The sequence below is a fragment of the Herbihabitans rhizosphaerae genome (genome assembly GCF_004216555.1).
GTDB lineage: Bacteria > Actinomycetota > Actinomycetes > Mycobacteriales > Pseudonocardiaceae > Herbihabitans > Herbihabitans rhizosphaerae.
The window spans coordinates 1-57,169 of record NZ_SGWQ01000010.1; the positions used below are offsets into that span (position 1 = coordinate 1).

At 70.2% G+C, this 57,169-nt stretch carries 57 protein-coding genes (1 of these 57 cut by a window edge); 32 read left to right on the top strand and 25 right to left on the bottom strand.

What is annotated here, in order from left to right; translation table 11 throughout:
- Positions 1-150 precede the first annotated feature (150 nt).
- On the top strand, positions 151-300 hold the full coding sequence (locus tag EV193_RS33500; protein WP_165401495.1) for a hypothetical protein: 150 nt from the start codon (positions 151-153) through the stop codon (positions 298-300).
- 8 nt (positions 301-308) lie between these two features.
- Here EV193_RS33500 and EV193_RS24915 read toward each other — a convergent pair whose 3' ends face one another.
- Both EV193_RS24915 and EV193_RS24920 read right to left on the bottom strand, forming a co-directional pair.
- Positions 309-779, bottom strand: coding sequence for a DUF1707 SHOCT-like domain-containing protein (locus tag EV193_RS24915; protein ID WP_130347054.1), 471 nt, complete (start codon positions 777-779; stop codon positions 309-311).
- A gap of 27 nt (positions 780-806) precedes the next feature.
- Entirely contained in the window at positions 807-2,603 is a 1,797-nt protein-coding gene (locus EV193_RS24920) for an acetyl/propionyl/methylcrotonyl-CoA carboxylase subunit alpha (RefSeq protein WP_130347056.1), read from the bottom strand.
- A 217-nt stretch (positions 2,604-2,820) separates the two neighbouring features.
- Between EV193_RS24920 and EV193_RS24925 the strand changes: the two genes are divergently transcribed.
- Positions 2,821-3,498 carry a hypothetical protein gene (locus EV193_RS24925; RefSeq protein ID WP_130347058.1) on the top strand — a complete coding sequence of 226 codons (678 nt, stop codon included), beginning with the start codon at positions 2,821-2,823 and terminating at the stop codon, positions 3,496-3,498.
- Between the two features lie 5 nt (positions 3,499-3,503).
- Here the strand turns inward: EV193_RS24925 and EV193_RS24930 are convergent, their stop codons facing one another.
- The 3 genes from EV193_RS24930 to EV193_RS24935 all read right to left on the bottom strand — a co-directional run bounded on the left by EV193_RS24930 (position 3,504) and on the right by EV193_RS24935 (position 5,690).
- A complete protein-coding gene (locus EV193_RS24930; protein ID WP_242613648.1) occupies positions 3,504-4,871 on the bottom strand; it encodes a dicarboxylate/amino acid:cation symporter in 1,368 nt (455 codons plus the stop codon).
- A gap of 49 nt (positions 4,872-4,920) precedes the next feature.
- Positions 4,921-5,001, bottom strand: coding sequence for a putative leader peptide (locus EV193_RS34810; RefSeq protein ID WP_423202222.1), 81 nt, complete (start codon positions 4,999-5,001; stop codon positions 4,921-4,923).
- 68 nt (positions 5,002-5,069) lie between these two features.
- Positions 5,070-5,690: a Maf family protein gene (locus EV193_RS24935; RefSeq protein ID WP_130347514.1), complete on the bottom strand. Its 621-nt coding sequence runs from the start codon at positions 5,688-5,690 to the stop codon at positions 5,070-5,072.
- Between the two features lie 58 nt (positions 5,691-5,748).
- Between EV193_RS24935 and EV193_RS24940 the strand changes: the two genes are divergently transcribed.
- Entirely contained in the window at positions 5,749-7,869 is a 2,121-nt protein-coding gene (locus EV193_RS24940; RefSeq protein WP_130347062.1) for a molybdopterin-dependent oxidoreductase, read from the top strand.
- Here EV193_RS24940 and EV193_RS24945 read toward each other — a convergent pair whose 3' ends face one another.
- The 4 genes from EV193_RS24945 to EV193_RS24960 form a co-directional block, all read right to left on the bottom strand.
- Positions 7,870-9,807, bottom strand: a complete 1,938-nt coding sequence (locus tag EV193_RS24945; protein ID WP_130347064.1) for a Xaa-Pro dipeptidyl-peptidase — start codon at positions 9,805-9,807, stop codon at positions 7,870-7,872. It abuts the gene before it with no gap.
- A gap of 51 nt (positions 9,808-9,858) precedes the next feature.
- Positions 9,859-10,320, bottom strand: a complete 462-nt coding sequence (locus tag EV193_RS24950; protein ID WP_130347066.1) for a DUF1203 domain-containing protein — start codon at positions 10,318-10,320, stop codon at positions 9,859-9,861.
- Positions 10,321-10,600: 280 nt separating this feature from the next.
- The gene (locus EV193_RS24955) at positions 10,601-10,822 is read right to left on the bottom strand and encodes an acyl-CoA carboxylase subunit epsilon (protein ID WP_130347068.1); all 222 of its coding nucleotides are present in this window, start codon (positions 10,820-10,822) and stop codon (positions 10,601-10,603) included.
- Positions 10,819-12,468 (bottom strand): acyl-CoA carboxylase subunit beta, encoded by a 1,650-nt coding sequence (locus tag EV193_RS24960; RefSeq protein WP_130347070.1) that lies wholly within the window; start codon positions 12,466-12,468, stop codon positions 10,819-10,821. The genes EV193_RS24955 and EV193_RS24960 overlap by 4 nt, the downstream gene beginning before the upstream one ends.
- A gap of 123 nt (positions 12,469-12,591) precedes the next feature.
- On the opposite strand from EV193_RS24960, the gene EV193_RS24965 reads away from it, so the two are divergent.
- The 7 genes from EV193_RS24965 (at position 12,592) to EV193_RS24995 (ending at position 18,096) form a co-directional block, all read left to right on the top strand.
- Positions 12,592-13,413, top strand: a complete 822-nt coding sequence (locus EV193_RS24965) for a biotin--[acetyl-CoA-carboxylase] ligase (RefSeq protein WP_242613649.1) — start codon at positions 12,592-12,594, stop codon at positions 13,411-13,413.
- Positions 13,414-13,512: 99 nt separating this feature from the next.
- The gene (locus EV193_RS24970; RefSeq protein ID WP_130347072.1) at positions 13,513-14,130 is read left to right on the top strand and encodes a PH domain-containing protein; all 618 of its coding nucleotides are present in this window, start codon (positions 13,513-13,515) and stop codon (positions 14,128-14,130) included.
- The gene (locus EV193_RS24975) at positions 14,127-15,068 is read left to right on the top strand and encodes a hydroxymethylglutaryl-CoA lyase (protein ID WP_130347074.1); all 942 of its coding nucleotides are present in this window, start codon (positions 14,127-14,129) and stop codon (positions 15,066-15,068) included. Before EV193_RS24970 ends, EV193_RS24975 begins: the two co-directional genes overlap by 4 nt.
- Positions 15,069-15,193: 125 nt before the next feature.
- Complete coding sequence (locus tag EV193_RS24980) at positions 15,194-15,652, top strand: YbaB/EbfC family nucleoid-associated protein (RefSeq protein ID WP_130347076.1); 459 nt, start codon at positions 15,194-15,196, stop codon at positions 15,650-15,652.
- The gene (locus EV193_RS24985) at positions 15,649-15,975 is read left to right on the top strand and encodes a hypothetical protein (RefSeq protein WP_130347078.1); all 327 of its coding nucleotides are present in this window, start codon (positions 15,649-15,651) and stop codon (positions 15,973-15,975) included. The genes EV193_RS24980 and EV193_RS24985 overlap by 4 nt, the downstream gene beginning before the upstream one ends.
- A 10-nt stretch (positions 15,976-15,985) precedes the next feature.
- Entirely contained in the window at positions 15,986-17,791 is a 1,806-nt protein-coding gene (locus tag EV193_RS24990) for a TNT domain-containing protein (RefSeq protein ID WP_130347080.1), read from the top strand.
- Positions 17,788-18,096 (top strand): hypothetical protein, encoded by a 309-nt coding sequence (locus tag EV193_RS24995; protein ID WP_130347082.1) that lies wholly within the window; start codon positions 17,788-17,790, stop codon positions 18,094-18,096. Before EV193_RS24990 ends, EV193_RS24995 begins: the two co-directional genes overlap by 4 nt.
- Here EV193_RS24995 and hisN read toward each other — a convergent pair.
- Entirely contained in the window at positions 18,082-18,870 is a 789-nt protein-coding gene (gene hisN, locus EV193_RS25000; protein ID WP_130347084.1) for a histidinol-phosphatase, read from the bottom strand. The genes EV193_RS24995 and hisN overlap by 15 nt on opposite strands.
- Before the next feature lie 22 nt (positions 18,871-18,892).
- Between hisN and EV193_RS25005 the strand changes: the two genes are divergently transcribed.
- From EV193_RS25005 to EV193_RS25015, 3 genes are all read left to right on the top strand, one after another.
- The gene (locus tag EV193_RS25005) at positions 18,893-19,558 is read left to right on the top strand and encodes a response regulator transcription factor (RefSeq protein WP_130347086.1); all 666 of its coding nucleotides are present in this window, start codon (positions 18,893-18,895) and stop codon (positions 19,556-19,558) included.
- 150 nt (positions 19,559-19,708) lie between these two features.
- Positions 19,709-20,995: an ATP-binding protein gene (locus EV193_RS25010; protein ID WP_130347088.1), complete on the top strand. Its 1,287-nt coding sequence runs from the start codon at positions 19,709-19,711 to the stop codon at positions 20,993-20,995.
- Positions 20,996-21,043: 48 nt separating this feature from the next.
- The gene (locus tag EV193_RS25015; protein ID WP_130347090.1) at positions 21,044-22,093 is read left to right on the top strand and encodes a hypothetical protein; all 1,050 of its coding nucleotides are present in this window, start codon (positions 21,044-21,046) and stop codon (positions 22,091-22,093) included.
- On the opposite strand, the gene EV193_RS25020 is transcribed toward EV193_RS25015, so the two are convergent.
- The 4 genes from EV193_RS25020 to EV193_RS33825 form a co-directional block, all read right to left on the bottom strand.
- On the bottom strand, positions 22,083-23,525 hold the full coding sequence (locus EV193_RS25020; RefSeq protein WP_165401496.1) for an NAD(P)/FAD-dependent oxidoreductase: 1,443 nt from the start codon (positions 23,523-23,525) through the stop codon (positions 22,083-22,085). The two genes, EV193_RS25015 and EV193_RS25020, sit on opposite strands and share 11 nt — an antisense overlap.
- Complete coding sequence (locus tag EV193_RS25025; protein WP_130347094.1) at positions 23,512-24,057, bottom strand: GtrA family protein; 546 nt, start codon at positions 24,055-24,057, stop codon at positions 23,512-23,514. Before EV193_RS25025 ends, EV193_RS25020 begins: the two co-directional genes overlap by 14 nt.
- A gap of 75 nt (positions 24,058-24,132) precedes the next feature.
- A complete protein-coding gene (locus EV193_RS25030; RefSeq protein WP_130347096.1) occupies positions 24,133-24,744 on the bottom strand; it encodes a GtrA family protein in 612 nt (203 codons plus the stop codon).
- Between the two features lie 57 nt (positions 24,745-24,801).
- Entirely contained in the window at positions 24,802-27,171 is a 2,370-nt protein-coding gene (locus EV193_RS33825; RefSeq protein WP_207222798.1) for a sigma-70 family RNA polymerase sigma factor, read from the bottom strand.
- 318 nt (positions 27,172-27,489) lie between these two features.
- On the opposite strand from EV193_RS33825, the gene EV193_RS25040 reads away from it, so the two are divergent.
- From EV193_RS25040 to EV193_RS25070, 7 genes are all read left to right on the top strand, one after another.
- The gene (locus tag EV193_RS25040; protein ID WP_242613650.1) at positions 27,490-28,227 is read left to right on the top strand and encodes a GGDEF domain-containing protein; all 738 of its coding nucleotides are present in this window, start codon (positions 27,490-27,492) and stop codon (positions 28,225-28,227) included.
- 38 nt (positions 28,228-28,265) lie between these two features.
- Entirely contained in the window at positions 28,266-29,489 is a 1,224-nt protein-coding gene (locus tag EV193_RS25045) for a glycosyltransferase 87 family protein (RefSeq protein WP_242613651.1), read from the top strand.
- On the top strand, positions 29,486-30,688 hold the full coding sequence (locus EV193_RS25050; RefSeq protein WP_130347100.1) for a glycosyltransferase 87 family protein: 1,203 nt from the start codon (positions 29,486-29,488) through the stop codon (positions 30,686-30,688). The genes EV193_RS25045 and EV193_RS25050 overlap by 4 nt, the downstream gene beginning before the upstream one ends.
- Positions 30,685-31,854 carry a glycosyltransferase 87 family protein gene (locus EV193_RS25055; RefSeq protein ID WP_130347102.1) on the top strand — a complete coding sequence of 390 codons (1,170 nt, stop codon included), beginning with the start codon at positions 30,685-30,687 and terminating at the stop codon, positions 31,852-31,854. Before EV193_RS25050 ends, EV193_RS25055 begins: the two co-directional genes overlap by 4 nt.
- A 32-nt stretch (positions 31,855-31,886) precedes the next feature.
- On the top strand, positions 31,887-33,083 hold the full coding sequence (locus EV193_RS25060) for a 5-(carboxyamino)imidazole ribonucleotide synthase (RefSeq protein WP_130347103.1): 1,197 nt from the start codon (positions 31,887-31,889) through the stop codon (positions 33,081-33,083).
- Complete coding sequence (purE, locus tag EV193_RS25065; protein WP_207222799.1) at positions 33,080-33,577, top strand: 5-(carboxyamino)imidazole ribonucleotide mutase; 498 nt, start codon at positions 33,080-33,082, stop codon at positions 33,575-33,577. The genes EV193_RS25060 and purE overlap by 4 nt, the downstream gene beginning before the upstream one ends.
- Before the next feature lie 94 nt (positions 33,578-33,671).
- Positions 33,672-34,832 carry an acyl-CoA dehydrogenase family protein gene (locus EV193_RS25070; RefSeq protein WP_130347105.1) on the top strand — a complete coding sequence of 387 codons (1,161 nt, stop codon included), beginning with the start codon at positions 33,672-33,674 and terminating at the stop codon, positions 34,830-34,832.
- A 47-nt stretch (positions 34,833-34,879) separates the two neighbouring features.
- On the opposite strand, the gene EV193_RS25075 is transcribed toward EV193_RS25070, so the two are convergent.
- Complete coding sequence (locus EV193_RS25075; protein WP_130347107.1) at positions 34,880-35,332, bottom strand: hypothetical protein; 453 nt, start codon at positions 35,330-35,332, stop codon at positions 34,880-34,882.
- 281 nt (positions 35,333-35,613) lie between these two features.
- On the opposite strand from EV193_RS25075, the gene EV193_RS25080 reads away from it, so the two are divergent.
- Entirely contained in the window at positions 35,614-35,997 is a 384-nt protein-coding gene (locus tag EV193_RS25080) for a GNAT family N-acetyltransferase (protein ID WP_242613652.1), read from the top strand.
- Positions 35,998-36,060: 63 nt separating this feature from the next.
- Complete coding sequence (locus EV193_RS25085) at positions 36,061-36,441, top strand: hypothetical protein (protein WP_130347109.1); 381 nt, start codon at positions 36,061-36,063, stop codon at positions 36,439-36,441.
- Positions 36,442-36,465: 24 nt separating this feature from the next.
- Here the strand turns inward: EV193_RS25085 and EV193_RS25090 are convergent, their stop codons facing one another.
- The 3 genes from EV193_RS25090 to EV193_RS25100 all read right to left on the bottom strand — a co-directional run bounded on the left by EV193_RS25090 (position 36,466) and on the right by EV193_RS25100 (position 40,250).
- The gene (locus tag EV193_RS25090; protein ID WP_130347111.1) at positions 36,466-37,161 is read right to left on the bottom strand and encodes a TIGR03089 family protein; all 696 of its coding nucleotides are present in this window, start codon (positions 37,159-37,161) and stop codon (positions 36,466-36,468) included.
- Positions 37,162-37,186: 25 nt separating this feature from the next.
- Positions 37,187-38,587, bottom strand: coding sequence for an LCP family protein (locus EV193_RS25095; protein ID WP_242613653.1), 1,401 nt, complete (start codon positions 38,585-38,587; stop codon positions 37,187-37,189).
- Between the two features lie 79 nt (positions 38,588-38,666).
- Positions 38,667-40,250 carry an LCP family protein gene (locus tag EV193_RS25100; protein ID WP_130347115.1) on the bottom strand — a complete coding sequence of 528 codons (1,584 nt, stop codon included), beginning with the start codon at positions 40,248-40,250 and terminating at the stop codon, positions 38,667-38,669.
- A 203-nt stretch (positions 40,251-40,453) separates the two neighbouring features.
- On the opposite strand from EV193_RS25100, the gene rfbB reads away from it, so the two are divergent.
- The 3 genes from rfbB to EV193_RS25115 are packed head-to-tail and all read left to right on the top strand — an operon-like array spanning position 40,454 to position 42,844.
- Positions 40,454-41,437: a dTDP-glucose 4,6-dehydratase gene (gene rfbB / locus EV193_RS25105; protein ID WP_130347117.1), complete on the top strand. Its 984-nt coding sequence runs from the start codon at positions 40,454-40,456 to the stop codon at positions 41,435-41,437.
- 21 nt (positions 41,438-41,458) lie between these two features.
- Positions 41,459-42,382, top strand: coding sequence for a dTDP-4-dehydrorhamnose reductase (gene rfbD, locus EV193_RS25110; RefSeq protein WP_130347119.1), 924 nt, complete (start codon positions 41,459-41,461; stop codon positions 42,380-42,382).
- A gap of 33 nt (positions 42,383-42,415) precedes the next feature.
- The gene (locus EV193_RS25115) at positions 42,416-42,844 is read left to right on the top strand and encodes a PPOX class F420-dependent oxidoreductase (protein ID WP_130347121.1); all 429 of its coding nucleotides are present in this window, start codon (positions 42,416-42,418) and stop codon (positions 42,842-42,844) included.
- A 129-nt stretch (positions 42,845-42,973) separates the two neighbouring features.
- On the opposite strand, the gene EV193_RS25120 is transcribed toward EV193_RS25115, so the two are convergent.
- Complete coding sequence (locus EV193_RS25120) at positions 42,974-43,393, bottom strand: hypothetical protein (protein WP_130347123.1); 420 nt, start codon at positions 43,391-43,393, stop codon at positions 42,974-42,976.
- A gap of 328 nt (positions 43,394-43,721) precedes the next feature.
- On the opposite strand from EV193_RS25120, the gene EV193_RS25125 reads away from it, so the two are divergent.
- A complete protein-coding gene (locus EV193_RS25125) occupies positions 43,722-44,900 on the top strand; it encodes an HNH endonuclease signature motif containing protein (RefSeq protein ID WP_130347125.1) in 1,179 nt (392 codons plus the stop codon).
- Here the strand turns inward: EV193_RS25125 and EV193_RS25130 are convergent, their stop codons facing one another.
- A complete protein-coding gene (locus EV193_RS25130) occupies positions 44,901-45,884 on the bottom strand; it encodes a zinc-binding dehydrogenase (RefSeq protein ID WP_130347127.1) in 984 nt (327 codons plus the stop codon). It abuts the gene before it with no gap.
- Between the two features lie 49 nt (positions 45,885-45,933).
- On the bottom strand, positions 45,934-46,386 hold the full coding sequence (locus EV193_RS25135; protein ID WP_130347129.1) for a MarR family winged helix-turn-helix transcriptional regulator: 453 nt from the start codon (positions 46,384-46,386) through the stop codon (positions 45,934-45,936).
- Between the two features lie 80 nt (positions 46,387-46,466).
- Here EV193_RS25135 and EV193_RS25140 point away from each other — a divergent pair, with 80 nt between their 5' ends.
- Together EV193_RS25140 and EV193_RS25145 are read left to right on the top strand one after the other, a co-directional pair.
- Complete coding sequence (locus EV193_RS25140; RefSeq protein WP_130347131.1) at positions 46,467-46,841, top strand: cupin domain-containing protein; 375 nt, start codon at positions 46,467-46,469, stop codon at positions 46,839-46,841.
- A 38-nt stretch (positions 46,842-46,879) separates the two neighbouring features.
- Positions 46,880-47,596: a tyrosine-protein phosphatase gene (locus EV193_RS25145; RefSeq protein ID WP_242613654.1), complete on the top strand. Its 717-nt coding sequence runs from the start codon at positions 46,880-46,882 to the stop codon at positions 47,594-47,596.
- A 322-nt stretch (positions 47,597-47,918) separates the two neighbouring features.
- On the opposite strand, the gene EV193_RS25150 is transcribed toward EV193_RS25145, so the two are convergent.
- Complete coding sequence (locus EV193_RS25150) at positions 47,919-48,998, bottom strand: glycosyltransferase family 4 protein (protein ID WP_130347135.1); 1,080 nt, start codon at positions 48,996-48,998, stop codon at positions 47,919-47,921.
- A complete protein-coding gene (locus EV193_RS25155) occupies positions 48,991-51,516 on the bottom strand; it encodes a glycosyltransferase (RefSeq protein WP_242613655.1) in 2,526 nt (841 codons plus the stop codon). Before EV193_RS25155 ends, EV193_RS25150 begins: the two co-directional genes overlap by 8 nt.
- A gap of 185 nt (positions 51,517-51,701) precedes the next feature.
- On the opposite strand from EV193_RS25155, the gene EV193_RS25160 reads away from it, so the two are divergent.
- Complete coding sequence (locus EV193_RS25160; RefSeq protein ID WP_130347139.1) at positions 51,702-52,370, top strand: hypothetical protein; 669 nt, start codon at positions 51,702-51,704, stop codon at positions 52,368-52,370.
- Between the two features lie 462 nt (positions 52,371-52,832).
- On the opposite strand, the gene EV193_RS25165 is transcribed toward EV193_RS25160, so the two are convergent.
- On the bottom strand, positions 52,833-53,762 hold the full coding sequence (locus EV193_RS25165) for a glycosyltransferase family 2 protein (RefSeq protein ID WP_130347141.1): 930 nt from the start codon (positions 53,760-53,762) through the stop codon (positions 52,833-52,835).
- A 19-nt stretch (positions 53,763-53,781) separates the two neighbouring features.
- Between EV193_RS25165 and EV193_RS25170 the strand changes: the two genes are divergently transcribed.
- The 3 genes from EV193_RS25170 to EV193_RS25180 all read left to right on the top strand — a co-directional run bounded on the left by EV193_RS25170 (position 53,782) and on the right by EV193_RS25180 (position 56,984).
- On the top strand, positions 53,782-54,876 hold the full coding sequence (locus EV193_RS25170; RefSeq protein ID WP_130347143.1) for a glycosyltransferase family 4 protein: 1,095 nt from the start codon (positions 53,782-53,784) through the stop codon (positions 54,874-54,876).
- Positions 54,877-54,937: 61 nt separating this feature from the next.
- Positions 54,938-56,089, top strand: coding sequence for a glycosyltransferase family 4 protein (locus tag EV193_RS25175; RefSeq protein ID WP_130347145.1), 1,152 nt, complete (start codon positions 54,938-54,940; stop codon positions 56,087-56,089).
- A 31-nt stretch (positions 56,090-56,120) separates the two neighbouring features.
- Positions 56,121-56,984, top strand: coding sequence for a glycosyltransferase family 2 protein (locus EV193_RS25180; protein WP_130347147.1), 864 nt, complete (start codon positions 56,121-56,123; stop codon positions 56,982-56,984).
- A 3-nt stretch (positions 56,985-56,987) separates the two neighbouring features.
- On the opposite strand, the gene EV193_RS25185 is transcribed toward EV193_RS25180, so the two are convergent.
- Positions 56,988-57,169, bottom strand: partial view of a hypothetical protein gene (locus EV193_RS25185; protein ID WP_242613656.1) — the end only. It continues 313 nt past the right edge of the window; 182 of the gene's 495 nt are visible here — the last part of the coding sequence; the start codon falls outside the window, past its right edge — the gene reads right to left on this strand; the stop codon is at positions 56,988-56,990.

Here is a 57,169-nt window from a genome sequence, read left to right on the forward strand (position 1 = left end):
TAACCAGACCACCCATACCAGTCAATTTAACGCGGCGTGTTCAACATTCCATGGAACCAACAAAGCTTAACTTAGTGGTATTGACCAGAATGGACCGACGCACACCACATCATCCACTGGATCGACGGCGGAATAACCTCGGCAGAACTCATGACCTTGCTCTGCCGATACCACCACACCACCGTTCACGAACAAGACTGGGAAATCGTCATGCGCGATGGGATCCCCTACTACATCCCGCCTGCATGGGTAGATCCGACGCGCAAGCCGATCCGAAATACGATCCACATCGCCGTGTGAACGGCGAATCAGCGGTGGCCGCCCCAGTCGTGGCCGTAGCGCTTGCGCTCCTCGCGCCAGTCGTCGCCGAACAGCGCGCCGCCGATCAGGATCACGAGCACGGGCAGCAGGAAGATCAGCCACACCTTCACGACGGTGAAGAACAGCACCACTGCCAGCACGCCGGACAGCGGAACGAGTGCGGCGTAGGCGCGGTGCGCGACCGGCCGGTCATCCCACCGCTCTGCCGGATTGGATCGTGGTGCCGCCACCGACGACTTGCGCGCCGGCAGCGCGTCGAAGCGCGGGCGCGGGTCGGGCAGATCGGAGAACAGCTCCAACAGTTCGCCGCGGGTGCGCACGGTCGACACCTTCGCCGTGCGCTCGCCGTACTCCTCCAGGTCGAGCCGCCCGGAACTCATGTGTTCGCCCAGCGCCCGCACCGCGTCCTCACGCTCGGCGTCGCTGATCCGGATCTCGTCACCCGGCCGCTCGTTCACTCTTCCGATACTACGGCCGTTTCGGAGCTAGTCCTTGATCTCGAGCAGGGCGGCACCCTGGCTGACGGTCGCGCCGATCTCCACGGACAGGCCGGTGACCGTGCCGGACTTGTGCGCGTTGACCGGGTTCTCCATCTTCATCGCCTCGAGCACCACGATCAGCTCGCCCGCCTCGACCTGCTGGCCGTCCTCGACGGCGATCTTCACGATGGTGCCCTGCATCGGTGCGGTCACCGCGTCACCGGACGCCGCCGCGGTGCTCTTGCCACCGGCGCGCTTGCGGGGCTTGTTGGCCTTCGCCGTCCCGACACCACCGGCGGCCGCCGCCAGGTTCGCCGGCAGCGACACCTCCATCCGCCGGCCGCCGACCTCGACGACCACGTTCTGCCGCTCGTCGTCCTCGGTCTCCGCGTCGGCGCCACCGGTGAACGGCTCGATCGTGTTGTCGAACTCCGTCTCGATCCACCGCGTATGCACCGAGAACCCGTTCTCGCCGCCGATGAACGCCGGGTCGTCCACGATCACCCGGTGAAACGGCAGCACCGTGGCCATGCCGTCCACCTGGAACTCCGCGAGCGCGCGCCGCGACCGGGCCAGCGCCTCGGCGCGGTTCTCACCGGTCACGATCAACTTCGCCAGCAGCGAGTCGAACTGGCCGCCGATCACGGTGCCGGCCTCGACACCGCCGTCCACCCGCACGCCGGGGCCGTCCGGCGTCACGTAGGTGACCACCGTGCCGGGCGCTGGCAGGAAGTTACGTCCGGCGTCCTCGCCGTTGATCCGGAACTCGATCGAGTGGCCGCGCGGCTCCGGGTCCGAGTCGAACCGCAGCTTCTGGCCGTCGGCGATCCGGAACTGCTCGCGCACCAGGTCGATCCCGGTCGTCTCCTCCGACACCGGGTGCTCGACCTGCAGGCGCGTGTTGACCTCGAGGAAGGAGATGGTGCCGTCCGTGCCGACCAGGAACTCCACCGTGCCGGCACCCGAGTAGCCGGCCTCCGCGCAGATCGCCCTCGCCGAGGAGTGGATCGTGTCCCGCTGCTCCGCCGTGAGATAGGGCGCCGGCGCCTCCTCGACCAGCTTCTGGTGCCGCCGCTGCAGCGAGCAGTCGCGCGTCCCGACGACCACGACGTTGCCGTGCTGGTCGGCCAGCACCTGCGCCTCGACGTGCCGCGGCTTGTCCAGATACCGCTCCACGAAGCACTCGCCGCGCCCGAACGCGGACACCGCCTCGCGCGCCGCCGAGTCGAACAGCTCCGGGATCTCCTCGATCGTGCGCGCCACCTTCAGACCGCGTCCGCCGCCGCCGAACGCCGCCTTGATCGCCACGGGCAGCCCGTGCTCCTCGGCGAACGCGACGATCTCCTGCGCACCGGACACCGGCTCCTTCGTGCCGGGCACCAGTGGCGCGCCGGCGCGCATCGCGATGTGCCGCGCGGTCACCTTGTCGCCAAGGTCGCGAATGGCCTGCGGCTTCGGGCCGATCCAGGTCAGCCCGGCGTCCAGTACGGCCTGCGCGAACTCCGCGTTCTCGGACAGGAACCCGTAGCCAGGGTGCACGGCGTCCGCGCCGGACCGCCTGGCCACGTCGAGCAGCTTGTCGAACACCAGATAGCTGTCGGCCGCCGTGCTGCCGCCCAGCGAGAACGCCTCGTCGGCCAGGCGCACGAACGGCGCGTCCCGGTCCGGATCGGCGTAGACCGCCACGCTGGCGAGCCCAGCGTCCCGACAGGCCCTGATGACCCGAACCGCGATCTCCCCGCGGTTGGCGATGAGCACCTTGCGCAACGAGGTGAGCCCCCGCGCGTTCGCCGACTCGGCCACGCCTTCTCCTCCTACGGCTCTGAACGCCCTACGTACCGGGCGCGCTGCTGGGCTTCGAGGCAGTTTACGTAGTGGTAGCCAACTGTGAACCGAGAGACGCCTCACGTTAGGGGCCGTTCGACGCCTCACTGGGGTGAGGGTTGCTCGGTATCGTCAACGGGTCGGAGGGAGGTTGATCACAGTGCCACTCGAGCGGTCAGGCCGTACACCGCGCTCGGTGATCGTGGCCGTCGTGCTGTCCGCGCTGGTCGCGGGCGGTGCCATGGCCGGTGCGGCGGCTCTGCGTGCCCGTTCGGCCGACTCCGGGACACCGCCGGTCGCCGACGCGCCGCCGTCGGTGCCGGTGGAGGGTGACAACGGCTGCCGGGTCGAGCCGTGCCAGACGCTCACCACGGTGCCGGTGCCGGGCGGCAGCGTCGAGCTGATCGCGGACAACGGCGGGCGCTCCGGCCGGCTGAAGATCAACGGCTCGTCGTCGTCCAGCCTGGTCGAGATCACCATCACCAACCGGGGCGTCGTGCTCACCAACCAGTCGCTGCAATGCCTGTCGCTGTCCATCTCGGCGTGCCTGGTCAGCGGTACCGGCGAGGGCGGGCGGGTCGGCGAGGTGGTGGTCGGCCGGTCCGGAAGCTGGAACGGGCAGGCGCAGCCGTACTTCTCCGACGCCGACTACCTCGGCCTCACCGACGTGCGCGGCGACGGCACCCCCGACGTGGTCACCGTGCAGCACGACTGCGGCACCCGCAGCCGCTGTACGGGCGCACCCGTATTCGCCCAGGTCTACGGCCTGGACGGGCAGGAACTCGGCTGTACCCGCACCTTCACCCGGCTGACCCAGCTGCCGGGGTGGCCCTCCGTGAAGCCCACCCCGGTACAGCTCAAACCCTGCGACTGAGCCGGTCAGACGGTGGCCGGCTCCTTATCTTTGGGCGTGGCCGTCTCGCCGTCGTCGGACAGCAGCGGCGGGCCGGTCGGGGTGGCCAGCACCTCGTCGTCGATCAGGCCTTCACCTCGGGCGACGACCACCGGGATGGCGATCTGCCCGGCCACGTTCGTGGCGGTGCGGATCATGTCCAGGATCGGGTCGATGCCGATCACGATGGCGAGGCCGGTGGCGATCACCGGCGCCGGCAGGTCGACCGCGCCCAGGGTCAGCGTGAGCATGGTGAACCAGCCCGTGGTACCGGCCGTGGCCAGCGCGCCGAACACGGCGACCAGCACGATCAGGAAGTAGTCGGCGATCGACAGCCCGACGCCGAACAGGTTCGCGATGAAGATCGTGGCGATCGCGGGGTAGACCGCGGCGCAGCCGTCCATCTTCGTCGTGGTGCCCAGCGGCACGGCGAAACCGGCGTACCCGGGGTCCACGCCCAGGTTGACCGCGGTCTGTCGGCTCAGCGGCAGCGTGGCACCGGAGGACCGGGACACGAACGCGAACTGCAGCGCCGTCCACGCCTTGGCGAAGAAGATCCGCGGGCTCACCTTGCCGATCGTGCGCAACAGGATCGGGTACACGATCAGCAGCACGATCAGGGTGCCCACGTACACCGCGACGATCAGCGACAGCAGCGGCTTGAGGAACTGGTTGCCGTAGCTGGCGAACGCGGTGCCGATCAGGCCGAGCACGCCGATCGGGGCGAGCAGGATCACCCAGTGCAGCACCTTCTGGATCACGTCGAACGCCGAGCGGTTGAAGTTCACGAACGGCGCGGCGCGCTCGCCGAGCGCGAAGGTGGCCGCGCCGACCAGCAGCGCGATGAACACGACCTGCAGGATCTTGCCCTCGGTGAACGCGCTGAACACGTTGTCCGGCACGAGGCCCTCGAGGAACGCCGACCAGGAGCCGTGCTCGCGGGCGGCGATCTTGTCCACATTGGACTTGGACGGCGTGACCTGCACGCCCGTGCCGAGGTCGGTGATCAGGCCGATCGTGATGCCGATGAGTACGGCGATCAGCGAGGTGAGGCCGAACCACATCAGCGTCTTGCCGCCGAGCCGGGCCGCGGTGCGCGCGCCGCCGAGCCTGCGCAGGCTGTTGATGCCCACCACGATCGCGGTGAATACCAGCGGGATCACGGTGAACTGCAGCAGGTTGGTGAAGACCGTGCCGATGGTGTCGAGCGTGGTGGTGAGCCACTCCGATCCGGTGTCCTTGGCGATGAAGCCGAGGATCGCGCCGATCACCAGGCCGGCGAGCACGGACAGTCCGAAGATCAGGTTGCGGCGTGAGCCCGGCCGTCTCGCCGGATTGGTCGTCGCGGTGGACACAGGGAACTCCTTGGGATGCAAGGGAAAGACGTGAAAAGAGGGCGGCGGGTCAGCGTGCACACAGCGAGCTGGCCTGCCGTCGGAGATCGACATGCAGGCGCTCGGTCAGGAGAACGCGAGGGCACCTCATCACCGAGTATCTAACCTCGGAGTGGTCTGAACCCTTCCCCCAGAAGGATGAATGTGCTCGCCGTCTCGCTATGTGGACACCTGCTGGGACCACAGGTCCACGACACGGACCCCGACCTCGGCGAGCAGGCGGCGGGTCAGCGGCAGGCTGATCCCGACCACGCTGGACGGATCGCCCTGGACACCGGCCACGAACCACCCGCCCAGCCCGTCCAGGGTGAACGCGCCGGCCACGGCCAGCGGCTCGCCGGTCGCCAGGTAGGCGTCCAACTCGGCCTCGCTGACCTCTCCGAAGTGGACGGTCGTGCGCATGGTGCCGACGGCGGACTTGACCACCGTCGAGCCCTCGACGCGCAGCACCGCGTGCCCGGTGAGCAACTCACCGGTGGCGCCGGACATGCGCAGCCACCGCTCGCGGGCCACCTCGACGGTGCGCGGCTTGCCGACCAGGGCGCCGTCGAACAGGAACATCGAGTCGCAGCCGACGATCACGCCGTCGGTCACCCCGCCGGCGACGGCCCGCGCCTTGGCGTCGGCCAGCGCGGTCACCACGTCCTCCGGCGCGGGGTCGGTCAGCGACGCCTCGATCGCCTCCTCGTCCACACCGGACACCCGCACCTCGGGTTCGACCCCGGCGGCACGCAGCAGGTTGAGCCTTGCCGGTGAGGCGGAGGCGAGGATCAGGCGCACGCGTCGCACGATAGCCGTGTCCTTGTGGCCGTGAGATGCGCGGGGGAGTATCGAGGACATGGCTCCCACCACGAAGTACGGCACGTGCAACCTGTGCGAGGCGATGTGCGGGTTGGAGATCACCGTCTCGGGCACCGACGTGGTGTCGATCCGGGGTGACGCGGCGGACCCGTTGTCCCGTGGGCACATCTGCCCCAAGGCGGTGGCGCTCGGCGACCTGTACGGCGATTCCGACCGGCTGCGCAAACCCGTGCGCCGCACCGCCGACGGCTGGGTGGAGATCGGCTGGGACGAGGCGTTCGACGAGGTCGCCGAGCGGCTCGCGGAGACCAGGAAGGAGCACGGCGCGAACGCCGTCGCCGCCTACCTGGGCAACCCGAACGTGCACAGCCTCGGCGCGATGACGCACGGCGTGGGGCTGTTCCTCAAGTCGTTGGGAACCAGGAACCGGTTCTCCGCGACCTCGGTCGACCAGTTGCCGCACCAGTTCGTGGCGATGCTGATGTACGGGCACCAGTTCCTGCTGCCGATCCCGGACATCGACCGCACCGAATACCTGCTCGTGCTCGGCGCGAACCCCATGGCGTCCAACGGAAGCCTGATGACCGTGCCGGACTTCGCCAAGCGCCGCAAGGAGTTGCGCGATCGCGGTGGGCGGATGGTGGTGTTCGATCCTCGTCGTACCGAGACCGCGAAGATCGCCGACGAACACCACTTCGTGCGGCCGGGGACCGACGCGGTGCTGCTGCTGGCGATGCTGCACACGATCTTCGACGAGGGACTGGTCAGCTCGGCGTCCTATGTGGACGGTCTGGCCGAGGTGCGCGCGGCGGTCGCCGACTTCACTCCCGATCGCGCGGCCTCGGTGACCGGTGTGCCGGCCGGCGACATCCGCCGGATCGCGCGCGAGTTCGCCACCGCGCCGGCCGCCGCCTGCTACGGCCGGGTCGGGCTGTCCACCCAGCGCTTCGGCGGTGTCGCGCAGTGGGCCGTGCAGCTGATGAACATCGTGACCGGGAACCTGGACCGGCCGGGCGGCACGATGCTGACCACGCCGGCGGTGGACATCGTCGGGCGCGGCGTGATCGGCAAGGGCCACTTCGACGTGTGGCGCAGCCGCGTGCGCGGGCTGCCCGAGTTCGCCGGCGAACTGCCGGTGGCCGCACTCGCCGAGGAGATCAGCACGCCCGGCAAGGGGCGCATCTCCGCGCTGGTGACCGTCGCCGGCAACCCGGTCGCGTCCACTCCGGACGGTGTGGCGCTGGACAAAGCGTTGGGGGAGCTGGACTTCATGGTCGCCGTCGACTTCTACGTCAACGAGACCACCCGGCACGCGGACATCATCCTGCCGCCGACCAGCGCGCTCGAACGCGATCACTACGACCTGGTGTTCCACGCGCTGGCGGTGCGCGACACGGCGAAGTTCTCGCCGGCCGTGTTCGCCAAGCCGGAGGGCACCAAGCACGAGTGGGAGATCTTCACCGAGGTGACCAGGCGGTACCGGCGGCGGGTGCCCGCACGGAAGCTGGCCAAGCGGCTCAGCGAGGCGTTCCTGATGCGGGTGTCGCCGACCAGGGTGGTCGACCTGGCGCTGCGGGCCGGATCGCCCCGGCTGTCACTGCGCACCCTGCGGCGCAACCCGCACGGCGTGGACCTCGGTGCGTTGCGGCCGAGGCTGCCGAAACGCTTGTACACCAAGGACAAGCGCGTGCACGCCGCGCCGGCCGAGCTGCTGGCGGACCTGGCCAGGGTGCGCACCGAGCTGTTCGACGGCCGGCGGCAGGACGGCGAGCTGCGCCTGATCGGCCGCCGGCACGTGCGGGACAACAACTCGTGGATGCACAACTCGGCGCGGCTGACCAAGGGCCGGCCCCGGCACCAGCTGCTGATCCACCCCGACGACCTGGCTGAGCGCGGGCTGACCGACGGGCAGACCGTGGTGGTCGCATCCCGTGTCGGCAAGGTGGAGGTCGAAGCACTCGCCACGACCGACGTGATGCCCGGCGTGGTGAGCCTGCCGCACGGGTTCGGTCACGGGCGGCGCGGCGGCGTGCGGATGGCGGTGGCCACCGAACTGGACGGCGTGAGCATCAACGACCTGACCGACCCCGAGTACCTGGACACGCTCACCGGCACCAGCGCACTCAACGGAGTGCCGGTGAGCGTCACCGGAGCCTGATCAGCGGAAGCGTTCGACGGCCCGCAGGTCGCGCGGCGATGTCGGGGTCGGCAGGCCGCGGGTCGAGACGAGCGGTGCGGCCGTGGCGCCGTCCAGCTTGCCGATCAGCGGCAGGCTGACCGTGGACCGGGCCAGGTCGAACTTCAGCTCCGGGGAGCCCGGCACGCCGCTGATCCAGCCGGCGTCCGTGCCGCCGATGATCAGCGCGAGCTGGTGGCCCTTCGGGATCACGCGGTCGGTGGTGGCCAGGTTGAACGTCATCGTGTACGCCTTGCCCGGCTGCAGATCTTCGCGCTGCGACAGCGACTTGTAGTGCCCGAGGTCCGCCCAGCCTCGGCTGATCACGTCCCGGTCCACCTGCGTGGTGTCGGCCGCCGTGTCGCCGTAGGACGCGCTGTCACCTTCGCGGTCCTCACCCCAGCTCGAGCGGGTGCTCAGGTCCTTGATGCCTTCCTTGTCGCCCGTGTAGTCGCGCGTGGTGGCCGGCCCGTAGTCGACCAGCACCGCGGTGAGCCGTGCCGCCTTGATGTTGGGCGTGACGGTCACCGTGATCGAGGTCGTGCCGGAGACCCGCACGTCCTCGGTCAGCGCGCCGGTCGTGAACAGCGCGCGGTTGGCCGCCGGCCGGTCCGGCGACGCGGCCCAGGCTTCGTGGTCCTGCTGCTGGTTGTCCTTCACGGTCGCGGCGGCGCCCGGTGCCGGCGCGGCGGTGCCCAGCGTGCCGAGGCCGGCCTGGCTGCCCGGCGTGCCGTGCAGCTTCGTCGGCGTCACGGTGTTCGCGGCCCACTCCGGCTCGTCCACCCACTGGTCCGGCGTGCGTTCGATGGTCGCGCCGGGGCCGGTGTCCACGCTCTTGCCGAGCAGGTGCTTGTCGAACCAGCGGTGCAGCGTGTCCACCCACTCCTTGCGGCGGAAGTCGAATGGGTCCACGTGCCCGGTCTGGGACAGCCAGATCTTGCGCTGCGTGCCGGCCGGCAGTGCCGACCAGTACTGGCCGAACTGGCCGGACTTCACGTTCAGGTCGTTGATGCCGTGCACCACGAACACGCTGGCCTTGACGTTCGCGGCCGTCTCGACGTAGTTCCGCGCCGTCCACACGGGAGTGACGTCGCCGTTGCTCGGCGCGCCGGAGTCCATCTCCTGGTAGACCTGCTGGCAGTTCCGGTTCGCGGCGTCGTTGTCGACGTGGCTGGCCAGGCCGCTCGGCGGGTCCTCGCGGGTCGGCACGCCGGCCGAGCGGTAATAGTCGTACCAGGAGCTGATCGCCGCGATCGGCACGATCGTCTTCAGGCCCTCGACGCCGGTGGACGCGACGCCGTTGGCGATCGTGCCGTCCCACGACTTGCCGATCATTCCGGTGGCGCCGGTGGACCAGTCGGCCTTCATCTCGGTGCCGCCGCTCGGCGCGGAGTAGCCGCTGGCCTTGCCGTTGAGCCACTCGATGACCTTCTTGGCCGACTCGACCTCGAACTTTCCGCCGACGTCGGAGCAGCCCGTGGACCGCGCCGAGCCGGACAGGTCGACCAGCACGACGGCGTATCCGCGCGGCACGAAGTAGTTGTCGTAGAACAGCGGGAAGCCGACCGGCCGGCCCTGCTGGTCGTAGTTCTTCTTCTGCGACTCGTTGCCGCGCCCGCAGCAGTGGTAGTACGGGCTGGCGTCCATGATCACCGGAACCTTGGTGGCGGCGTCGGTCTTCGGCCGCACGATGTCCGCGGCGACCCGGACGGTGCCGCCGCCCGGGTTCGGCTGCCCGGTGTCAACCCAGACGGTCTCGTTGACCGCGTCCGCGTAGGCGTGCACCGGCTGGGACGGTCGCGCGGCCGTCTCCTGGGTCGGCGCGGCGCTCGCGGTGGTCGGAATCGCAAGCAAGCCAAGGGAAAGCGCGATCGCGGCGAGCACGACGAGAGGCCCGCGGCGGCGCAGACTGGTCCGCATCACCGGAACGTAGCGCACGAGCGCGCACGAGGGCAGCGACCTTAGTCGGGTTCACGCTCTGGTCACGGCGAACATGAAACAGCCGTGGCCGATGTTGCGGCTGTGCACCTGGACGGCGGACGCGTCGGCGAACAACTCGGCGATCATCGCCTCCGGATCGGACCCGTCGTGCACCCGCGTATCGACGATCCATCCGCGCTGGTCATAGCTGCGCAGCACCTGCCGCCGCCCGTACCACGGACACGGATAACCCTGGTGCGAGGTGCCCGCACACGCGTCGTCGTGCGCGAACACCGCGCCGATCTCGCGGTACGGGCTCGCCGGGTCGATCGGCGGAGCGTAACCGAAGAGGATCAGCTTCTCGCCGGGCCGCGCGTCGTTCAGGCAGCAGCGCACCGGCTCACCGCCGTCGGCCGTCACCCGCACGATCGGATTGCTGGACACGTCGCGCCCGGTCGCCCGCACCTCATCGAGTACGGCCGGCGGGATCGCGTGCACCTGAAACCTCGTCATGCCGTCGAGCCTGCCCCGCCGCAGGGCCTCCTGCTGGCGGCGATCAGACGTGGCTCTCCGACCGGCGGTGCTTCGGCCGTGGACAACGCCGTGCCGCCCCAGAACTTGACACCGCACCAAGTCCCCTTCGCGTACTTTAGCCCGCTAAAGTCCCGCGCCCGCGGAGAATGCGCAGGTCAGGGGTGATCAACAGGCCGCAGAGAACGTGAGGGTGATCCACGTCAGGAGGTGCGTGGTGGCACGGTCACACTCACGGCCCGTTCAGCGCACAAAGGGAGTGCTAGCGGGGTAGACCAGAGGCCCGCCACGCTCCCGGACCGTGCTGCTGCGGCCGGCGCAGGTGGGCCGCGCGATCCGACCACGTCGAGCGCGGCTTCTCTTCCGGCTCGGCCGGGCCGCTCGCCGCGATTCCGGCCACCACCGCGGTCAGCGCGGCCAGCTCCGCGTCGTCCGGTGTTCCCCGGACCACGCGCAGCAGGGGCCGCTCGGGTGTGTCGGTCATAGCGGGATGTTCCCGTGCTTCTTGGGCGGCAGCGTCTCCCGCTTGTCGCGCAGCAGACGCAGCGCGCGGGCCACGTAGCCGCGGGTGTACGACGGCGGGATCACCGAGTCGACATAGCCGCGCTCGGCCGCCACGTACGGGTTGCACAGCGTGTCCTCGTACTCCTGGATCAGCTCCGCGCGCAGCGCCTCGACGTCCTTGCCGTCCTCGGTCGCCTGCGCCAGCGTCTTGCGGTGCACGATGTTCGCCGCGCCCTGCGCGCCCATGACCGCGATCTGCGCGCTCGGCCAGGCCAGGTTGACGTCCGCGCCGAGGTGCTTGGAGCCCATCACGTCGTACGCGCCGCCGTAGGCCTTGCGGGTGATCACCGTGACCAGCGGGACGGTCGCCTCGGCGTAGGCGTAGATCAGCTTCGCGCCGCGCCGGATGATGCCGTTCCACTCCTGGTCGGTGCCGGGCAGGAAGCCGGGCACGTCCACGAACGTCAGCACCGGCACGTTGAACGCGTCGCAGGTGCGCACGAACCGCGCGGCCTTCTCCGACGCGTCGATGTCCAGGCAGCCGGCGAACTGGGTCGGCTGGTTGGCCACGATGCCGACGCTGTGGCCCTCGACGCGGCCGAAGCCCACCACCACGTTCGGTGCGAACAGCGGGTGCACCTCGAGGAACTCGCCGTCGTCGAGCACCCGGGTGATCACCTCGTGCATGTCGTACGGGGTGTTCGCCGAGTCCGGGATCAGCGTGTCCAGCTCGCGGTCGGTCTCGGTGATCGCGTCGGAGATGGACGCGTCGGCCGTGTCTTCGGTGTCGAATACCGGCGCCTCGGACAGGTTGTTGGACGGCAGGAAGCTGAGCAGCTCCTTGACGTAGGAGATCGCGTCCTGTTCGTCGGCGCCCATGTAGTGCGCGTTGCCCGACTTGGTGTTGTGCGAGCGCGCGCCGCCGAGCTCCTCGAAGGTCACCTCCTCGCCGGTGACCGTCTTGATCACGTCGGGGCCGGTGATGAACATGTGCGAGGTCTTGTCGACCATCACCACGAAGTCGGTGATCGCCGGGGAGTACACGTGCCCGCCGGCGTTCGCGCCCATGATCAGCGAGATCTGCGGGATCACGCCGGAGGCCTTCACGTTGCGGGTGAAGATCTCGCCGTACAGGCCGAGGGAGACCACGCCTTCCTGGATGCGCGCGCCGCCGCCTTCGTTGATGCCGACGATCGGCCGGCCGGTCTTGATCGCCAGGTCCATCACCTTGACGATCTTCTCGCCGTAGACCTCGCCGAGTGAGCCGCCGAACACGGTCACGTCCTGGGAGAACACGCATATCGGGCGACCGTCGACGGTGCCGTATCCGGTGACCACGCCGTCGCCGTACGGACGGTTCTTCTCTTGCCCGAAGTTCATCGAGCGGTGCCTGGCCAGCTCGTCCAGCTCCACGAACGAACCGGGGTCGAGCAGCATGTCGATCCGCTCGCGGGCGGTCATCTTGCCCTTGGCGTGCTGCTTCTCCACCGCTCGGGCGGATCCGGCGTGCACCGCCTCGTTGTTGCGGCGGTACAAATCCGCGAGCTTGCCGGCCGTGGTGTGGATGTCCGGCTCGGCCTCTCCCTCGGTGGGGACCGGGCCGAGTGGCTCCGTCGCGCTGCTCATAGAGAGGCAGAGTAGCTACGGAAACCCGTAGTGGTCTGCCCCAGTTGCCCACGTCACGCCCCTTAGTGAGGTACGTATCAAGTGGAGTCGGCACGTGTGGGCGGGTGTCTCTAGGCTGGGCGGGTGGACGGGACCGGCAACACCCTTGACCAACTGGAGCTGGCGCGGCGGTTGTCGCCCGCGTACGCGGCGGTGGAGGTGGTCGGCTCGACCGGGTCCACCAACGCCGATCTGCTGGCCGAGGCGCAGCGGGGTGCGGCTGATCGCACCGCGCTGATCGCCGAGGAACAGACGGCGGGCCGCGGCCGGCGATCGCGCGAGTGGGTGTCGCCGCGCGGGTCCGGCCTCTATCTCTCCGTACTGCTGCGGCCGGTGGACGTCCCGCCGTCGCAACTGGGCACGTTGTCTCTGGTCGCCGGGCTGGCGTTGGCCCGCACGGTTACCGGGCTGGGCGTGGACGCCGTACTCAAGTGGCCCAACGACCTGCTCGCCGGGCCGGCGCGCGCCAAGTGCGCCGGCGTGCTGTCCGAGGTGGACCCGGCGTCCACCACCGTCGTCGTGGGGATCGGGCTGAACGTCACGCCGCTGAGTACCGAGGTGCCGGCCGGCGCGGGCGGGCTGCCCGCGACCTCACTGGCCGCCGAGGGCGCGCGCGACACCGATCGCACCGAGGTGGCGGTGGCGCTGCTGTCCGCGTTCGCCGAGCTGGAGCTGGCGTGGCGCCACGGCGGCGGCGATCTCGAGCGCGCCGGCCTGCTGGACGAGTACCGCGAGCGCTGCGTGACGCTGGGTTCCGAGGTGCGGGTGGAGCTGCCGGACGCCGCCGCGATCACCGGTGTCGCCGCCGACGTGGACGGCTCTGGCCAGCTGATTCTCGACGCCGGTGACACCAGGAAGACGGTCTCCGCCGGCGACGTCGTCCACCTGCGGGCCAACAGCGGGTGAAGATCGTGCCCCGAGTTCGCTGAACCGGCCGACGGGTCCATACTCACACCGGTACGGTTACCGCGAATTTCGACGGTGGCGTGTCAAAGGGAGGACACCGTGGCCTATCCGGATGACCTGCTCAGCGAGGGCGAGACGGTCGTACTCCACAAGCATCCGCACTGGAAGATGCTGCTCGTCCCGTTCGTCGTCCTGATCGTGACGTTGGCGATCGGCATCTGGCTCGGCATCCTGGTCCAGGACGCCGAGTCGCCGTGGAACAACATCGGCCTGATCGCGATCGGCGTGGTCGGTCTCGGCCTGATCGTGTGGCTGTTCCTGATCCCGTTCGTGCGCTGGCGCACCACGCACTTCATCGTCACCACCGACCGGGTGATGGCGCGTGAGGGCGTGATCAACCGAACCGGCATCGACATCCCGCTGTCGCGCATCTCCAGCGTGCGGTTCGAGCACGGGCTGATCGACCGGATCGTCGGCTGCGGCACGCTGATCATCGAGTCCTCCTCGCAGGAGCCGCTCGAGTTCGACGACATCCCCAAGGTGGAGAAGGTGCACACCCTGATCTACCGGGAGGTCAACGACAACCCGAACGACGACTTCCACCGCCAGGGCGCGCCCGGGTTCGAGCAGCAGGGTGGATTCGAGCAGGGCGGGCCGGCCCCGACCCAGCAGTACACCCAGCCCGACCAGGGCGGGCGCGGCCAGGGACGGCGTTGACCGCCAGGGAGCTCGGGCTGCCGGCGCGGGTGCCGGGCGGTGAGCTCCCGGAGCGGGTGCGCGTCTGGGAGGTCGGCGCTCGGGACGGACTGCAGAACGAGCAGTCGGTCGTTGACGTCGGGGTGAAGCTGGAATTCCTCGACCGGTTGGCCGACGCCGGTCTGAGCACGTTGGAGGCGACCAGCTTCGTGCACCCGAAATGGGTGCCGCAGCTGGCCGACGCCGAGGAACTGCTGGCGCGACTGTCCAGGCGGGACGGTGTGCGCTACCCGGTACTGGTGCCGAACGAGCGTGGGCTGGACCGTGCGCTCGCGGCCGGCGTCCAGCACATCGCGATCTTCGGCAGTGCCACGGAGACGTTCGCCCAGCGCAACCTGAACCGCACCCTGGACGGGCAGTTCGCGATGTTCGAGCCGGTGGTGTCGCGCGCCAGGGCCGAGGGGCTGGACGTGCGCGGGTACGTCTCGATGTGCTTCGGCGATCCGTGGGAGGGACCGGTCGACGCCGCGCAGGTGATCTCGGTCGGCAAGCGGCTGGTCGACATGGGCTGCTCGCAGCTGTCACTCGGCGACACGATCGGCGTGGCGACACCCGGCCAGGTGGAGGCGCTGCTCGCCGGGTTCGTGGACGCCGGGGTCGACCTCGACGCGCTGGCCGTGCACTTTCACGACACCTACGGCCAGGCGTTGTCCAACACGCTGGCCGCACTGCGCGCCGGAGTGTCCACTGTGGACTCCTCGGCCGGCGGGCTCGGCGGCTGCCCGTACGCCGAGTCGGCCACCGGCAACCTGGCCACCGAGGACCTGGTGTGGATGCTGGACGGGCTGGGCGTCGAGCACGGCGTCGACCTGGACAAGCTCGCCGACACCAGCGCGTGGATGGCGCAGCGGCTCGGCCGGCCGTCCCCGTCCCGCGTGGTACGAGCCTTGCGGGGCTGACTGGCCAGATCTGACCTTTCCGAGAAAATCTCCAGGCGCGGGGAACCGGCCCGGTTCACACTGCGTCGAACGCGGGGACCGACCAGCATGTCCGTCGTCGGACAGCGCGTGACTCGGAGGTGGCCGTGGGCCCTGATCTCTCGGCAGACCACCAGGCGGAAGTGGATGGACTGCTCGCCGAGTACCGCCGAAGTCGCGAGCAACTCGCCGCCGTCCAGCAGGAGCTCGCCGCCATTCGGGTCACCGCGAGCACCGAGGACGGCGGGATCACCGTCACCGTCGGGCCGCAGGGAACGCTCACCAACCTGGTGATCACCGACGCCGCTCACCAGCGGTACCGGGCCGCCGAGCTGGCCGCGATCGTGGTGCGCCTGGCGACTGCCGCCGCGGCACAGGCGTCCGAGCGGGCCGCGCGCACCCTGACACCGGTGCTGCCCGCCGACAGCGACCCGGCCGCCGTGTTGCGCGGCACGGCCGACCTGTCCGACGCGGAGATCGCGCCGAAGAAGCCCCCGCCGTCCGAGGAGAGCTTCGAGGACGTCCCGACCTGGATGGACACCCGCGACGGGAGGCCCCCGTCATGACCGATGGCGGTTTTCAGGCCGACGGCGAGCGGATCGTCAGCGAGGCCGGCGAGTTCGGCCCGCTGGCCGACCGCGCCGCGACGATCCACAAGGAGTTGAACGCGGCACTCGAATCGGCCGGGCCGTGCTGGGGTGACGACGAGGTCGGGCGCAGCTTCGCCGCCGCGCACACCGCCTCCGCCGACACCGCGCTGGGCGACCTCGGCGGGCTCGCCGAGAAACTCGGCGACGTCGGCAGCCGGTACACCGCCGCCGGCCACACCTACACCGACGTCGAGGAGCGCGGCGAACGCCGGTTCCGCGCGCCGGGCCAGCAGGCCTGAGGGGGACGGGATGGGGATCGAGCTGCCCAAGGAGCTCGCCGGTGTCGCCGCCGACACCGGGGTCACCTGGCCCAAGGCCGACGAGGAGGCCATGGGTCGCACCGCGGCGGCGTGGCGCGAGGCCGGCGAGAAGATGACCACGCTGGTCGGCGACGCGGACAACGCGGCCCGCAGGACGCTCGGCAACGTCGAGGGCGACGCCGGCGGCGCGGCTCGCGAGCACTGGTCGAGCTTCGTCAAACCGGACACCGGACATCTGCCGGCCGCCGCGCGCGGGTGCACCGACGCGGCCGACCGGCTCGACCACGCGGCCAACCAGGTCGGCGCCGCCAAGGTCGAACTCGTGCGCGAGCTCGTGTCGCTGGCCAAGAACAAGGACGCCGCACAGAGCGCGGCGGGCGCCGGCTTTCCCGGTGCGCTGGCCGGTCTGGACACCGCGACCCGGGGCGCGGCGGCGAACGTCGCGCACCTGAACACCCAGCTCGTCGAGTCGGTGCGGCCCGGGTCCGGCGTGGACATCGGCGATGTGGGCAAGCTGGTGGACGTCAGCCCCGGCGTACACGCCCAGCCGGTGGTCGACGCCGTGTTCGACACCGAGGTGGGCGCCGGCCACGCGGTGAGCGCCACCGTCAGCGGGATCGGCCAGGAAGCCGGTCTGGCCGTGGCGGCCGACCCCGGATCGACCGGCCCGATCACGGTCGGCGGTCCCGGTGGGAGTGCGTTGCCGGGCGTCGTCTCCTCGGAGGCGCCCACACCGGCCACCGGTCTCCCGGCGGTCGGACGGCTGCCGAACGAGGTGCAGAGCGTGCACGCGTCGCTGGCCGCCCCACCGGTGCAGCCGCCGGCCGTCGCCCCCGGCCCGCCGCCCCCGTTGGCGCCCCCGCCGCCACCCGTGGCCGGCGCGCCCATGGGACCGGTTGGCCCCGTTGGCCCGATGCCCGCCGGCCCGCTCGCGGCCGGACCCGCGGCGCCGGTACCGGCACCCGCGCCGGGAGCCGTGCCGCAAGGACAGCCGCCCGCGCGACCGGGGGACCGGCAGCACGTCCACCGCTTCGGGCCGGACCCGTACGCGCCACCGGCACCTCCGCCGCCACCCCCGCCACAGCCGCGAGAGCCGAGGGACAACCTGGTCGCGCTGTTCCTGGTGCACATGTTCCCGATTGGCCACCTCCCGGTCGCCTCGAACCGCCCGGCCCGGCAGATCCCGCCGCCGCCGGCCGAGCGGGACTACGCGGCGGGCCTGCGGTTCGCGCCCGACGATCACCCCGAGTCGGCGCTGATCGACGCGCTGCCCCGGCTGGCCGAGGTGCGCGAGGGTGCCGAGGTGGTCGTCTCCGGCCCCGGGCTGCACGTGGACAGCCCGATCGTGGCCGGTCTGTCCGAGGGCTACGACCCGCTCGGCGATCAGCACGAGCGGGACTGGGACCGCCGGTTCCTGGTGCGCTGGACCGAGAACGGCGCCGAGTACGCGTGGCCGCCCGGCGAGCTGTACCCGGAGGGTGGCACCGACGCCGGCGAGCCGGAGGTGCTCGACGAGGGCGCGGTGATCGACCGGCTGGGCACCCCGGAGGGCCGCGTGTTCGCGCCCGCGGGGACCGGCTACCCGCGGCGCGCCCTTCCACCGTCCCATATGGACAGTGGTTACCGGTGCTATCAAGTGGCGCGGCCGGTCCCGGTGTGGCGGGCCGCGTGCGCACCGTGGTTCGCCCAGCCCGGCGGCGGGATCCGTTACCGCACAACGCATTCCGCGATCGACCTGATCACCATGGGCTACCTGCTGGACATCACCGACGAGATCGCCGGAGGACGAGCGTGAACGCCGAGTCGATCACCGAATGGCTGGACGCGATCGGGGTGCCGCGCGAGGTCGTGTCGGTCGGCACCGAGCGGGACAACGCCTGGTGCCTGCTGGCCGACGAGGAGCCGGACCCGGACGGCAACGTCGCGTGGGAGGTGTTCTGGCGCGAGCAGGGCAACCGCTACGACTGGGCGCGGTTCACCAGCGAGCACGTCGCCTGCCACTACCTGTTCGGGCGGCTGACCTGGGCGCAGGTCGTGCGCGGCGCGGTCGGCGTGCTGTCAGACAAGAAGGCGGACAAGAAGCCGTCAGGGCAGCCGTAGGTGCTCCAGCGCCGCCTCGTGCAGGTGGCCGTTGGTGGACAGCGCCGACCCGCCGTCGAACCGGGCGGCGCCGGACAGGTCGGTGAACGTGCCGCCGGCCTCGGTCACCAGCACCTGCAGCGGCGCCACGTCCCACGGGTTCACGATCGGCTCGGCGGCCACGTCCACCGCGCCCTCGGCGACCAGGCAGTGCTGCCAGAAGTCGCCGAACGCCCGGCTCTCCCAGCAACTGTCCACAAAGGACAGATACGCCTCGAGTGTGTGGTACCGCGCCCAGGAGGCCAGATCGGTGGTGCCCACGTAGGCGTCGGCGAGGTCGGTCACGCCGGACACCGAGAGCGGCACCGGCTCGCGGTCGTCGACCGTCATCCATGATCCGCCGCCGAGGCAGGCCCACCACCGCCGGTGCATCGCGGGCGCGGACACCACGCCGACCACCGGCGAACCGTCCACCGCGAGCGCGATCAGCGTCGCCCAGACGGGTACACCTCGCAGGAAGTTCTTGGTGCCGTCGATCGGGTCCAGCACCCAGGTGCGGCCGGACGTGATCTCGCCGCCGCGCTCCTCGCCCGCGACCGTGTCATGTGGACGGTCGAGGGCCAGCAACTGGCGCACGGCGTCCTCGACGGCGAGGTCCACGTCGGTCACCGGCGTGCGATCCGGCTTGCTGGTGACCCTCAGATTCTTGGCGACGAACCGCGAATGAGTGATCTGGTCGGCCTCGTCGGCCAGCCGCTGAGCCAGCGCCAGGTCCGCGGTGAAGTCGGTGGACACGGGATGATCGTAGAGTTGACCCGTGAGCGTCGTGCTGCTGGCCGAGGACGACTCGGCGATCGCGGACCCGCTGTCGCGCGCGCTGCGCCGCGAGGGCTACGACGTGCTGGTGGTGGCGGAAGGGCACGCCGCGCTGGAGGCCGCCACCGGCACCGGAGTCGACCTGCTGGTGCTCGACCTCGGTTTACCGGGAATGGACGGGCTGGACGTGTGCCGGCGGCTGCGCGCCGCGGGCCACGGTCTGCCCGTGCTGATGCTGACCGCGCGCGCCGACGAGGTGGACTTCGTGGTCGGCCTGGACGCCGGCGCCGACGACTATGTGGCCAAGCCGTTCCGGCTGGCCGAGCTGCTGGCCCGGATCCGCGCGCTGCTGCGCCGGCGGTCGCCCGGCACGATCGAGGTCAACGGCGTGCGGATGGACCTCGGCGCGCGACTGGTCACTGTGGACGGTGCGGAGATCTCCTTGGCCAACAAGGAATTCGAGCTGCTGCGGGTGTTGCTGCAGCGCGCCGGTCAAGTGGTCACCCGGGAGGAGATCCTGTCCGAGGTGTGGCACACGCCGGAGCTGAAGACCTCCAAGACGCTGGACATGCACATGTCCTGGCTGCGCAGAAAGATCGGCGGTGCGGGGCCGGAGCAACGCATCGCCACCGTGCGCGGTGTCGGCTTCCGCTTCAATGCGGTTTAACCGACAGCGGATCGTGCCCGAGATGACGCGGCTCTCGTGTCAAGCAGCCGCACCTAAGGGGAACGTGACGCAACTCAGCCACGGTGACGACGCAACCGCAGCTGGCGGCGAAAGGCACCCAATACTGGGGAATCGCGGGGAGGCGGGCTAGTGCGCCGTCGGATTCTGCTGTCGATCCTGCTCGCGGTCGCGGTGACCGCGTGCGCGCTGGGCATTCCGCTCGGCTACACCGCCGTGCAGATCGTGGGCAGCCTCACCCGCGACGACCTGGTCGCCCGCGCCCAGCGCATCGCGGCCACGCTGGACGACGAGATCGCCAGCGGGCACACGCCGGACCTGGCGCGGGTGGCGGTCGCGGTGCCGCAGGACGGTCGGCTGGTCGTGCGGCTGCCGTCCACCGGCGAGCTGGTGCACGGTCCGGACCCGGGCTCCGACCCGGTCACCGAGCAGGTGCCGATCGTCCAGCAGGGCACGGTCACGCTGCTGGTGCCGTCCGGGCCGATGCACACCCGGCAGGCGCAGGTCGCGGCACTCGTGGCGCTGGTGATCGTGCTGACCGTGGGCATCGGCACGGGGGTGGCGACGGTGACCGCGCGCCGGCTGTCCTCGCCGTTGCGGCACGTGGCGGACCGGGCGTCGCGCCTGGGTGCCGGCGACTTCCGGCGCGACGGCAAGCGCTACGACATCGGCGAGCTGGACATGGTGGCCGACGCGCTGGACACCTCGGCCCGCGCGCTGGCCCAACTCGTGCAGCGCGAGCGCGAACTGGTCGGGGACGTGTCGCACCAGCTGCGCAGCCGGCTCACCGCGCTGCAACTGCGGCTGGAGAACCTGGCGCTGGCCCACGATGGCGCGCCGGAGGAGGCCAGCGCGGACGCGCGTGAGGCGGTGGAGCAGGCCGAGCGGCTGTCCGAGGTGCTCGACGAACTGCTCGCGGCGGCGCGCGCGGCCCGTGCGCTGGACGCCGAGCCGGTGGACCTGGGCATCGCGCTGCCGAAGATCGCCGACGAGTGGCGCGATCCGCTGCGCGCCGAGGGGCGGGCGCTGCGGATGCGGCTGCAGGACGGGCTGCGGGTGAAGGTGGCGCCGGCACGGCTGCGCGAGGTGATCGGCGTGCTGCTGGACAACGCGCAGCGGCACGGCGCCGGAACGGTAACTGTTTCCACCCGAAAGGGTGATGTGACCGCGGTGATCGAGGTGTCCGATCAGGGCCGTGGCGTGCCGGACGAGCTGATCGCGCACATCTTCGATCGCGGTGTCTCCGGCGGCGGATCGACCGGTCTGGGTCTGTCGCTGGCCCGCGCACTGGTCGACTCCGACGGCGGGCGGCTGGAGCTGTCGCAGGCCCGGCCGGCCGAGTTCTCGGTGTTCCTGCCGGTGGCGCGGGCGGACGCGCTGCCGAGCGTGCGCTGGCCGTCGGATCCCTCCCCTCGGTGACTCGCACCCGAGTACGATCAGTGCCCACCAGGTCAACAGGGAGTCGCGGTGGGCACAGCTCGTCGAGTCAAATGGATCAACTGGGCGAGATCGTGGGTCGCTCGCCGGCGCTATTACGCGCTGCTCGCCGGCGTGCTGCTCGTGGCGGTCGTGGTGCTGCTCGCGCTGTGGCGCACCAGCGAGGGCGACAACAAGGACCTCACTCTCAACCTCGGTTCCGAACTGATCGGAACGGTCATCGTGCTGTTCGTGATCACGCCATTCCTGGCCAGGGCGGACCGGAAGGTCGACGCGATTCTCGCCAGGTTCGACCACGACGCGTTCATCAGGCAGGCCGCGGACGCGAAAGAGCACATCAGGATCCTCGAACTGTGGACCGATCTGCTCCAGGCTGAATTTCAGCGCCGCTTTCTCGCCGCGGTCGGGGAAGCGCTTTCCGTGAACGCCGAGGTGCGCATTCTGCTGTTGGACCCCGACTCGCGGGCGGCGCAGCAGCGTGAAGACGACCTGCAGCACAGAATCGACGTCGACGACAGCATCCTGCAGAATCTTCGGACCCTGCACGAGTTCCAGACGAAATGGGGCGGCCACCGGATCGACATCCGGGTCTACCGCGCCATGCCGTCGGTGCAGATGTACCAGGTCGACGACCACATGCTGGTGTCGTTCTATCCGACGAAGGTGACGTCGTGGGATTCGACCCAGTACCAGACGGGCCCGACCGCGCACCTCGGAATTTTCGTGGACACCAAGTTCGAGGAGCTGTGGACGGCGGATTCCACCAGAACGCTCGAGCAGCTCTGGACGGTTGTTCTCGAGGATGAGGGAAACGGTCGGCAGCACAGTCTGCCGTTCGTGTCGATCGGCGGGAGCATGTACGTCGGTGGGCTGAAGGTGGACAGCAAGAATCTGCGGAGCATCATGGACGGGCAGCCGTTCAAGGTGGTCGAGAACGACACGGACAAGAAGCGGCCCTGCTCGCTGAAACCGCTCGAACCGACAGCCGAGGCCGAGACGGCGGTACAGGAATTGTTCACGCGGAAATACGGCGCGAAGCACCAGGATCTGATTTTCGAACTGGTCCCGCTCAGCGGCTGAAAAGGCCGGGACGGGACGGGTGGTACCGAGTGTGCATCGGGTCCTTGCCGCCCACGAGCGCGGCCAGCACCGCCTCGGCGATCGCGGGCGACTGCGCGAAACCCCCGGTGTTGTGCCCGCCCGTCACCACCAGAGCTCCGCCGTCCGGCATCGGAATCGTCTCGAACACCCCGAGACACGTGGCGGTCCACGGCCGCACGCAGTGCCGCCGGCTGCGCTCGAGCAGCCCGCTGCGCACCGCGGCCGCGTGCGCCTTGGGGAAGAACCGCAGGATCGTGTCCTCGAGGGCGTCGAACAGCACGTCCAGCTCGGCACCGTCGATGTTGGTCGGATCGGCGCCGGTCCAGCCGTATCCGGCGCCACAGACGAGCACCGGCTCGCCGTGCTCGCCGGTGCCGAGCGTCACGTTGGTCTCCTCGGCCCGGTGGCCCTCGCGGGAGATCTTCACCGAGTGGTCGAGCATCGGCTCCACGTTGGGCACGGTGAGCCAGACGCCGAGCATGCCCTGGACCAGCTCGTGCGACGCGGTGCCGCGCAACACCTCCCGCCCGTACGCGCCAGGCGACACCACGATGTTCGGCGCGCGCAGCACCTCGCCGTCCACCACGACCCCGTCGGCTACTCCGGGTGAGGCCCATGCGATGCCGGAAACCGTCGTGCCCCAACGGAATCGGGCACCCTCCGCTTCGAGCAGACCGACCAGCTTCTCCACGAACTCGTGGATGTTCACGGTGAACCCGACGACCTCCAGCCCGCCGGCCACGGTGCCGTCGCCGCACGCGTCCGCCAGTGCCGGATAGCCGTCGCGCACCTGGTTCGGCGTGAGCACCGTGCGGATCGCGCCGACCTTCTCGTTGCGCGCCACGTGCCACCGGTAGTACTCCTCGTCGGAGTACAGCCGCAGGATCACGTCGCGGTAGCCGGTCGTCTCGAACAGGTCGGGATCCGAGGCCAGCAGCCGGGTCCACCCGTCGCCCGCCCTGCGGTTCACCTCGAAGATGTCGGCGTTGTAGTTGTCGGCGAGCCACGGCGGCAACTGGTGGAACTCCTCGGCCCAGCGCAGCTCCGTGTCCGACAGGGAGCGTGCGAGCCGCCAGCCGCCGTCGGACACCGGGCGGGTGAGCAGGTCGTTGGAGGCGCCGTCCGCCGTCCGGGCACGCGAGTTGTAGCTGTCCGCCTCGGTGAGGGTGAACATCCGGCCGTCGCCCCCACCTCGGGTGCACCCGTAGGCCGTCCAGGGCGCGCCGTCCCTCGGATCAGGCGCGGCGTCGCACACCAGCACGTCGTGGCCGGCACGCAGCAGGGTGAGCGCGCTGACCAGGTTGACCACGCCGGCACCGACCAGGATCGTCGAGCGACCAGCGGCTGACCCCAGGTGAACCGGCAGCGCGTCGGCCAGCACGCGCTCCGCGTCGGGGTCAGGAGTGGCCAAGCTCTTCCTCCGCGTCGTCGGACTGCACGCTGCTCCGCCGGCGCCGTCCCAGCTCGTCAGGGAACACCCAGCGCTTGAAACCCCAGAACCGGAAGAACATCGCCAGCAGCATGCCGATGATCGAGCCGGACAGGAAGTCGGCCAGCTCCTGGGCCCACAGCGCCACGTACGGCGTCTCCAGGTCCAGCCAGTACCGCGAGATGTACGGCGGGATCAGGTTGATGATCACGCCGCCCGCGCTGATCAGGAAGAACAGCGCCGCCTCGTGGTGCGTCTCGCGGCCGCCCCTGGTGCGGAACGACCACTCCCGGTTGAGCACGTAGGACACGATCGTGGCGACGATGATCGCGATCGCCTTCGCGGTGATCGGCTTGCTCTCCAGGACCGTGAACTTCAGCAGGTACCAGATACCGTTGTCGATGATGAACGTCGTGCCGCCGACCACGGCGAACTTGAGCAGCTCGCGGTGCTTGATGAGGATCGAGCGGATGGGCTCCGGGACTCGAGAGAGCACGGTCTCGACGACGGTCACGCCGGCAGTCTACGGAGCGTCAACTCGCGTCCGCCGGCATGTCCGGGAGAACTCAGGGAGATATCAGGGGAGGCCTCAGGCCGCGCGCTCGTCGGCGTCCGGCAGAGCGGTGACGGTGGCCCGGCGGCGCGCCGACCGTGCGCTGCGCTCGCGCGCGTTCTCCTGGGGGAACACCCACTTCTTGAACGCCCACCAGCGGAACACCGTGGTGATCAGCGTGCCGATGATGATGCCGCTGACGAAGTCCGCGACCTCCTGGCTGACCAGCGACACGTGCGGCACCTGGTTCTGCAGCACGTACCGCGACACGGCAAGCGGCAGCGCGTTCAGCGCCACACCGATGCCGCTGATCAGGAAGAACAACGCCGCCTCGTGCGGCCGCTCCCGGCCGCCGCGGGTGCGAAACGACCACTCGCGGGACAGCACGTAGGACACGATCGTCGCCACGATCACCGCGACGGACAGCGCCGTCACCGGGTTGCGGGACAGCACGGTCAGCTTCAGCGCGTAGTTGACCACGTTCGTGATCACGAAGCAGGTGCCGCCCACCGCCGCGAACTTCAGCAGTTCGCGGTGCTTGATCAGGCGGGACCTGATCGGCTCCGGTAGCCGCGCGAGAATCCAGTAAATCCCCCGCGGCCCCGTGCTCGTGACGGTGTTGGTCACCGTTTCCGTGCCGTCGGCCATGGCACCGGAGCTTATGACAGGCCCGTCGGCACGCGTCACAGAACGCGCTGATTGGTCCTACCTCGGCCACCGATTTTGTGACCCACACAACAGTTGACCGTCGTCGCCGAGCAGCAGCCGCGCCCACGGCGGCAGGCCGGGACACGCCGGGTCGGCCGGCTTGGGCGCAGGTAGCGCCGGTCGTGGTGCGAGTGACGGCGACGGCGTGGTGGTCGTGGCCGGCGGTGTGGTGGTCGTTGTGCCGGAGATCACCGGCAGACCGGGGATCGTCGGCAGGCTGGCGGACGGACGGCCGGGCTTGGTGGTCGTCGTGGTCGGCGGCTTGGTCGTGGTCGTGGTGGTCGGCGGCGGCTTGATGCCGGGGAACTGTCCCGGCGGCCACGGCCACGGGTTCTGCCAGTGCCAGCCGGACAGCCGCACCTCGTCGACGTCGCGCGAGCTGCCGAGGGTGGCCGTCACCATGACGATCTTCGGCTGCGGGTGGTGCGGGTGCTTCGCCTCGCCGGTGGTGCCCGGCGTGCCGCCGATCAGCCCGCCGCTGGCGGTGGGTCCGTCCATCGGCCAGCCCCAGCTCTTCACGTGGAAGCTGATCGCCACCCGTTCGCCCGGCTTGACCGGCCCCAGCGTGGTGCACGTCGTGCTGTCCTCGCCGGTCGAGCACTTCACCGGATGCGTCATCGACACCGGGAAGGCGCGCTCGTCCACCGAGACGGTGACCGGCTTGGTGCTGGTGCCCGTGTTCAGGCTGGACGTCTCCACCGAGCGGTTCGGCAGCCACGGCAGGATGTCGCCGAGGTTGCCGGCCCTGGCGGTCAGGTCGACCAGGTCCTTGTGCGGAATCACGACGACCCGCATGGTGATCTTCACGCTGAACGCGCCGCCGCTGACCGTGCCGGTGATCTCGCCGCTCGGCGCGTCCTCGGCCGCGTCGATCTGGAACAGCAGGGTGACCGACTCGCCCGGCCGCAGCCCGGTCTGGCTGGTGCAGGTGACCGTGCCGGTGCCGCCGGGACAGTTGACCGTGCCGTTCGGCTGGGCGGCGTTGAGCCGCAGCATGCCGTCGCCGGCGTGGCGGCGCGGGCCACCTGGAATCGCGGTGACACCGCGCGGCAGGTTCAGCGTCGCGGTGACCGGCGGAGAGTCGCCGGTGCCGTTGTTGCGCACCACGATCGGCAGCGGGACCGGCCCGCTGCCGGGCACGATGTCGATCGGCGCGGTCGGCCCGTTCGCGATCAGCGTCGGCGTGCCGGCCGGCGGCGGAGGCGCCGGTGCCGGTGGGGGCGCCGCGGGTGGCGGTGCGGCGGGCGGCGGCGCGACCGGCGGAGGTGCCACCGGTGGCGGAGGCTGGGCGGGCGGCGGTGCCGGTGGGGGCACCGCGGGTGGCGGTGGTGCCGGCGGTGGCACTGGGGACGCCGCCGGTGGGGGTGGTGGTGGCGGGGCCACCTGCGCGGCCGGAATCTGTGACCCGCCGCCCGAGGTCAGCGCGAGCGCGACCGCGGCGGCCAGCGCGGCGGTCGACCCGGCCACACCGGCGAACTGACGCGGCCCGGCGGCAGCGGCACCCGCCGCACCTCCGGCACCGCTCGCGCCGACGGCGGCACCCGCGGAGGCCACCGCCGCGGCCTTGCCGCCGGTGGCGGCCAGGTAGCCGGCGAAGCCCACGCCGAGCACCAGCGGACCGATGATCCCGCGCAGCGCGCCGTTCACGTCGGCCAGCTCGGCGGCCAGCGCACGGCACCGGTCGCACTCGTCCAGATGCGCCTCGACCTGCGCCTTCTCCCGCTTGGACAGACCGCCACGGGTCCACGCGCCGAGCCGCTCGGTGGTGGCGCGGCACCGTTCGGCGCTGGTCCCGTCCAGGTGGACCTGGAGGAACGCCTGCCGCAGACCCTCACGCGCCCGGTAGGCCAGCGCGGACACGCCGTTCGGGCTCAACCCCAGGATCGGTGCCACCTCGGCGGGCGACTGGCCCTCGATCTCGGTGTGCCACAGCACGGCCTGCCACCGCTCGGGCAGCCGGGCGAACGCGCGCGCGGCGAGCGATCGCTCCAGGCCGGCCACGGCGGTGTCGGAGAACGGGACGCTGACGTCGGCGCCGGACACGTTGCCCACGTCGTCGGCCAGCTCCACCTTGCGCTCGCGGCGCGTCTTGTCGTACGCGGTGTGCCGCAGCGCGGTGAGCAGGTACGCGCGGAACGCCGAGTCGGGCCCCCGGCCCGCGCGAAGCGTGTCGAGCACCTTCGCGAACGCCTCGGACACCAGGTCGTCGGACTCGGCGGGGGACCGCGCGAGTTGGCGCGCCAAGTTGTAGGCCGCGGCCACGTGCCGTTCGTAGAGCGACCCGTACGCGGACACGGTGCCGCCCCGCACGGACTCGATCAACTCGGCGTCACTCGGACCGTGCACGTCTGCCGGAACGGTTGACACGTTCCTCCCTACTACCCTCGTCCTGACCCACTGTCTGCGAGGAGACGCACTCCGCGTACAAGTGTGACGGATGGACAGTGACACGTCATCACATCGCCCGCACGGGGGAGTACCAGCCGGTAGGCCATTCGTGACCAGAAAAACCGCCGAGTCCGCGTCACAAACGTCGATCAACACCGTTCCCATCTCGGCGACCACAGGCAGAGGGGAGCGGCGACGGTGACGGTGCGGGAGGCTGATTCGCGGTTCCACCGTGGCGACGCCGACGGAACCGATCGCGCCCTGAGAAGGCTTCGGGCGAGTTGGCGGACCGCGAGCATGGCCGCGGGATGGCGGTTCCCCAGTGACTGGGCATTGCCCGAGGTCGACTCGGTGTGCGCGTCGGTGCTGATGAGCGGCGACCTCGGCGGTCCGCTGGCGAGTCTCGGCAGGGCGCGTGCCCAGGCCGGGTCCGGGCTCGAGGAGACACTCGGCGATCTCGCCGCGTTGCACGCGGTGCTGGACGGCCCACCGGCTCCCGGCGGGCTGATCGGCGCCAATCCGGACGCGCTGCCCGCGAGGCTGGTGCGGCTGATCGCGCTCGGCTGGGCCGAGGCGTCGATGGACGAACTCGCGCAGGTCGACGTGTCCGAGCGGCTCACGGGGCTGGCCACCGAGGCGTACCTGGCGGCCCGGCTCGGCGAGGTGTACCGGCGTGCCACCCGGCGCGGGCGGTGTCCTTCCGACGACCACCTGCTGATCGCGGTGTCGGTCGATCTCTCCGAGGTGACCGGCTGGTCGCGGCTGCTGGCGATGGTTCTCGTCGCGGACGTGCTGCGCGGCGTGTTCGACGGCGGGGAGAGCGTCGCGGTACTCGGGCCGTCGGTCGCCGTGGTGCTCACCGAACAGGAGCCCGGGATCGCCCAGCGCGTGTCCAGCGCCCGGTGCATGATCGGAGACCGGCTGTCCGCCAACGACCAGCTCTCCTCGGCCGCGCGGCCGCTGATCACCTCGCACCGGCTGCCCTCCACCCACGACGACGCGCGTGAGCTGCTGAAACACATCGCCCGACGGTAGGTCGTCCGGCGAATTCGCGGCGTGGTTTGCTGTGTGCCGTGCAATCCCGGGACTCCGTCGTGAACTGGCGCGCGTTCGCGCCCGTGTTCGTGCTCGCCGGGATCCTGTTCGCCGCCGGGGTGGTCGCATGGCTGCTGGACTGGCGGCTGGGCGTGGACAGCGCGGTGTACCGGTCCGGCGCGATCACCCTGTGGGCCGGCGAGCCGCTCTACGACGGCACCACGCTGAACTCCGAGCCGTGGTGGGCGTTGCTGCCGTTCACCTACCCGCCGACCGCCGCGCTGCTGTTCACCCCGCTGGCGCCGCTGCCGGTGCAGGTCGCGTGGGGCGTGCTGGGCGCGGTGTCGGTGCTGAGCCTCGCGTTCGTCATGTGGGCGACGCTGCGGGCGCTCCCTCGCCGGCCGTCCTGGCTGGTGTCACCCGGGACGCTCGTCGTGCTCACGCTGATCCTCGAACCGGTGTGGCGCACGCTTTTCCTTGGCCAGATCAACCTCATTCTGATGGCGCTCGTGGTGGCCGACGTGCTGGTGCTCAGCAGAGCGACCGGGCGCGCGCGGCGGTTCGGCGGCGTGCTGATCGGCGTGGCCGGCGCGGTGAAGATCATCCCCATGGTCTTCGTCGGCCAGCTCCTGGTCACCCGCCGGTGGGCCGACGCGGCCCGCGCGATCGCCACGTTCCTGGGGCTGCAGGTGTTGATGTACCTGCTGATCCCGCACGACGTGACGCGGTACTGGGGTGAGGCGGCGCGCGACGCGGGCCGCACCGGGCCGATCTACTGGGCCGGCAACCAGTCGGTGAACGCGCTGTTCGCCCGGCTGACCGACCTGTCGACGGTGGCCTGGCCGCTGGCGATCGCGGCGTGCGCGGTGATCGCGGTCCCGGCGGCGCTGCTGGTGCGGCGGCTGTACTTCCGCGGTGACGCGGTGCCCGCGATGCTGGTGACCGCGTTCTTCGGACTGATGATCAGCCCGGTGTCCTGGTCGCACCACTGGGTGTGGGCGGTGCCGCTGATCGTGTTCCTGCTGTGCCGGCTGCCGGAGCACCCGACCTGGCGCGAACTGGCCGCGCCGGTGAGCGTCGCCGTGGTGTACGTCAGTTGCGTGTTGCTCTGGATGCGCAACGGTCGCGGCACCGAACTTCGTTGGCACGCCGGGGAATTCGTCCTCGGCAGCGCGTACCTGCTGGTGCCCGTGGTGCTCGGCACGATCGCCGCCGTCCGGGTGCTGCGGCAGCGACGTCCGGGCGAGAAGGTACCCACATGACTCGGCTGCGCTGGGTCGCCGGCAGCGTGGCGGTGGCCCTCGTGGTGGTCGGGGTGATCGGGGCGGTGACCGGCTGGCACCTCGGCGCGGACAGCGCGGTCTACCGGGCCGGTGCGTTGGCGCTGTTGCACGGCGACCCGCTGTACGAGTCGATGTCGCTGCCGGCGTCGCCGCCGTGGCAGCCGCTGCCGTTCACCTACCCGCCGACCGCCGCGCTGCTGTTCACTCCGCTGGCCGCGCTGCCGGTGCAGGTCGCCTGGGGCGTGCTGGCGGCACTGTCGGTGCTGGCGCTCGCGGTCGTGGTGAAGGTCTGCTTCGATTGCCTGCCAACGCTTTCCGGTCGGGCGTGGTTACCCGCTGGCGCGCTGCTGCTGGCGTTCGGGCTGGAACCGGTGTGGTGGACGATCACCCTGGGGCAGATCAACCTGATCCTGCTCGCCCTGATCGTGGTGGACGTCCTGGTGCTGCGCGGCAACCGCTGGTCCGGCGTCCTGATCGGGATCGCGGCCGCGGTGAAGCTGACGCCGCTGATCTTCGTGGCGCACCTGCTGGTGACCGGGCGGCGGGCCGACGCGGCACGCGCGACCGGCGTGTTCCTCGGGCTCCAGGCGCTGATCTTCGTGATCTCGCCGTCGGACGTGGCGCGGTACTGGACGGTGGCCGGGATCGACCCGGACCGGATCGGCCGGGTGTACTGGATCTTCAACCAGTCGCTGAACGGGCTCGTGCGAAGGCTGACCTTCGACGCGGGCTACTCCACGGTGGTGGCGTTCGCGATCGGCGCGCTGCTGGCCGTGCCGGCGGTGTTGCTGGTGCGGCACTACCACCGGAAAACCCTTGCACTGCAAGCACTTCTGGTGTCCGCCGGTTTCGGGCTGCTGGTGAGCCCGGTGTCCTGGTCGCACCACTGGGTGTGGGCTGTGCCGCTGCTGATCGTGCTCGTCGCGCGGGCTTCCTGGGTGCCGGTGGCGATCGTGTGGCTCGTCTTCCTCGGCGCGACCGTGTGGCTGACCCCGAACGGCGCGGACAAGGAGTTCCACTGGAACCCGCTCACCTGGACGCTGGGCAACTCCTATGTACTCGTGCCGATCGTCGTCGGGGTCTGGTTCGGTGTGCACGCCTGGCGCAACCGCGCGAGTCCCGCGCCCCGCACCGGTGAGTCCCGCGCTCAGGCACCGTCGAAAGGGGGAACCTCGTGATCGCGCGCTGGCTGCTGCCGGTGATCGCCGCGTTCGGGCTCGTGGCGCTCGGCGTCCTCGCCTACGTCGAGGGCTGGTGGACGGGCGGCGACACCGCCGTGTACCGGGCCGGCGCGATCGCGCTGATGGCCGGCGATCCGCTCTACGAGAGCACCACCCTCGCGGCCGAGCCGTTCTGGGCGCTGCTGCCGTTCACCTACCCGCCGACCGCCACGCTGCTGTTCGTGCCGCTGGCCGCGCTGCCGATCCAGATCGGCTGGGGCGTGCTGAACGCCATCTCCGCCCTCGCGCTCGCCCTGGTCACCTTGATCACCCTGCGACACGTCCCCCGTCGCCCCGAATGGCTGTCACCCGGGTGGACCAGCGCGCTGGTCGCCGTGGTGCTGCTGGCCATCGAGCCGTCCCGCCTTACCTTCGAGTACGGCCAGATCAACCTGATCCTGCTGGCCATGATCGTGATCGACGTCCTGGTGCTGCGCGGCAGCCGGTGGTCCGGCGTGCTGATCGGCATCGCGTCCGCGGTCAAGCTCACCCCGCTGGTGTTCGTCGTGCACTTCCTGATCACCGGCCGCAAGGCGGACGCGGTGCGCGCGGTCGGCGTGTTCGCCGGCGCGCAGGTGCTGATGCTGATCATCTCCGCGCCGGACACGTGGCGGTTCTGGACGCACACGGTGACCGATGTCGGGCGGATCGGCCCCACCGCCGGGCCGGGGAACCAGTCGATCAGCGGCACGCTGCTGCGGCTGTCCGACGCGGCGGCGTGGTCCCGCCCGGTGACGTACCTGGTGGTCGCGGTACTCGCGGTTCCCGCGCTGCTGCTCGTGCGCCGGTACCACGAACGCGGCCGGCCGCTGCACGCGTTGCTGGTGATGGCGTTCTTCGGAATGGTGGCCAGCCCGGTGTCCTGGGCGCACCACTGGGTGTGGGTGGCGCCGCTGCTCGTACTGCTGCTCGCCGAGGCGTTCTGCGGCAACCGGATGGCGATGTGGTTGCTGCCGGTGACGGTCATGGTGTTCGTCGTGCAGGTGTTCCGCGTGGTGTTCCCCCTCATCGGGCTGGACGCACTGGTGGATGACACCTATGTGGAGTACACACTCGCGGTCGGGATCGTCTTTCTCGTCGCGCACCGCCGTGCGTCGGTACGCGATCCCGCACAGGTAGGCTGACCTGCTGTGATGATCAGCGTGAGGTGTCCACAGTGGACAAGGTGACCGGTCTGCCGATCGTGGGCATGGTCGGCGGCGGCCAACTGGCCAGGATGACGCACCAGGCGTCCGTCGCACTGGGACAGTCACTGCACGTGCTCGCCGTCTCCGAGTCCGACCCGGCGGCACTCGTCAGCCCGGACGTGACACTCGGTTCGCACACCGACCTGGACGCGCTGCGCTCGTTCGCCGAGGGGTGCGATGTGGTCACCTTCGATCACGAGCACGTGCCGACCGAGCACCTGCGCGCACTGGAAGCCGAGGGCGTGGCCGTGCGGCCGGGGCCGGACGCGCTGCTGCACGCGCAGGACAAGCTCGTCATGCGGCGGCGGCTGGCCGATCTCGGCGTGCCGGTGCCGGAGTTCGCGCCGGTGGAGTCGGTCGCCGACGTGACGGTGTTCGGTGACAAGCACGGCTGGCCGGTCGTGCTCAAGGCGGCTCGCGGCGGCTACGACGGGCGTGGCGTGTGGATGCTGGACGATCCCGCCGCGGCCGAGGAAACCGTTGCGCCCCAACTGGAAGCGGGCGTGCCGCTGCTGGTCGAGGAGCGCGTGGAGATGCGCCGCGAGCTGGCCGCACTGGCCGCCCGCTCGCCGTTCGGGCAGGGTGCCGCGTGGCCGCTGGTGGAGACCGTGCAGCAGGACGGCATCTGCGTCGAGGTGCTCGCGCCCGCACCGAACGTGGCGCCGGCCGACGCGGAGCGCGCCTACGACCTGGCGCTGCGGATCGCGAACGAGCTGGACGTGGTCGGCGTGCTCGCGGTGGAGCTGTTCGACACGCCGTCCGGGTTGATCGTCAACGAGCTGGCGATGCGCCCGCACAACTCCGGCCACTGGACCATCGAGGGCGCGCGCACCTCGCAGTTCGAGCAGCACCTGCGTGCCGTGCTGGACTACCCGCTCGGCGCGACCGATCCGCTCGCGCCGGCCGTGGTGATGGCGAACGTCCTTGGTGCGCAACGGATTCCGGAGATGAGTGCGGACGAGCGGATCCACCATCTGTTCGCCCGCTACCGGGACGCGCACGTGCACTACTACGGCAAGGGCGAGCGTCCCGGCCGCAAGATCGGGCACGTCACCATGCTCGGTGACGACATGGACGACGTGCGCACGCGGGCCAAACTGGCGGCGCACTGGCTCTCGCACGGCGAGTGGCTCGACGGGTACGACATTCACGGGAGTGCAACGTGACCGCACAAGTTGGCGTGATCATGGGCAGCGACTCGGACTGGCCGGTGATGCGTGCCGCGGCCGAGGCGCTGGACGAGTTCGGTGTCGGACACGAGGTGAGCGTGGTGTCCGCGCACCGCACGCCGCAGCGGATGCTCGACTACGCGCGCGACGCGGCCGGGCGCGGCCTGCGGGTGATCATCGCGGGTGCGGGCGGGGCGGCGCACCTGCCCGGCATGGTCGCCTCGGCCACGGTGCTGCCGGTGATCGGCGTGCCGGTGCCGCTGAAATACCTGGACGGGATGGACTCGCTGCTGTCGATCGTGCAGATGCCGGCCGGCGTGCCGGTGGCGACGGTGTCGGTCGGCGGAGCGCGCAACGCCGGCCTGCTCGCGGTGCGGATCCTGGCCGCGTCCGATCCCACGCTGGCCGAGCGGATGTCGGCGTTCCAGGCCGACCTGGAGAAGCTGGTGCTGGACAAGGACGCCGCCCTGCGCGCGAGTCTGGACAGCTGACACGGACGGCTGACGTGTCGGGAAACACAAGGATGTCCTAGTAAACGACCATTAACATCGTTCCCTGGCGGGACGTGTCGTCAGGAGGCATGCGGTGGACGAGAACTTCGGTTTGTACCAGCTCGGCGAGGAGCACGACGCGCTGCGCGAGGCCGTGCGCGCGCTCGCGGAGAAGGAGATCGCGCCGCACGCGGCCGATGTCGACGAGCAGGAGCGCTATCCGACCGAGGCGCTCGAGGCGCTGAACAAGGCCGGCTTCAACGCGCCGCACGTGCCGGAGGCCTACGGCGGCCAGGGCGCGGACCCGATCGCGACCAACATCGTGATCGAGGAGATCGCGCGGGTGTGCGCGTCGTCGTCGCTGATCCCGACGGTGAACAAGCTCGGCACGATGAACGTGGTGCTCGGCGGGTCCGAGGAGCTCAAGAAGCAGGTGCTCACCGATATCGCCGCCGGTGCGATGGCGTCCTACGCGCTGTCCGAGCGCGAGGCCGGGTCGGACACCTCGGCGATGCGCACGAAGGCGGTGCGCGACGGCGACCACTGGGTGATCAACGGGACGAAGTGCTGGATCACCAACGCGGGCGTGTCCGCGTGGTACACCGTGATGGCGGTGACCGACCCATCGGCGGCCAAGCCGGCGGACGGTGTGTCGGCGTTCGTGGTGCACAAGGACGACCCGGGCTTCTCGGTGGGGCCGAAGGAGCGCAAACTCGGCGTCAAGGGCTCGCCCACGCACGAGATCTACTTCGAGAACTGCACCATTCCGGGGGACCGGATCATCGGCGAGCCGGGCCAGGGTCTGCGGCTGGCGTTCAGGACCCTGGACCACACCCGGCACGCGATCGGCGCGCAGGCGCTCGGCATCGCCCAGGGTGCTCTCGACGCGTCGGTGGCCTACGTCAAGGAGCGCAAGCAGTTCGGCAAAGCGGTGGCCGAGTTCCAGGGCGTGCAGTTCATGATCGCCGACATGGCCATGAAGATCGAGGCGGCGCGCCACCTGGTGTACGCGGCGGCGTCCAAGGTGAACCGTGGCACGCCGGACGCGTCCTTCGCCTCCAGTGCCGCCAAGACCTTCGCCTCCGACACCGCGATGGCTGTCACGACCGACGCTGTGCAGCTCTTCGGCGGCGCCGGCTACACCCGCGACTTCCCGGTCGAGCGCATGATGCGCGACGCCAAGATCACCCAGATCTACGAGGGCACCAACCAGATCCAGCGCATCGTCATGGCCCGCCACCTCCTCAAGGGCTGATTCGACCCTCTGATCGGACGGTGGTTCGGGACTGACTGCCGTCCCACTCAGTTGTTGCCCAGCGTGAGGTGCACGTTTCCTGATTCAGCTTGTGCCCGCGATACCACGATCTTTCCGCGCCTGGTTACCTCGATTTGATACAGGTCCTGTGCGGGAACGCCAATGATTGTGAAGCTGAGCTTGCACGGCCGGTAGTAGCCGTCGACGGAATAGTCCCAGATACCTGAGTCCAGTTTTCCGACGCCGAGAACCACACCAGCGGCGTCGTACACGACGACCTGCGCCCCGCCGTGGATGTCGTCGTAGCCTTTGGTGCCGTAGCACGTGGACTGCTGGCGCAAGATCGCGTCAGATGCGAGTTCTTGCGTCAGTGCGAGGTCGCCGCGAACGGTAATCAACAGGGGTGCGGACGCCGGGGATGGTTCGGCATCTTCTGAACCGCACCCAATCAACGCCAGTGCGGTGATACTTACGGCAACTGCCAGGCGTGTCATCGACATGATGACCCTCCTGCCACGGTTTTCAGGTGTGAGTACGACGGATCCATGCACTGTGCTCGTCGCCGACACATGCGACCGTTACTGTACGGCGCGCGCCAGCACCTGCCGTGCGCCATTGATCAGTTCGGCGAGAACTGGCACGTCGGCGTCACCTGGCACCGAGTCGACCCACTATTTTCGTGAGGTGATCAGACTGGAGCGGCTGCGGGTGGATCATGCTGCCGCTTTGTTGGCGTTCGAGCGGGAGAATCGGGAGTACTTCGCGCGTTCGGTGTCTGATCGTGGCGACGCGTATTTCAGGGAACTTCGCCGCGCGGCATCAGGCGTTGCTCGATGAGCAGGACGCGGGCGTGTATCAGTTCCACGTGGTGCTCGCCGAGCAGAGCGATCTCGTTGGCCGAGTGAACCTGTTCGACCTGACCGACGGCGTCGCGGAGGTCGGCTACCGGATCGCCGAGCGGGCGGCCGGCAGGGGAGTCGCGACGGCCGTGGTAGGTGAGGTGTGCCGGATCGCGACCACCTCGTACGAGCTGTCCGCGCTCTTCGCGATAACTACTGCCGACAACACCGCGTCGCGATCAGTGTTGGCGCGCAACGGGTTCACGCTCGCCGGTGAGACCACGGTGGCCGGCAAGCCGGGCGTCCGTTACGAGCGTTCGCTCTGAAGTAACGCCGCAACCGGCGGTAGCCGATCAGGGTATTGATCGGCGACATGTGCGGAGTGGGATATGAAGCTCATCATCTCGTCTCTACTGGTCTTTTCCGCAGTCGTCGCGCTGACCGTCGGTGCGTTCTACATGGGGCGCACGACCGCGCCGTCGAGTGCTGAGGTCAAGCCGGACGATCCATCAGGATCGGGTGTGAATTCCAGTTCCACTGACAACCTCCAGCGGAGGGTAGGTGATCTGACCAGGTGCTACTGGGCCGCGATGACTGTTGCTGGCGACGCGGTCGAGAAGCTCCAACTTGCGCAGGGGAGGGCAGCTGGCTACTTGAGAACCGCGATTGAACAGCGAAACTGGCGTGAGGCGGACCAATTGCGCAGTGGTATCGCCAGCCTTGAGATCAGTTCGGTCCCACTCTGGGATCTCCACGCCAGATGCGGATGAAGTGTTCGGTCGAGTTCGTGCGACTTATTCCAAATTGACAGTGGTGCGTTCGGTGGTGCGGTGGTTGTCCAGCTTCGCAGGGTCGGGGTTGGACACCTGGACAAGCGATGCCTTGGCGGCGAGTACGGACACGACCGCGGTGAGCACGCCGTCGGGGATTGTCCAGTCCATTGTGGACAGGACGCGGGCGCCTGGCTCGATGGCTTGTGTCCGTGCCGCCACCAGTACTTCGTCCACTGTGGACGATGCGAGGGCGGGCGTGGATCCGGGGACTGGTTGCAGGGCAAGGAAATCGTCGCCGTGCACACGCGCCTCGGCGACGAAGTCGATGCCGCCGTCCACGCTGCCGCCGAGGTCGCGGCCCATCGGGTCGAGTGACACGACGGCGGTGACGTCGGCTCCGGAAACGATCTCACCGGGGGTGACGAACGCGACGGCCGCACCGTCCACTTCGGACACGACGTGCGCGCCGGCCCACCACGCGCCGAGCAGCACACCAGCCGTCTGCCAGTGCGCGGGCAGTGTCACAGCGACCTGCGTGCCCGGTTCGACGTCGTGCTCGTCGACCAGCCAGTTCGCCGTCTTCGCCGCCCAGTTGGCCAGCGTCACGGCGGACAGTTCCACCCGCGCGCCGGTCGCGTCGTCGTACCAGGTGATCAGCGGACGGCCCGCGGCCGCGCCGGACAGCAGCGGGCGCAACAGGGTCTCGGTCAGGCTCACGGAACTCCTTGGCACGTAAGGGAAATCAGTCCACGCACGGCGGCGCCGGCTGGGCGGCGAGCCGGTTCAGCTCCAGCAGCCCGTCACCGGTGAAGCCGGGTGGGGTCTCGGTGGTCGGGCGGCGGGTGGTCGTGGTCGTTCGGCTCGTCGGGCGCGTGGTGGTCGGCGTCGGCTTCGTGGTGGTCGTCCTCGGCGGCGGCGCGCCGTGCACCGGAATGGTCGGCTTCGCCACCGGGCCACCACTCACCAGTGATGCCGCGAACCGGCGCACCGCATCCTTGTCCACGGTGACGATGCTCTGACCACGATCGTTGCGCGCGTTGATGTCGGTGACCGGGATCGTCACGAAGTCGACGTTGCCCGAGGAGATCGCGCTCGCCTGCCCGACCAGCTCCAGGATCTTCAATCCCGGATCGGTCACCACCGACTTGTTCAGCGCGTCGGCGAGGGCGCCGAGCTTGCCGCCGTTGGTCAGTGTTCCGCTGGACAAGACTTGCTGCATCGCCGAGGACAGGAACGTCTGCTGCCGCACGATCCGGTCGAGGTCGCCACGCGGCAGCGCCCGCTGGCGCACGTACGACAACGCGGCACCACCGGCGACGCGCTGCCGGCCGGCGCGGAAGTCCGCGCCGGAATCGGGGTCCGACGTCGCGTGCTTCAAGCACACCTCGACGCCGCCGATCGCCTCGGACAGCAGGTAGAACCCGTACAGACTGATCTCCGCGTAGTGATCCACGCGCACGCCGGTCAGGTTCTGCACGGTTTGCACCAGCACCGAGCGGCCGGCCTTGTCCGACTCCTGCTCGATCTTGGCCTGATTGCGTTCACCCTTGTCGCCGAGCTGCTGGGCGACGCGGGTCTTGGTCACGCCGTACGCCGCGTTGATCTTGTCCTCGCGGTAGCCGGGGATGTCCAGGTAGGTGTCACGCGGGAAGGACATCGCGTAGCTCTTGCCGCCGTTGTGCGGAATTCGCAGCAGGATGATCGTGTCGGTGTTGATCCCGCCACTCATCTCGGTGCGCAGCTGCTTGAGGATCTCCAGCGACAGCGGGTTGCCCTGCATGTCGGTGCGCGTGTCGTTGCCGACGACCAAGATGTCGTTCGCGCCGTCCTCGGCGGGCGGCGCGCCCGGCGCGTTGTGCGCGTCGGCGAGCACGTCGGTGGTGTTCACCTTGCCCTGGAACCAGTCCACCCCGGCCCACGCGGCACCGGTGGCGACCAGCGCGGCCGCGGACAGCAGCGCCACCATCACGCGCGCGAACACCAGCCCGCGGCTCGGGCCTTCCGGCTTGGTTTTCGCCGGTTCGCGCTCGGGCTCGCCGGCGTCCCCATCGCTGACCGTGCGTGACGCGGCCGTGCCGAACACGACCGTCTCCCCCCTCGGTTTGGGGGACGGACGGTCCGGCGGAGTCTCCTCGTCGCTCACCGGCATCCCCTTCCCACTCCCACCTTGACAGGCTAGTCAATCGCCGTGCCGGGCGGACGCGGGTTCAGCCAACGCGGAATCAGTTGACGCAGGTCACGCCGTCCGCGTCGATCCGAGGTGTGGGTGACGCGCTGTCCGGCACGGTGGGCCGGGTGCTGGTCGTGGACGCGCCGGGCGAGGCCAGCGGCAGGGACACCGGCGGCGGGTTGCTCGGCCTGGTGCCGAACCCGTTGCGCGGGAAGTCCCTGCCCAGCGTGACCAGCACCGTGCCGGGCACGATCCTCGGGTCCGGTTCGGCGATCAGCCGGACGCCGAGCGCGTCGGTCACCTGTCTGGCGAGCTGCTCCTGCCCGGGCGCGTACCGCAGGCCGCTGGGCAGCCCGCCCGCCGTCGGTGTCACCGTTCCACGCCGGAAACCCTTGCCCGCCAACACATCCTGCACGTTCAGCGGCAGGTTCGCGTCACCGTTCGCGTTGCGCAGGTCGACCGTCCCCAGTGGACTCGGCGGGGCGGTCGGCGATCCGCTCGGCTCGACCGGCGAGGAACTCGGCGTGGACTTGCGATCGTCGGTGGCCAGGCCGCCGATGAAATCGCGCACCTGGTTCGGGTCGACTCTGATCACGTCCGCGCCGCCGATCCTGGCCGGCCCCTGGGTCGGGATCGTGCGGAACTCGATCGCACCACTGGACAGCCCGCGCATCTGCTCGGCGAACGTGGTGATGTCCCAGCCGGTCGACAGCACCACCGACTTCTTCACCGCGGCGATCAGCTCGTTCATCTTCGTGTAGTCGGTGAGGGTGTTCGCCGACAGCACTTTGTTGGCCAGCGCGCCGAGGAACACCTGCTGGCGCACGATCCGGTCCAGATCGTTGTTGGGCAGATCGTGCCGCTGCCGCACGAACGACAACGCTGCCGCACCATCGACGGTCTGCTTGCCGGCCGGGAAGTTCGCGCCCGACTTGATCTCCTTCACCGGCGCGTTCAGACACACCTCGACGCCCCCGAGCGCCTTGGTGATCTCGTAGAAGCTGGCCAGGTTGACCTCGGCGTACCGGTCGATCTTCACCGCCTCGCCGATCAGCTTCTCGATCGTGGCGATCAGGTTCTTGCGGCCGGCGACCGTGGCCTGCTTGTCGATCTCCTTGGCGTCGCCCTTGTTCTGCTGGCCGAGCTCCCGCGCGGTGGCGTTGTAGGCGTAGGCGAACGCGGAGTTGAGCCGGTGCTTGCCGTAGCCACCCGCCAGCTCCACCCACGCGTCGCGCGGGAAGGAGAACGCGACCGCGCGCCGGCCGTCGGTGGGGATGTGCACCAGGATCATGGTGTCGGTGTTGCGCTCGCCGTCGCTCTCACCGGCGTGCAGCATGTCGAGCACCTCGCGCGGCAACGGGTTGCCGAACGCGTCGGTGCGACTGTCCATGCCGACCAGCAGGATGTCGATCGCACCGTCCAGCGGCCTCGGCTGCGCCGCGACGCGCTCGTCGATCACGTCCGTGGTGACGATGCCCTCGTTGATGTCACCGAGCGTGGCCCAGCCGTACCCGACCGCACCGAGCACCAGCGCCGACACCAAAATCAGAACGACCTTGCCGCTGTAGAACGCGGTACGCCCGAGCCGCCTCGGCCGTCTTCGCTCTGGCGGCCCCTCGAGCGATCGCTCGCTCACGGATCCTCCTCCCCGTTCGGTGCGCCCGCGGCCCCCGCCGCGCGCTCACCACCCCGATCCCGATGCCAGGTTACTGTGATCTCGGAGTCCCGGCCTTCTCGTCCGTAACACGTAATGACCCCCTATCGAGGTTGCTACGGGTAGCCAGGGAACCGTCCGGTCGTGAACGATTTCGGTGACGATCGAACCAAGGAGGGGACACAATGCGGGTACTGGTGACCGGTGGCGCCGGGTTCATCGGGTCGCACTACGTGCGACAGGCGTTGACCGGGGCGTACCCGAGCTTGGCCGATGCCGAGGTCGTGGTCCTGGACAAGCTGACCTACGCCGGCAACGAGGCGAACCTGGACCCGGTGGCCGACAGCCCCCGGCTGCGGTTCGTGCGCGGCGACATCTGCGATCCGGGTGCGGTCACGGAGGTGATGTCCGGGGTCGACCTGGTCGTGCACTTCGCGGCCGAGTCGCATGTGGACCGCTCGATCGCCGGCTCGGCCGACTTCGTGCTGACCAACGTGCTCGGCACGCAGACCCTGCTGCAGGGCGCGCTGGACGCGGGCGTGAGCAAGTTCGTGCACGTGTCCACCGACGAGGTGTACGGCTCGATCGACGAGGGCGCCTGGCCGGAGGACCACCCGCTGCTGCCGAACTCGCCGTACTCGGCGTCCAAGGCCTCCTCCGACCTGCTGGCGCGTTCGTTCCACCGCACCTACGGGCTGAACGTGTGCATCACGCGCTGCTCGAACAACTACGGGCCGTACCAGTTCCCGGAGAAGGTCATCCCGCTGTTCGTGACGAACCTGCTGGACGGCAAGAAGGTGCCGCTCTACGGCGACGGGCTGAACGTGCGCGACTGGCTGCACGTGGACGACCACTGCCACGGCATCCACCTCGTGGCCGACGGCGGCCGGCCGGGCGAGGTGTACAACATCGGCGGCGGCACCGAGTTGAGCAACCGGGAGCTGACCTCCCGCCTGCTCGCGGCGGTCGGCGCCGGCGAGGAGATGATCGAGCCGGTCGAGGACCGCAAGGGTCACGACCGCCGGTACTCGGTGGATATCACCAAGATCTCGCGTGAGCTCGGGTACCGTCCCAGGGTCGGGTTCGACGAAGGGCTCGCCGACACGGTCAGCTGGTATCGCGACAACCGCGGCTGGTGGGAGCCTCTCAAGAAGCGCGACGCGCACTGATCGCGCGTTAGAGGAGAGTTGTTGACAGCGGGATTCGCGGTACTGGTTCCTGGCGGACACGGCCAGCTCGGACGGGAGCTCGTGGCGACCGCACCGGACGGCGTGCGGGTGACCGCGCCCGGCCGCCGGGAGCTCGACATCACCCAGCCGGGCGCCGTGCTCGAGGCGGTGACCACGCTGGTGGCCGGCGCGAAGGCGGCCGGTGTGCCGCCGATCGTGCTGAACGCGGCCTCGTTCACCGCCGTGGACGACGCGGAAACCGAGCAGGCGCAGGCGTTCGCGGTGAACGGGGACGGGCCGAGGGTGCTCGCCGCGGTGTGCGCGTCCCGGGACGTGCCGCTGGTGCACGTGTCCACCGACTACGTGTTCTCTGGCGACGTCCGGGGCGACGCGAAGCACCCATACGAGACCGACGACAAGGTCGGCCCGAAGTCGGTGTACGGCCTCACCAAGCTCGCCGGTGAGGACGCCGTGCTGGGCTCCGGCGCGCGGGCCTGGGTGGTGCGCACGGCGTGGCTGTACGGCGCCGCCGGGTACAACTTCGTGAAGACGATGGCGCGGCTGGAGCGCGAGCGGGACACCATCTCCGTGGTGGACGACCAGATCGGCAGTCCGACGTGGACGCGGGACTTCGCGGCCGGCGTGTTCGAGCTGTGCGCCGCCGTGGTCGCCGGGAACGGGCCGGAGCAGCACGTGCTGCACTGCACCGGCGCCGGCGAGGCGTCCCGGTTCGCCTTCGCGCGGGCGATCTTCACCGAGTTGGGTACCGATCCCGAGCGGGTGCGGCCGGTGCGTACCGAGGACTTCCCCCGGCCGGCCGAGCGGCCCGCGTACTCGGTGCTCGCCGACGCCTCGTGGCGCAAGGCCGGGCTGACCCCGCTGCGGCCGTGGCGAGAGGCGTTGGCGGAGGCGTTCGCCGAACAGGGTGACGCGTTCACCAAATGAGACGGTGTCTCGGGTAGTGGCACCATTGCCGGCATGAGTGAAGTCAGCGAGGTGCTGCCGCCGGAGGCGCGGCCACTGTTCTCCGCGCCGGTGTTCGTGTCGATGACCACGATCAACCCGGACGGTGCGCCGCAGTCCAGCGTGGTGTGGGCGCGACTGGACGGCGAGCAGATCTTGATCTCCACGATCCACGGGCGGCGCAAGTACCTGAACCTGGTGCGCGATCCGCGGGTGACGCTGCTGGCGTTCGATCCGGAGGACCCGTACTTCTACGTCGAGGTGCGCGGCGCGGTGGAGCTGACCGAGGAGGGCGGTCCGGAGCTGATCAACGAGCTGTCGCAGGCGTACATGGGTGAACCGTTCGGCGAGCGTCCGGCGGAGACGCGGGTCGTCGTCCGGGTGACACCGCGGAAGGTGATCGCCCACGTCGGGCCCCAGAGCCGCCGTCGTCGCGCCGGCTGATCGCGAGTCCCGCGCTGTGCACCGGCGAGTTCCGCGCCCTGCACCGGCGAGTCCTGCGCTGTGCACCGGCGAGTCCCGCGCTCAGGCACCGCGAGTTCCACCCCGATGGCCGTCCACAGTGGACGGCCATCAGGTGCGCATCAGGTCAGCCGCACACCAGGACAGCGGCACGATCTCCTGTCGGTCTCCCGGGATGGCGGAGCCGCCGATCAGCGTGCCGTCGGCGTTGACCGAGGAGACGGTGTAGCGGTAGTCGCCGCCGGGCAGCGGCAGTTCGACGGTCTTGCCGTCGGCGAGCAGCCACGCCTTCGTCGCGTAGTCGGTTGTCCAGGTGATCCAGCCGCGACCGTTGATCTTGACCGACAGGCTGCCCTGTGGGTCGAGCGTGTCGACTGCGCCGGTCTGCAGGTTCCACCGCGCGATTGTCGCGGTCGGCGCCGTGTCGCTCTCCACCGTTCCGGCCACCCATGGCCTGCTGATCGCGTCCGCTCTGATTCTGGCGTCAGCGGGCAGGCCGTCCGGGCGCCAGAGGTACGCGGGTCGGTCCACGGGGAGCCGGTCATCCCTCGACGTGATACCCGACGCCGTTGTGATCTGGGTGCGCGCGAATTCCGCGCTGTGCATCGGCGTGGGGGTGGCTCCTGGGTGGCACTGGGGGTGTGGCGGCGCGGTATTGTGCGGGCCGATACTCACAAGTCAAGGGCGCCTTCGGCGTCGCTTCGCGACTCGCTTCGCTCGCCCTGGACTTGTGAGCCTCGATCGGCCCTAACCGCAGGCGCTACGGGCAGGCTCCGCCTGCCTTTTGCCCGTACCGCGCCGCCACCTTGCTCCCATTGTTCACCCCATAGTGGTGGACCTTTTTCGGTAGAATCGAGGTATGAGGGGACAACAACTAATCGACGAGCTCCGGGCTCGCGAAACCCACATTCGACAACTCGAATACGAGCGACTTCAACTCGTCCACGAAATCCATGAGCAAGGCATCGCCAAAGAAATGGGCGCCTACTCCACGGCATCGTTCCTGCGGGACACCGTGCAGATCACACCCGCCGACGCACGCAGGCGAGTAGCCGACGCCAACGCGTTGTTCGGCTCCACCACGCTCACCGGGCAACCCATCGAGGCACAGCTACCCGTGGCGGCGCAAGCTCTCGCCGCTGGGGCGATCAGCCGCGACCACGTGCAGATCGTGCGCACCACCCTCGACACACTTCCCGCCGAGCACCATGCCGAGGTCGAGCAACTCCTCGTGGAGGAAGCCGAACACTTCGACCCCGTCAAACTCGGCAAGCTCGCCACCCGAACCCGCGCCCACCTGCAACCCGAACAAGTTGTCCTGGAAGAACAACAGGCCCGTAAGCGCATGGAATTCTCCATGGTCGAAGACATCGACGGCACCATCCTGCTGCGCGGACGACTCTCACCCGAATGCGCCGAAGTCCTCAAGGCAGCACTGTCACCACTGGCGAAACCCGCCGGCAAAGACGACGACCGATCCGCTACACGCAGGTGGGCCGACGCGCTCGTTGAGTTGGCGCACCGCATCCTCAACTCCGACACCCTGCCGCAAGACGGCGGACGGCGACCGCACCTCGCCATCACGATTTCCTACGAACAACTCCGCGACCAGATCGGCCTCGGCCATGGTGACTTCGGTGCGATGATCACACCCCAAACCATTCGGCAGATCGCCTGCGACGCGGGCATCACACCCATCGTGTTGAACAGCGAAGGCCAACCACTCGATGTCGGACGCGAACAACGAACCGTCACAGCCACCATTCGCGCCGCACTCATCGCCCGCGATAAGGGCTGCTCATTTCCTGGGTGCGATCGGCCACCAGAATGGACCGACGCACACCACATCATCCACTGGATCGACGGCGGAATAACCTCGGCAGAACTCATGACCTTGCTCTGCCGATACCACCACACGATCATTCACCAACAAGACTGGGAAATCATCATGCAGAACGGGATCCCGTACTACATCCCGCCAGCGTGGGTCGATCCGCAGCGCAAGGCGATTCGCAACACGATGCACATCGCCGCGTGATCAGGGTTTGAGCACGACCTTTCCGACGGTGGCGCGGCTCTCGAGGGCAGTGTGCGCGGCGGCTGCTTCGGCGAGTGGGAAGGTGCTGGCGCTCACCGGTGTGAAGCGGCCGGATGCCACTGCCGCGAGGGCATCGATTTCCAGGCCGCGCAGGCCGCCGGGGCGGTTCATGATGCGGGCGCCGACCGCCACTGAGGCCGTCATTCCCTTGGCCCACACGTCGTCCTGGGTGAAGGGCGTGGGCTCGCCGGAGGAGTAGCCGAACATGATCAGCCGGCCGCCGGGGCCGAGGAGGTCGAGTGCCGCGCGTCCTGCGGTGCCGCCGACGCTGTCGAAAACGACCGTCACGGTTCGGCCGTCCAGGGCGGTGCGCACCTGGTCGGGCCAGTCGGTCTGCGTGTAGTCGACCGCGACGTCGGCGCGGAGGGCTCGTACGCGGTCCACCTTGGACGGGCCGCCGGCGACACCGATGACCGTGGCTCCGACGTTGCGGCCCTCTTGTACCAGGAGGTTTCCGATTCCGCCGGCGGCGGCTGTCACGAGGGCGACGTCGTTTTCGGTCAGCTCGGCCAGTTCGAGCACGGCGAGCGTGGTCCGGCCGGTGCCGATCATCGCGACGGCCACGTCGTCTGCCACCTCGTCGGGTAGCTCGTGCACGTTCTCCACTTCGCGCACGGCCAGTTCCGCGTAACCTCCGCTGGCCTGGCCGAGGTGCGCGACGACGCGCTTGCCCAGCCACGACTTGTCCACTCCGTCGCCGATCTCGTCCACCACGCCGGCGACCTCGCGGCCCGGGGTCATCGGCAGCTCGGGAAGCGGGAACGGCCCGCCGAGGTTGCCCGACCTGATCGACGTGTCGAGCAGGTGCACGCCCGCGGCCGAAACCGCGATGCGTACCTGGCCGGGACCCGCGTGCGGATCGGCGACCTCTTCGAATACCAGGTTCTCAGCGGGCCCGAAGGCGTGCTGTCGGATGGCGTGCATGACGTCAGGCTAAAACCTCTAGTAATCTGGAGGTCAATGGTGATCACGGTCACCAGGTCGGGCGCAGGTGTCCCCGTGCCGCGATCTTTGCCAGATCGTCTCGCAAGGCGCGCATTCGCTTGGCGCCCAACTGGTTCAGCCACGGCCGCACGACATCGGCCGCGGCCGCGTCGGCTGCGCGGGTGCAGGCCGACCCTTGTTCGGTGAGGACCACCAACCGGGCTCGCGCGTCGAACGGGTGGGGTTGGCGCTCGACGTAGCCCTTTCCGACCAGTTCCTCGACGAGTTGGCTGGCGGCCTGTTTGGTCACACCGAGGTGCTCCGCGAGTTCCCCGACGGTCGCGCCGTCCGGGGCGAGTCTGGCGAACGCGAACCCGTGCGCCGGGCGCAGGTCGTCGAACCCGCGCGCCACCACTCCGGAGTGGATTCCGTCGACCAGTGTGTTCGCCGCGCCGAGGACGAGCGCGCTCAGTTCCAGCGCCTGGGTGTCTGCCGTGCTCATCGAAGAAGTTTGACACAGGTGGGCAAGGTGCTTGACTATGTAGTCAAGTGGCTTGACTAAGTATGAAGGAGTGCAACGAAATGTCAGTAGTACACGCCGGTGACGCCGAGGTCCACGAGATGCACGGCGCCACCTTCACCTCCTACGTCGCGCCGCGCACGGGCAGCGGTGAGCTGTGCGCGTGGCGGCTCGACATCAAACCCGATACCACGGGGGTGGCGCACAGCGTGACGCGCGAGGAGGTGCTCTATCTGCTCGACGGCGAACTGCGCGTCACCGTGGAGGGTGTCACTCACACGGTGATCAAGGGTGACGCCGTGCTCGTCCCGGCGGGCGCCACGTTGCGGGTCGACAACCTCGGCCCGACCACGGCGACCGCCTGGGTCAGCACCAGCGTCGGCCTGGAGGGCGTGCTGGCCGACGGCACGCGCATCACTCCACCGTGGGTCTCCTAGCAACCCGCGCACGCCCGGCGCGTCCACCGGACATGGGAGTGGATAGACATCTGAATATCGACGGTCTCGTCAACGCGCGCGACCTCGGCGGCCTGCCGACCAAGGACGGGCGCACGGTGCGCAAGGGCGCCGTGGTCCGCACGGAGGCGCTGACGCGGGTCACCGACGCGGGCTGGGCCGCGCTGGTCGACCACGGCGTGCGCACCGTGATCGACCTGCGCGGGGACGACGAACTGGAGCGCAATCCGGCGATCGCGCAGAGCCCGGACCAGGTGCGCAGGCTGCACCTGCCGCTGGACGACCTCAGCGACACCGAATTCTGGGACGAGTGGCAGGCGCTCAGCGCGACTCCGCTGTACTACCGGCCGTTCCTCAAGCGCTACCCGGCCACGGTCGCCCGGATCATCGGCGCGATCGCGGACGCGGAGCAGGGCGGCGTCCTCATCCACTGCGCCGGCGGCCGGGACCGCACCGGGCTGATCTCGGCGCTGCTGCTGGCCTTCGCCGGTGTCTCCGCCGACGACATCGCGACCGACTACCGGCTCAGCGACGAGCGGCTGGTCACGCTGTTCTCCGTGCTCGGCATCGAGGACCCGTCACAGGTGATCGCGTCCACGCTCGCCGAGCGCGGGACCAACGCGCACGCGGAGATGATGGCCATCGTGGACTCGCTGGACGTGCCGCACTATCTCGCCGACGCGGGCCTGACCGAACCACAGCTCGCGGCGCTGCGGCACCGGCTCGTCAGCCCATAATCGGCTCGTCGAAGAACGAGTCGCCGTCCCCGGAGTCCTTGTCCGCTTGCGTTTGCGAGCCGGCCTGTCCGAAGTGGACTCCGGCTCCGGCGCGCCGAGCGCGGGGCCGGGCGGCGGCTCGGGCACGTAGCCGCTCTCGGCGAGGTCGTCGTTGAACGAGCGGGCCTGCTCGGTCGGCGGCTGCGCGCGCAGTTGGGCGGCGAGCGAGTCCATGCTGTCCAGCTCGCCGGTCACGTCGCCGGTGATCTCGTCACGCCCAGGCGGCCCTGGCTTGTTGGCCATCCGCTCATGGTACGCACGATGACCCGCCCCGCATGGCGAATCAGGAGAGGGCCTGCCGGTAGGCGTCCACGGTCAGCTCGGCGCACCGCCGCCAGGTGAACGAGCCGACGTGCGCCCGCCGCGAGGTGAGCGCCGCCGGGGTGGCCGGCTCGGCGAGCGCCGCCGCCAGCGCCGTGCGCAGCGCCTCCACGTCGCCGTAGGGCACCAGCGTGGCGTGCCCGCCCGAGGTCTCCCGCAGTGCCGGCACGTCCGTGCAGACCACCGGAACGTCGCAGGCCAGCGCCTCCAGCACGGGCAGCCCGAAGCCCTCGTCACGCGACGGCAACACCAGCGCCGACGCGCCAGCCACCACATTGCGCAGGTCCACGTCGGGCAGGTAGCCGGTGGCGATCACGCGATCGCCGCCCTCGTGGCCGGGACCGGCGAGCACCAGCGGCGGCAGTTCCGGGCTCGCCTCGTGCGCCTTGCGCAGCCAGTCCAGCGACTTGCGCGGGCCGGCGGCGCCGACGAACAGCAGATACTCCGACGGCACGCCGATCTTGGCGCGCAGGTCGTCGCCGGGCGGGCGCGCGGTGAACCACGCCGGGTCGACGCCCAGCGGGGTCACGGCGATCTTGTCCTCGGGCACGTTCAGCCGCTCGGCCACCCGCTCGGCGACCGCCTTGGTCGGGGTGAGCACGATGGACGCCCGCGCGGCCGAGCGCGCCACCAGCTCGGGCAACTCGGCGTCGCCGGGCGACAGCTCCTCCGGCGCGTCGAAGAAGGCCAGGTCGTGGACGGTCAGCACACCGGCCGCGCGCATCGCCGGCGGCAGCACGAAGTTGGTGCCGTGCACGACATCGGTGAACCCGGCGAACAGCTCGATCGGCGGGAACGGCGCGCGCAGCCAGCACTTGCGCAGCAGTCGCGCGGACACCGGCATGCCGCGCGCCGTCACGTCGTGCGGCAGCACGGTGCGCAGCTTTCGCCAGCCGCGCAACGTGAACGCCACCGCTCGAATGTCCACTGTGGACATCGAGGCGAGCTGCTCGGTCAGCGCCGAGGTGTAGCGGCCGATCCCGGTGCGCGCGCCGAGTAACGGTGTGCCGTCCACCAGAACCCGCAGTCGCCCCTTAGCCATCCCGGTTCCCCTTGCGGCGCCGCGCCAGCTCGCCGCCGACTCGGCGCACCCGACCGGCCGCGCGCCGCGCCAGTTCGGCCGGCCCGCCCAGGTCCAGGTACTCGCGCACCAGCGAGAGATCCCGTCGCACCACCTCGCGCGGGCGCAGCGGATCGTTGAGCACCAGGTCGTCCGCGCCCGGCAGGCGGTCGGCGGCCGGACGGGGATCGCGGCAGAACTCGGCCAGCGGCGCGAGCACCGTGTCCCAGGTGAACCGCTCCCGCACGACCGCGATCCGCTCCCGGCAGCCCTGCGCGTACTCGGCGTCGTAGAGCACCCGTTCCAGCGCGGAGGCGAGCGCGCGCGGGTCCTCCGAAGGCACCACGACGCCGAGCCGCTCGGTGCGCACCAGGTCGGCGAACGAATCGCCGTCCGTGGTCACGATCGGCAGCCCGGCCCACAGGTAGTCGAGCACCCGCGTGCGGAACGCGAACGTCGTCTCCACGTGCTCGTAGTGCGTCGTGACCCCGCAGTCCGCGTCCAGCAACCAGTTCTGCCGCTCCGAGTAGGGCACCCACGTCTCGTTGAAGAACACGTGCTCGCCGGTCAGCCCCAACTGCGCGGACAGGGCACGGGTGCGCGCGCCGATGTCCATCTCGGGCACCTCGGGATTGGGGTGCTTCATGCCGAGGAACATCAGCTTCGCGTCGTCGTGGCCCTCGGCGAGCACGCCCATCGCGCGCACCAGGGTCAGCGGATCGAACCAGGAGTACACCCCGCCGGCCCACAGGATCACCTTGTCCGACTCGGCGGCCGTGACGCCCTTGATCGCCGGCGCGGTGCGTTGCGGCGGCTTGCCCGGCAGCCCGAACGGCACGGTCGCGAGCAGCGAGCGGACGGTGGGATCGTTGTCGTACAAGGAAGGCGTGAGCCGGCCGAGCGCGGCGAGGTGGCCGAGCCAGAAGTGCCGTTGCCGTTCGGAGGCGCACAGGAAGAAGTCGCCCCGGTCGAGCTGCGCGTTGAGCACCTTGGTGACACCGACGAGATCGAGCGCCCGCTGCTCGTCGGTGGAGTCCTTGCCCTGTTCCAGCAGCTCGAGGTGCATCGGGTCGTACATGTCGCACACCACGATCTTCGTGGAGTCGTCCTTTTTCAGACCCTGTGCCATCTCCAGCGCGTGACCCTGCAGCACCACCACGTCGGCCCAGTCCGCGTGCGTTTTCAGTTCGCGCGGTTTCGCTTGCAGGACAGGGAAAGCGGCCTCCGGCGGCGCGCACACCGGGTTCACCGTGACCAGCCGCACGTCGTGCTCGCCGGCCAGTACGTCGGCCATGTTCCACGCCCTGATCGCCGGGCCGGCCATCCGCTCGGCCAACGCGTCACCGGTGATCACCAGGATCTTGCGCCGCCCGCCGAACGCCTCCTCCAAGCCGAACGCCTCGACCAGAATGTCGTGCGCGGCGAGGTAGCGCGGCAGCGGGTACGCAGGCTCCATCGCCTTGCGCAGCAACGGAACCAGGTCCGCGTCGGTGCGCCTTCGCGCGGCCTGCTCGGTGGCGCGCGAGGCCGCGAGCGAGGGCAGCAGTTCGACGAACTGGTCGATCGCCAGCACCCCGGCGAGCGCGGTCCTCGGGATCGCCACGTTCGGGTCGTCGGGCGTCTCGCCTCGGCGGGTGATCTCCAACTGGGTCGGGTCGATCTCGCCGCGGGCGGTCGCGCGGCGCACGGTCAGCGCGAGTGCGGCGGGCAGCGCGCGGGCCAGCGTCTCGTCGGAGAGATTCTTGTACAACGCCGCCAAAGCGTTGCGCTCCAACAGGTACAGCTCGCGTGCGCCGTCCGGGGTGTCCACAGTGGACATCGAGGCGTGGTGGCGGTGATAGGCGACCGAGGACGGCTCGTAGCGCACCCGCCAGCCGCGCAGGTTCAGCCGCCAGCCGAGGTCCACATCCTCGTAGAACATGAAGAACCGCTCGTCGAACCCGCCAAGCTCGTCGAAGACCGAGGCGCGCACGAACATCGCCGACCCGGTGCCGAACAGCACGTCCTTCGGCGCCTCGTGCCGCTCGGGATCCACCTCGGACAGCGGCTGGCCGGCGTGGCGCTTGTAGCCCATGCCGAACCAGGTCAGCCCGCCGTCCACGAAGTCGACGCGCTCGCCGTCCCAGTCCAGCACCTTGCTGGCGACCGCGGCGACGGTCGGCTCGGCGCGCAGCACCCGCACGGCCGCGCGCGCCCAGTCGCGGTGCGGGCGCGCGTCGTTGTTCAGGAAGGCCAGCACCGAGCCGGTGGCCGCGCGCGCACCGAGATTGCAGCCGCCGGCGAAGCCCAGGTTCTCCGGCGACTCGATCAGCTTGATGCCCGGCTCGGCGCGCAGTCGCTCCGCGTCGTCACCGCCGTTGTCCACGACGATCAGCTCGAGCGACTCGTGCGGATAGTCCAGCTCCTCGCGCAGCGCGCGCAGGCACGTCACGGTGTCGTCCGCGCCGCGGTAGTTCACCACGATCACCGACACCGTCGGCAGAACCGCCCCCTCGACCACCCTGGCTCCTTCCAGACCTCCCGCACCGTCGGCCATGATATGCGGCCCGGCCGAGTCCGACCGCGCCGCGACCGGTTCCGCCAATCCTGAACAGATCCTTACGCGCCCGCCGCCCGGGAAACCGGGCCGCCTGTAACGCGGTCCGACCCTGCGACCGAGTCAACGGAACGTAGGGAGTGGGGACCATGCGGGAGAGCAACCGGAAGTGGATCGCGGTGGCCGCGGCGGTGGCCGTGCCGCTGGTGCTGGGCGCGTGCTCGACACAGATCGCGGGCACGGCGGTGCCGGCCATCGACGTGACGGTGTCGCCGGAGCCGACCGAACCCACCGAGCCGACCGAGCCCACCACGACGCGGCCGACCACCACCCGGCCCACCACCATGACCACGGAGTCGACCACACCGCCGGCCCGGACGCCGCCGCCGATCAACGCGGCGTGCCCGCTGCTGCCCGGTGCGCAGGCCGCGCCGATGCTGAACACACCGAACCTCACCACGGCGGAGGTCCCGGCGGCGCAGGTGCCGCTGGGCACCCAGTTCGCCTGCGACTACCTGCAGAGCGGCCGGAAGGTCGGCACGCTGGCGGTCCGCTACTACGACTTCGGCCAGGCGCTCGGGCCGGCGCTGGTCAAGGCGTACGCCGACCAGAGCGCGGCGGCCAAGCCGGTGCCCGGGGTGGGCGAGACGGCGTTCTCGTTCCAGCACCCGCAGTCGGCCAATCAGGTCGGACTGGTCAGCGGCAAGACGGTCGGCACCGGCTACGCCATGGTGATCCTGCAGTTCGGCGCGCAGAACCCGCGCGGCGTCAGCGCTGGTCTGCCCGGCCTGGTGCGCGGCGTTCTCGGCAAGTTCTGAGTTGTCTATCGAGGGCAAGGTCGCCGAGTCGGCTTCGCCGACGGCCTGTGGTCTTTTTGCTTGGGTGGTTGGGGGCCGCGAGGTGGGTGGCTGGGTTTCGTGGGTGGTCCAGCCACGCCACCTCCACGACAGCGGGCTCGTTCCTCGCCCGCTGTCCCTCCGGCGTCGTAAGGGCGACCGCCCTCGACAATGAATTGCGACCTCAGCGTGGCTTTCGCTCGGTGCGGTCAACACACCCGGTTGCGTGAAGTCGGTAGGTGGGTCGACGTCGGTAGGTGGGCCGAGGGTGGGTGGGCAGGTCAGGTGTTGGGAGGTCGTGAGGGTGACCTCTCCGCCGCCCGCGGCCGTACGTGCACCACCTTCACGTTTCCCGCCCGCTCTTGATCTTGCCTGACCTGCGCTTTCTCGGTGGGCGACGGACTTTAGCGGGCTAAAGTACGCGAAGGGGCGTTGGTGCGGTTGTCAAGTTCGGGCGGCCCAGTGGCGCCAGATCTCGGTGCGGGGGATGGAGCTGCGGGCGCTGATCCGGGTTCGGGCGAGGAGCGTGGACGGGAGACGGGCGAGTACTTCGCCGAGTACGCGCAGCCGCAGGGGGAACCGGAGGTTGGGGGCGGGCTCGGTGAGCCGTCGCAGGGGGAGCAGGGCGGTGGTGGCGGTGAAGGCGATCAGTTCGCGGGCGGCGACGGTCAGCGGCGCGCAGCGGAACAGGGTCAGCAGCCGGTTGCGCTCGTTCCACAGGTGGAACTGGCGCGAGCCGATTCCGGTGCTCGCGCCGTGCGCATGCCGCACCCGCGCCTCGGGAACCGAGATCACCGTCCACCCGGCCAGCCGCATCCGCCACGCCGTGTCGGTGTCCTCGTAGTAGCAAAAGAACTCGGCCGGCACGCCGCCCACGTCGGTCAGCACCGATGTGCGCACCAGCGCCGCGCCACCGCAGAACCCGAACACCTCGGGCAAGTCGGTCACGTCGGCGGTTACATCCGCGCCATAGCCGCGCGGGGTGAGCCGCACGCCCGTCGACTGCGGCACGCCGTCCATTGATTCCAGCCGCGCACTCGCGGCGGCGGCCCGCGGATCGGCGTCCAGCGCGTCCTCGAGCCGGCCGAGCCAGTCGGCGGCGGGCGCGGTGTCGTCGTTCAGCCACGCCATGAACGGGGTGTCCACTTGGGACAGCGCCGCGGCGAGCGCGCCCGCGTAACCGATGTTGCGGCTCATCCGCACGGTTTTCGGGCGAGACGGGTGGTTCGCGGCCAGCTCCAGCGACCCGTCGTCGGAGGCGTTGTCCACCACGATCGTCCGATGTGGACGATCTTGGGCGGCGAGTGCGTCCAGGCACGCCGTGATGTGCTCGGCGCCTCGCCAGGTGACCACCACGACCGTGCTGCGTCTCACGGCATGGCAGGGTACATCCGTGCCCGAGCTGGTCGTGTTGACAGAGCAACTCCTCGCGCCGGTTCCGGGCGGCACGGGGCGCTACACCGCCGAGCTGGCGCGCGCGCTCGCCGCGACGACCCCGAACGGTTGGTCCGTAACGGGTGTTACGGCGGCACATCGTGACCTCTCCGCCGCGCGGCTCGCCGGCGTGCGCGGCCCCCGCCCGTTGCCGCTGCCGCGACGGGCGCTCACCCTGGCCTGGGAGCGCGGCGTGCCGCTGTGGCCCGGCGGTCGACACAGCGGGGACAGCGTGCACGCGCCGACCCCGCTCGCGCCGGCCGCGCCGAAGAAGGGCAGGCGGCTCGTGGTGACCGTGCACGACACGGTCCCGTTCACCCATCCGGAGACGCTCACCCCGCGCGGCGTGGCCTGGCACCGCGCGATGATCACGCGCGCCACCCGCACGGCGAGCGCGGTCGTGGTGCCGACCGACGCGGTCGCCGAGGAGCTGCGGCGGTACGCGCCCGGCCCGGCTCCGGTGCACACGGTGCCGCACGGAGTGTCCGCCGTCTTCACCGAAACCGTTGCGCCGCAACGATTTCCGGCAGGCTACATTCTGGCGGTGGGCACCATCGAGCCGCGCAAGGGGCTGGACGTGCTCATCGACGCGCTGGCGCACCCGGCAGCGCCCGATCTGCCGCTGGTGATCGTCGGACAGCCCGGCTGGGGCGCGGTGGACCTCGCCGCACGGGCCGCCGAGCGCGGGCTGGCCGAGGGCCGGGTGCGGCTGGTCGGCCGGCTCGACGACGCCGACCTCGCCGCGATGATGGCCGGCGCCACCGTGCTCGCCGCGCCCAGCCACGCGGAGGGGTTCGGGCTGCCCGTGCTGGAGGCGATGGCGGCCGGCGTGCCGGTCGTGCACACCGACGTGCCGGCGCTGGTCGAGGTGTCCGCGGGGGCGGCGGTCGTCGTCCCGATCGGCGATGCCGGTGCGCTGGCCGAGGCGTTGGCCGAGGTCGCCGGGGATAGCTCGCGCGCGGCCGCGATGGTCGAACGGGGACGTGCTCGGGCGGCCGAACTGACCTGGGAACGAGCCGCCGAGGCGGTGTGGCGACTGCACACCGAGGTGTGAATGGCGGCGAGTTAGGGCGTTCGGGGAAAAACCACAACCCCACGGTCGTAGGCTTGTGCCCGTGAGATCCGGCGAACCCAGCGTCCTGGTCGACGCTACCGCCGTCCCCGCGGACCGCGGTGGCGTCGGCCGCTACGTGGACTCGCTGGTCGCCGCCCTGGACGCGGACGGCGCGCCGATCAGCGTGGTGTGCCAGTCGCGCGACATCGAGCTGTACACCCGGCTGGCGCCGTCCTCGCGGGTACTGCCCGCGCCCGACTCGGTGTCCACCCGCACGGCCCGGCTCACCTGGGAGCAGACCACGCTGCCCCGACTCGTGCGCCGGATCGGCGCGAACGTGCTGCACTCGCCGCACTACACCACGCCGCTGGCCAACCCGGCCGCGTCCGTGGTCACCCTGCACGACGCCACCTTCTTCACCGACGCCGTGCTGCACTCCTCGGTCAAGGCGCGCTTCTTCCGGGGTTGGACGCGCGCCGCCCTCGCTCGTGCGTCGATGTGCGTGGTGCCGAGCGAGGCCACCGCGTCCGAACTGGTACGGGTCGCCGGGGCGGACGCGACACGGTTGGAGGTCGTGCCGCACGGCGTGGACACCGACCGGTTCCACCCGCCCTCACCCGAAGAGGTCGACGCCGCCCGTGCCGCGCTGGACCTGGGCTCCACGCCGTACGTGGCGTTCCTCGGCGCGCTGGAGCCGCGCAAGAACGTGCCGGCGCTGATCCGCGGGTTCGCCAACGCGTGCCGCGGCCGGGCCGATCCGCCCGCGCTGGTGCTCGCCGGGCAGCCCGGGTGGGACAGTCAGGTGGAGCGTGCGCTGGACGCGGTGCCGCACCGGCTGCGCGTGATCAGGGCCGGGTACCTCGCCTTCGAGCACCTGGCCGGGTTCCTCGGCGGCGCGGAGGTGGTGGCGTACCCGAGCCTCGGCGAGGGCTTCGGGTTGCCCGTGCTGGAGGCGATGTCCTGCGGCGCGTGCGTGCTCACCACCCGCCGGCTCGCCCTGCCCGAGGTCGGCGGCGACGCGGTGTCGTACTGCGGGGTCGGCGCGGGTGACATCGGCGCCGCGCTCGCGGAACTACTGGACGACCGCACGCTGCGGGCCACCCTCGCGGCGGCGGCGCAACGCAGGGCCAAGGAGTTCTCCTGGAGCCTGAGCGCCGACGCGCACCGCGAGGTATACGCCCGCGCGGCGGCTCGTGCCCGGGTGGCGCACTGAGCGTTCGGCGCCTCGGTGCAGAATGTGACGCGTGACCGAGCCAACTCAGTACGGCGACGAGATCGGCGTCGTGACCGTCACCTACTCGCCGGGCGACGTGCTGACCCGGTTCCTCGACACGCTCGGCAAGGCGAGCACGCGACAGGTGCGCGTTGTGCTGGCGGACAACGGGTCGACCGACGGCGCGCCGGAGCGCGAGGCCGAGCGGGACGGCGTGACGCTGGTGCCCACCGGGGAGAACCTCGGCTACGGCGGCGGTGCGAACCGGGGCGTGGCCGCGTTCGGCGAGGACGTCGGGTGGATCGTCGTGGCCAACCCGGACATCGAGTGGGGCGAGGGTTCGCTGGACGAGCTGGTCGCCGCCGCGAAGCGCTGGCCCCGCGGCGGCTCGTTCGGGCCGCTGATCAGGGAGCCGAACGGCGAGGTGTACCCGTCCGCGCGGCTGCTTCCCTCACTGGGCAAGGGCATCGGGCACGCGCTGCTCGGCCGGGTGTGGCCGCGCAACCCGTGGACCACCGCGTACCGGCAGTCCGACACCGATGTGACCGAGCGCGCCGCCGGCTGGCTGTCCGGCTCGTGCCTGCTGCTGCGGCGGGAGGCGTTCGACTCGGTCGGCGGGTTCGACCCGAGGTACTTCATGTACTTCGAGGACGTGGACCTGGGCGATCGGCTGGGCAAGGCCGGCTGGCACAACGTGTATGTGCCCAGCGCGGAAGTCGTGCACATCGGCGGCCACGCCACCGCGCGCGCGTCGGCGAAGATGCTGGCGGTGCACCACGACAGCGCGTACCGCTACCTGGCCGACCGGCACCAGGGCTGGCGGTGGGCGCCGGTGCTCGCGGCGATCCGCGCCGGGCTCACCGTGCGGCTGAAGCTCCAGACGCGCGGAAACTGAGGGTTATTTCCCGTCGAGGCGCTGGGAGAGTGACCGGCGGCCGGTGACCTGCTGCTTGATCGTCGGGATCAGGCCCTCGGTCGGCGCCTCGCCGCCCAGCGCGGACGGGGGCTGCTCCGACTCCTCGGCCTGCACAGGCTCCTGGGGCCTCGGCGGCGGCTTCATGTACTGCGTGTGCGGCTTGT

What these genes read in the sequence shown, in the direction of transcription:
- EV193_RS33500 (WP_165401495.1), top strand. Translation starts at nt 151, where the DNA reads ATGACCTTGCTCTGCCGATACCACCACACCACCGTTCACGAACAAGAC.
- EV193_RS34810 (WP_423202222.1), bottom strand. Translation starts at nt 5,001, where the DNA reads ATGAGGTGCCCTCGCGTTCTCCTGACCGAGCGCCTGCATGTCGATCTC.
- EV193_RS24940 (WP_130347062.1), top strand. Translation starts at nt 5,749, where the DNA reads ATGGCTCCCACCACGAAGTACGGCACGTGCAACCTGTGCGAGGCGATG.
- EV193_RS24945 (WP_130347064.1), bottom strand. Translation starts at nt 9,807, where the DNA reads ATGCGGACCAGTCTGCGCCGCCGCGGGCCTCTCGTCGTGCTCGCCGCG.
- EV193_RS24950 (WP_130347066.1), bottom strand. Translation starts at nt 10,320, where the DNA reads ATGACGAGGTTTCAGGTGCACGCGATCCCGCCGGCCGTACTCGATGAG.
- EV193_RS24955 (WP_130347068.1), bottom strand. Translation starts at nt 10,822, where the DNA reads ATGACCGACACACCCGAGCGGCCCCTGCTGCGCGTGGTCCGGGGAACA.
- EV193_RS24960 (WP_130347070.1), bottom strand. Translation starts at nt 12,468, where the DNA reads ATGAGCAGCGCGACGGAGCCACTCGGCCCGGTCCCCACCGAGGGAGAG.
- EV193_RS24985 (WP_130347078.1), top strand. Translation starts at nt 15,649, where the DNA reads ATGACCGATGGCGGTTTTCAGGCCGACGGCGAGCGGATCGTCAGCGAG.
- EV193_RS24990 (WP_130347080.1), top strand. Translation starts at nt 15,986, where the DNA reads ATGGGGATCGAGCTGCCCAAGGAGCTCGCCGGTGTCGCCGCCGACACC.
- EV193_RS25030 (WP_130347096.1), bottom strand. Translation starts at nt 24,744, where the DNA reads ATGGCCGACGGCACGGAAACGGTGACCAACACCGTCACGAGCACGGGG.
- EV193_RS25040 (WP_242613650.1), top strand. Translation starts at nt 27,490, where the DNA reads ATGGCCGCGGGATGGCGGTTCCCCAGTGACTGGGCATTGCCCGAGGTC.
- EV193_RS25050 (WP_130347100.1), top strand. Translation starts at nt 29,486, where the DNA reads ATGACTCGGCTGCGCTGGGTCGCCGGCAGCGTGGCGGTGGCCCTCGTG.
- EV193_RS25075 (WP_130347107.1), bottom strand. Translation starts at nt 35,332, where the DNA reads ATGTCGATGACACGCCTGGCAGTTGCCGTAAGTATCACCGCACTGGCG.
- EV193_RS25085 (WP_130347109.1), top strand. Translation starts at nt 36,061, where the DNA reads ATGAAGCTCATCATCTCGTCTCTACTGGTCTTTTCCGCAGTCGTCGCG.
- rfbB (WP_130347117.1), top strand. Translation starts at nt 40,454, where the DNA reads ATGCGGGTACTGGTGACCGGTGGCGCCGGGTTCATCGGGTCGCACTAC.
- EV193_RS25115 (WP_130347121.1), top strand. Translation starts at nt 42,416, where the DNA reads ATGAGTGAAGTCAGCGAGGTGCTGCCGCCGGAGGCGCGGCCACTGTTC.
- EV193_RS25125 (WP_130347125.1), top strand. Translation starts at nt 43,722, where the DNA reads ATGAGGGGACAACAACTAATCGACGAGCTCCGGGCTCGCGAAACCCAC.
- EV193_RS25130 (WP_130347127.1), bottom strand. Translation starts at nt 45,884, where the DNA reads ATGCACGCCATCCGACAGCACGCCTTCGGGCCCGCTGAGAACCTGGTA.
- EV193_RS25135 (WP_130347129.1), bottom strand. Translation starts at nt 46,386, where the DNA reads ATGAGCACGGCAGACACCCAGGCGCTGGAACTGAGCGCGCTCGTCCTC.
- EV193_RS25140 (WP_130347131.1), top strand. Translation starts at nt 46,467, where the DNA reads ATGTCAGTAGTACACGCCGGTGACGCCGAGGTCCACGAGATGCACGGC.
- EV193_RS25150 (WP_130347135.1), bottom strand. Translation starts at nt 48,998, where the DNA reads ATGGCTAAGGGGCGACTGCGGGTTCTGGTGGACGGCACACCGTTACTC.
- EV193_RS25160 (WP_130347139.1), top strand. Translation starts at nt 51,702, where the DNA reads ATGCGGGAGAGCAACCGGAAGTGGATCGCGGTGGCCGCGGCGGTGGCC.